The 55,595-nt window shown below is 74.2% G+C and carries 49 protein-coding genes; 23 read left to right on the top strand and 26 right to left on the bottom strand.

The annotated features are described in order from the left end of the window. The first annotated feature begins 87 nt into the window (after positions 1 to 87). Positions 88 to 729 carry a hypothetical protein gene (locus ACWDCZ_RS18525; protein ID WP_449816418.1) on the top strand — a complete coding sequence of 214 codons (642 nt, stop codon included), beginning with the start codon at positions 88 to 90 and terminating at the stop codon, positions 727 to 729. Between the two features lie 33 nt (positions 730 to 762). Further along, on the top strand, positions 763 to 1,338 hold the full coding sequence (locus ACWDCZ_RS18520) for an RICIN domain-containing protein (protein ID WP_449816417.1): 576 nt from the start codon (positions 763 to 765) through the stop codon (positions 1,336 to 1,338). A gap of 215 nt (positions 1,339 to 1,553) precedes the next feature. On the opposite strand, the gene ACWDCZ_RS18515 is transcribed toward ACWDCZ_RS18520, so the two are convergent. After that, positions 1,554 to 2,090, bottom strand: coding sequence for a DUF4240 domain-containing protein (locus tag ACWDCZ_RS18515; RefSeq protein WP_449816416.1), 537 nt, complete (start codon positions 2,088 to 2,090; stop codon positions 1,554 to 1,556). Positions 2,091 to 2,414: 324 nt separating this feature from the next. Then, positions 2,415 to 3,062: a transglycosylase family protein gene (locus tag ACWDCZ_RS18510; protein ID WP_449816415.1), complete on the bottom strand. Its 648-nt coding sequence runs from the start codon at positions 3,060 to 3,062 to the stop codon at positions 2,415 to 2,417. A gap of 448 nt (positions 3,063 to 3,510) precedes the next feature. Between ACWDCZ_RS18510 and ACWDCZ_RS18505 the strand changes: the two genes are divergently transcribed. Genes ACWDCZ_RS18505 through ACWDCZ_RS18495 form a run of 3 tightly spaced genes read left to right on the top strand, consistent with a single transcriptional unit; the run spans position 3,511 to position 5,886 of the window. After that, the gene (locus tag ACWDCZ_RS18505) at positions 3,511 to 3,837 is read left to right on the top strand and encodes a hypothetical protein (protein WP_159028505.1); all 327 of its coding nucleotides are present in this window, start codon (positions 3,511 to 3,513) and stop codon (positions 3,835 to 3,837) included. 17 nt (positions 3,838 to 3,854) lie between these two features. Continuing rightward, entirely contained in the window at positions 3,855 to 5,261 is a 1,407-nt protein-coding gene (locus tag ACWDCZ_RS18500) for a hypothetical protein (protein WP_449816414.1), read from the top strand. Positions 5,262 to 5,313: 52 nt separating this feature from the next. Then, positions 5,314 to 5,886, top strand: a complete 573-nt coding sequence (locus ACWDCZ_RS18495) for a hypothetical protein (RefSeq protein WP_449816413.1) — start codon at positions 5,314 to 5,316, stop codon at positions 5,884 to 5,886. Between the two features lie 248 nt (positions 5,887 to 6,134). Here ACWDCZ_RS18495 and ACWDCZ_RS18490 read toward each other — a convergent pair whose 3' ends face one another. Continuing rightward, positions 6,135 to 6,923: a TIGR04222 domain-containing membrane protein gene (locus tag ACWDCZ_RS18490; RefSeq protein ID WP_449816412.1), complete on the bottom strand. Its 789-nt coding sequence runs from the start codon at positions 6,921 to 6,923 to the stop codon at positions 6,135 to 6,137. Positions 6,924 to 7,443: 520 nt separating this feature from the next. Between ACWDCZ_RS18490 and ACWDCZ_RS18485 the strand changes: the two genes are divergently transcribed. Beyond that, positions 7,444 to 7,878: a hypothetical protein gene (locus ACWDCZ_RS18485; RefSeq protein ID WP_449816411.1), complete on the top strand. Its 435-nt coding sequence runs from the start codon at positions 7,444 to 7,446 to the stop codon at positions 7,876 to 7,878. 177 nt (positions 7,879 to 8,055) lie between these two features. Further along, positions 8,056 to 10,389, top strand: a complete 2,334-nt coding sequence (gene secD, locus ACWDCZ_RS18480; RefSeq protein WP_449816410.1) for a protein translocase subunit SecD — start codon at positions 8,056 to 8,058, stop codon at positions 10,387 to 10,389. A gap of 331 nt (positions 10,390 to 10,720) precedes the next feature. On the opposite strand, the gene ACWDCZ_RS18475 is transcribed toward secD, so the two are convergent. The 4 genes from ACWDCZ_RS18475 to ACWDCZ_RS18460 all read right to left on the bottom strand — a co-directional run bounded on the left by ACWDCZ_RS18475 (position 10,721) and on the right by ACWDCZ_RS18460 (position 13,675). Next, complete coding sequence (locus ACWDCZ_RS18475; protein WP_449816409.1) at positions 10,721 to 11,869, bottom strand: methyltransferase domain-containing protein; 1,149 nt, start codon at positions 11,867 to 11,869, stop codon at positions 10,721 to 10,723. Then, positions 11,866 to 11,997 (bottom strand): hypothetical protein, encoded by a 132-nt coding sequence (locus ACWDCZ_RS18470; protein WP_449816408.1) that lies wholly within the window; start codon positions 11,995 to 11,997, stop codon positions 11,866 to 11,868. The genes ACWDCZ_RS18475 and ACWDCZ_RS18470 overlap by 4 nt, the downstream gene beginning before the upstream one ends. A gap of 118 nt (positions 11,998 to 12,115) precedes the next feature. Continuing rightward, positions 12,116 to 12,487: an NUDIX hydrolase gene (locus tag ACWDCZ_RS18465; protein ID WP_449816407.1), complete on the bottom strand. Its 372-nt coding sequence runs from the start codon at positions 12,485 to 12,487 to the stop codon at positions 12,116 to 12,118. A gap of 123 nt (positions 12,488 to 12,610) precedes the next feature. After that, a complete protein-coding gene (locus tag ACWDCZ_RS18460) occupies positions 12,611 to 13,675 on the bottom strand; it encodes an aldo/keto reductase (protein ID WP_449816406.1) in 1,065 nt (354 codons plus the stop codon). Between the two features lie 117 nt (positions 13,676 to 13,792). On the opposite strand from ACWDCZ_RS18460, the gene ACWDCZ_RS18455 reads away from it, so the two are divergent. Then, positions 13,793 to 14,695, top strand: coding sequence for a helix-turn-helix domain-containing protein (locus ACWDCZ_RS18455; protein WP_449816405.1), 903 nt, complete (start codon positions 13,793 to 13,795; stop codon positions 14,693 to 14,695). A 49-nt stretch (positions 14,696 to 14,744) separates the two neighbouring features. Here ACWDCZ_RS18455 and ACWDCZ_RS18450 read toward each other — a convergent pair whose 3' ends face one another. The 3 genes from ACWDCZ_RS18450 to ACWDCZ_RS18440 form a co-directional block, all read right to left on the bottom strand. Beyond that, the gene (locus ACWDCZ_RS18450; RefSeq protein WP_449816404.1) at positions 14,745 to 15,383 is read right to left on the bottom strand and encodes a hypothetical protein; all 639 of its coding nucleotides are present in this window, start codon (positions 15,381 to 15,383) and stop codon (positions 14,745 to 14,747) included. A gap of 69 nt (positions 15,384 to 15,452) precedes the next feature. Continuing rightward, a complete protein-coding gene (locus ACWDCZ_RS18445; protein ID WP_449816403.1) occupies positions 15,453 to 17,033 on the bottom strand; it encodes an alpha/beta fold hydrolase in 1,581 nt (526 codons plus the stop codon). A 285-nt stretch (positions 17,034 to 17,318) separates the two neighbouring features. After that, positions 17,319 to 18,428 (bottom strand): FAD-dependent oxidoreductase, encoded by a 1,110-nt coding sequence (locus ACWDCZ_RS18440; protein ID WP_449816402.1) that lies wholly within the window; start codon positions 18,426 to 18,428, stop codon positions 17,319 to 17,321. Positions 18,429 to 18,552: 124 nt separating this feature from the next. On the opposite strand from ACWDCZ_RS18440, the gene ACWDCZ_RS18435 reads away from it, so the two are divergent. Together ACWDCZ_RS18435 and ACWDCZ_RS18430 are read left to right on the top strand one after the other, a co-directional pair. Next, complete coding sequence (locus ACWDCZ_RS18435) at positions 18,553 to 19,146, top strand: TetR/AcrR family transcriptional regulator (protein WP_416875035.1); 594 nt, start codon at positions 18,553 to 18,555, stop codon at positions 19,144 to 19,146. A 156-nt stretch (positions 19,147 to 19,302) separates the two neighbouring features. Further along, complete coding sequence (locus tag ACWDCZ_RS18430) at positions 19,303 to 19,851, top strand: hypothetical protein (protein WP_449816401.1); 549 nt, start codon at positions 19,303 to 19,305, stop codon at positions 19,849 to 19,851. A gap of 328 nt (positions 19,852 to 20,179) precedes the next feature. Here the strand turns inward: ACWDCZ_RS18430 and ACWDCZ_RS18425 are convergent, their stop codons facing one another. Together ACWDCZ_RS18425 and ACWDCZ_RS18420 are read right to left on the bottom strand one after the other, a co-directional pair. After that, the gene (locus tag ACWDCZ_RS18425; protein WP_049651192.1) at positions 20,180 to 20,677 is read right to left on the bottom strand and encodes a phosphoribosyltransferase; all 498 of its coding nucleotides are present in this window, start codon (positions 20,675 to 20,677) and stop codon (positions 20,180 to 20,182) included. 140 nt (positions 20,678 to 20,817) lie between these two features. Beyond that, complete coding sequence (locus tag ACWDCZ_RS18420) at positions 20,818 to 21,813, bottom strand: helix-turn-helix transcriptional regulator (protein WP_449816400.1); 996 nt, start codon at positions 21,811 to 21,813, stop codon at positions 20,818 to 20,820. Between the two features lie 135 nt (positions 21,814 to 21,948). Here ACWDCZ_RS18420 and ACWDCZ_RS18415 point away from each other — a divergent pair, with 135 nt between their 5' ends. After that, a complete protein-coding gene (locus tag ACWDCZ_RS18415; RefSeq protein WP_049651190.1) occupies positions 21,949 to 22,347 on the top strand; it encodes a VOC family protein in 399 nt (132 codons plus the stop codon). A gap of 15 nt (positions 22,348 to 22,362) precedes the next feature. On the opposite strand, the gene ACWDCZ_RS18410 is transcribed toward ACWDCZ_RS18415, so the two are convergent. Further along, complete coding sequence (locus ACWDCZ_RS18410) at positions 22,363 to 23,253, bottom strand: helix-turn-helix transcriptional regulator (protein WP_375874950.1); 891 nt, start codon at positions 23,251 to 23,253, stop codon at positions 22,363 to 22,365. Positions 23,254 to 23,415: 162 nt separating this feature from the next. Between ACWDCZ_RS18410 and ACWDCZ_RS18405 the strand changes: the two genes are divergently transcribed. After that, the gene (locus ACWDCZ_RS18405) at positions 23,416 to 24,195 is read left to right on the top strand and encodes an NAD(P)H-dependent oxidoreductase (protein ID WP_117486509.1); all 780 of its coding nucleotides are present in this window, start codon (positions 23,416 to 23,418) and stop codon (positions 24,193 to 24,195) included. 219 nt (positions 24,196 to 24,414) lie between these two features. Here the strand turns inward: ACWDCZ_RS18405 and ACWDCZ_RS18400 are convergent, their stop codons facing one another. Then, positions 24,415 to 26,823 carry an ATP-binding protein gene (locus ACWDCZ_RS18400; protein ID WP_449816399.1) on the bottom strand — a complete coding sequence of 803 codons (2,409 nt, stop codon included), beginning with the start codon at positions 26,821 to 26,823 and terminating at the stop codon, positions 24,415 to 24,417. Between the two features lie 138 nt (positions 26,824 to 26,961). Here ACWDCZ_RS18400 and ACWDCZ_RS18395 point away from each other — a divergent pair, with 138 nt between their 5' ends. Continuing rightward, on the top strand, positions 26,962 to 27,876 hold the full coding sequence (locus ACWDCZ_RS18395; RefSeq protein WP_449813800.1) for a hypothetical protein: 915 nt from the start codon (positions 26,962 to 26,964) through the stop codon (positions 27,874 to 27,876). Between the two features lie 26 nt (positions 27,877 to 27,902). On the opposite strand, the gene ACWDCZ_RS18390 is transcribed toward ACWDCZ_RS18395, so the two are convergent. Beyond that, positions 27,903 to 28,820 carry a LysR family transcriptional regulator ArgP gene (locus ACWDCZ_RS18390; RefSeq protein WP_449816398.1) on the bottom strand — a complete coding sequence of 306 codons (918 nt, stop codon included), beginning with the start codon at positions 28,818 to 28,820 and terminating at the stop codon, positions 27,903 to 27,905. Positions 28,821 to 28,889: 69 nt separating this feature from the next. Here ACWDCZ_RS18390 and ACWDCZ_RS18385 point away from each other — a divergent pair, with 69 nt between their 5' ends. Further along, positions 28,890 to 29,513, top strand: a complete 624-nt coding sequence (locus ACWDCZ_RS18385; protein ID WP_449816397.1) for a LysE/ArgO family amino acid transporter — start codon at positions 28,890 to 28,892, stop codon at positions 29,511 to 29,513. Positions 29,514 to 29,672: 159 nt separating this feature from the next. On the opposite strand, the gene ACWDCZ_RS18380 is transcribed toward ACWDCZ_RS18385, so the two are convergent. Together ACWDCZ_RS18380 and ACWDCZ_RS18375 are read right to left on the bottom strand one after the other, a co-directional pair. Next, on the bottom strand, positions 29,673 to 30,668 hold the full coding sequence (locus ACWDCZ_RS18380) for a hypothetical protein (protein WP_449816396.1): 996 nt from the start codon (positions 30,666 to 30,668) through the stop codon (positions 29,673 to 29,675). Further along, positions 30,665 to 30,997, bottom strand: coding sequence for a PadR family transcriptional regulator (locus tag ACWDCZ_RS18375; RefSeq protein ID WP_449816424.1), 333 nt, complete (start codon positions 30,995 to 30,997; stop codon positions 30,665 to 30,667). Before ACWDCZ_RS18375 ends, ACWDCZ_RS18380 begins: the two co-directional genes overlap by 4 nt. Positions 30,998 to 31,227: 230 nt before the next feature. Here ACWDCZ_RS18375 and ACWDCZ_RS18370 point away from each other — a divergent pair, with 230 nt between their 5' ends. The 3 genes from ACWDCZ_RS18370 to ACWDCZ_RS18360 are packed head-to-tail and all read left to right on the top strand — an operon-like array spanning position 31,228 to position 34,659. Next, positions 31,228 to 32,709, top strand: a complete 1,482-nt coding sequence (locus ACWDCZ_RS18370; RefSeq protein WP_449816395.1) for an amidase — start codon at positions 31,228 to 31,230, stop codon at positions 32,707 to 32,709. Then, positions 32,706 to 33,947 (top strand): MFS transporter, encoded by a 1,242-nt coding sequence (locus ACWDCZ_RS18365; protein WP_074003587.1) that lies wholly within the window; start codon positions 32,706 to 32,708, stop codon positions 33,945 to 33,947. Before ACWDCZ_RS18370 ends, ACWDCZ_RS18365 begins: the two co-directional genes overlap by 4 nt. Before the next feature lie 10 nt (positions 33,948 to 33,957). Continuing rightward, on the top strand, positions 33,958 to 34,659 hold the full coding sequence (locus ACWDCZ_RS18360; protein ID WP_049657443.1) for a FadR/GntR family transcriptional regulator: 702 nt from the start codon (positions 33,958 to 33,960) through the stop codon (positions 34,657 to 34,659). An 86-nt stretch (positions 34,660 to 34,745) separates the two neighbouring features. Here ACWDCZ_RS18360 and ACWDCZ_RS18355 read toward each other — a convergent pair whose 3' ends face one another. Further along, positions 34,746 to 36,044: a styrene monooxygenase/indole monooxygenase family protein gene (locus tag ACWDCZ_RS18355; protein ID WP_449816394.1), complete on the bottom strand. Its 1,299-nt coding sequence runs from the start codon at positions 36,042 to 36,044 to the stop codon at positions 34,746 to 34,748. 154 nt (positions 36,045 to 36,198) lie between these two features. Then, the gene (locus tag ACWDCZ_RS18350) at positions 36,199 to 36,951 is read right to left on the bottom strand and encodes a thioesterase II family protein (protein WP_049657441.1); all 753 of its coding nucleotides are present in this window, start codon (positions 36,949 to 36,951) and stop codon (positions 36,199 to 36,201) included. Between the two features lie 167 nt (positions 36,952 to 37,118). Between ACWDCZ_RS18350 and ACWDCZ_RS18345 the strand changes: the two genes are divergently transcribed. After that, entirely contained in the window at positions 37,119 to 37,325 is a 207-nt protein-coding gene (locus tag ACWDCZ_RS18345) for a hypothetical protein (protein ID WP_449816393.1), read from the top strand. A 19-nt stretch (positions 37,326 to 37,344) separates the two neighbouring features. Here the strand turns inward: ACWDCZ_RS18345 and ACWDCZ_RS18340 are convergent, their stop codons facing one another. After that, a complete protein-coding gene (locus tag ACWDCZ_RS18340) occupies positions 37,345 to 37,965 on the bottom strand; it encodes an AAA family ATPase (RefSeq protein ID WP_449816392.1) in 621 nt (206 codons plus the stop codon). Positions 37,966 to 38,260: 295 nt separating this feature from the next. Between ACWDCZ_RS18340 and ACWDCZ_RS18335 the strand changes: the two genes are divergently transcribed. Together ACWDCZ_RS18335 and ACWDCZ_RS18330 are read left to right on the top strand one after the other, a co-directional pair. Beyond that, a complete protein-coding gene (locus tag ACWDCZ_RS18335; protein WP_449816391.1) occupies positions 38,261 to 39,811 on the top strand; it encodes an AMP-binding protein in 1,551 nt (516 codons plus the stop codon). A gap of 167 nt (positions 39,812 to 39,978) precedes the next feature. Then, positions 39,979 to 40,161 (top strand): hypothetical protein, encoded by a 183-nt coding sequence (locus tag ACWDCZ_RS18330; RefSeq protein WP_049658969.1) that lies wholly within the window; start codon positions 39,979 to 39,981, stop codon positions 40,159 to 40,161. 21 nt (positions 40,162 to 40,182) lie between these two features. On the opposite strand, the gene ACWDCZ_RS18325 is transcribed toward ACWDCZ_RS18330, so the two are convergent. The 3 genes from ACWDCZ_RS18325 to ACWDCZ_RS18315 all read right to left on the bottom strand — a co-directional run bounded on the left by ACWDCZ_RS18325 (position 40,183) and on the right by ACWDCZ_RS18315 (position 47,520). After that, positions 40,183 to 41,172, bottom strand: a complete 990-nt coding sequence (locus tag ACWDCZ_RS18325; RefSeq protein ID WP_049658967.1) for an ABC transporter ATP-binding protein — start codon at positions 41,170 to 41,172, stop codon at positions 40,183 to 40,185. A 133-nt stretch (positions 41,173 to 41,305) separates the two neighbouring features. Continuing rightward, positions 41,306 to 44,152 (bottom strand): hypothetical protein, encoded by a 2,847-nt coding sequence (locus ACWDCZ_RS18320; RefSeq protein WP_449816390.1) that lies wholly within the window; start codon positions 44,150 to 44,152, stop codon positions 41,306 to 41,308. Further along, positions 44,149 to 47,520: an ABC transporter permease gene (locus tag ACWDCZ_RS18315; protein ID WP_449816389.1), complete on the bottom strand. Its 3,372-nt coding sequence runs from the start codon at positions 47,518 to 47,520 to the stop codon at positions 44,149 to 44,151. The genes ACWDCZ_RS18320 and ACWDCZ_RS18315 overlap by 4 nt, the downstream gene beginning before the upstream one ends. Positions 47,521 to 47,950: 430 nt before the next feature. Between ACWDCZ_RS18315 and ACWDCZ_RS18310 the strand changes: the two genes are divergently transcribed. Then, on the top strand, positions 47,951 to 48,682 hold the full coding sequence (locus tag ACWDCZ_RS18310; protein WP_049656422.1) for an ABC transporter ATP-binding protein: 732 nt from the start codon (positions 47,951 to 47,953) through the stop codon (positions 48,680 to 48,682). Between the two features lie 123 nt (positions 48,683 to 48,805). Here ACWDCZ_RS18310 and ACWDCZ_RS18305 read toward each other — a convergent pair whose 3' ends face one another. From ACWDCZ_RS18305 to ACWDCZ_RS18295, 3 genes are all read right to left on the bottom strand, one after another. After that, a complete protein-coding gene (locus ACWDCZ_RS18305) occupies positions 48,806 to 50,428 on the bottom strand; it encodes an FAD-dependent oxidoreductase (RefSeq protein ID WP_449816388.1) in 1,623 nt (540 codons plus the stop codon). A 364-nt stretch (positions 50,429 to 50,792) separates the two neighbouring features. Then, a complete protein-coding gene (locus tag ACWDCZ_RS18300; protein WP_198959396.1) occupies positions 50,793 to 52,412 on the bottom strand; it encodes an alpha/beta hydrolase in 1,620 nt (539 codons plus the stop codon). A gap of 415 nt (positions 52,413 to 52,827) precedes the next feature. Beyond that, complete coding sequence (locus tag ACWDCZ_RS18295; RefSeq protein WP_449816387.1) at positions 52,828 to 53,433, bottom strand: TetR/AcrR family transcriptional regulator; 606 nt, start codon at positions 53,431 to 53,433, stop codon at positions 52,828 to 52,830. A gap of 200 nt (positions 53,434 to 53,633) precedes the next feature. Between ACWDCZ_RS18295 and ACWDCZ_RS18290 the strand changes: the two genes are divergently transcribed. Both ACWDCZ_RS18290 and ACWDCZ_RS18285 read left to right on the top strand, forming a co-directional pair. After that, on the top strand, positions 53,634 to 54,899 hold the full coding sequence (locus ACWDCZ_RS18290; protein WP_449816386.1) for an FAD-dependent monooxygenase: 1,266 nt from the start codon (positions 53,634 to 53,636) through the stop codon (positions 54,897 to 54,899). 57 nt (positions 54,900 to 54,956) lie between these two features. After that, entirely contained in the window at positions 54,957 to 55,478 is a 522-nt protein-coding gene (locus tag ACWDCZ_RS18285) for a MarR family winged helix-turn-helix transcriptional regulator (protein ID WP_449816385.1), read from the top strand. Positions 55,479 to 55,595 lie beyond the last annotated feature (117 nt).

The raw sequence follows: 55,595 nt of genomic DNA, 5'->3' as shown, positions 1-55,595 counted from the left end.
TATCTCGGATGGACAGGGCGTCAGGCCGCACGCGAGGCTTCCGGGAGGTCGGACCGGAACCATTCCCCCTACCGGAGGGATCTCCTCATGACAGCATCACCCAGGCGCCGACGGACCGTCTTCACCTCGGGGTTGGCCGCCCTCTTCGCCGTCGCCGGGTTGGGCCTCACCGCCGCCCCCGCGCAGGCCGACGCACCGCCGCGCGCCACCTGCAACCCCGAGATCGACCAGGTCTGGGACGACATCGTGACGGCCACCGTCACCCCGGTGGTCACCGAGTTCACGTCCTTCAACGTCGTCCCCGGGACGACGGGGCAGCAGCAGCAACGGCTCACCCAGGTGGCGATGATCACCACCAAGATCAACAACAGCGCCGATTTCAACCTCAGCTACAGCTCCGCCCTGGGCCAGGTCGGCCTCAAGACCGGCTTCCAGGTCGAGACCAGCCGGGCCAACACCCGGACCACGGACACCTCCCGGACGGTGAACATCAACGCGCCGGGCAACTACGGGATCTTCCGCGGGTTCCTGCGCGTCGACGGCGAGTGGACCCGCTACCTGTGCGCCCGCTCGGGCCAGGGCACCGGGTACTGGATCAAGGCGAACCCGAACGGCACGGGCTACTACACGACGTACGGGGCGGCGAGCGAGGGCGTGGTGCTCTGCTCGTACCCCGAGCCGGCCGGGACCGTCCGCGAGGCGGCCCGCCTCGAACTCTGCAAGCACTGACCCGTGACCGCGTCCCACCCAGGAGGGAAGACCATGGCGAAGTCCGGCAAGCGCTCCACCCGCCGACTCGGAGCCGTGCTCGGCAGCGTCGCCTTCGTCGGCTCGCTGCTGACCGTCGCGGCGCCGGCCGCGCACGCGGCGAATCCGCTGGACGGCTTCACCTGCGAGAGCGGCGGGTACCGCATCTTCACCCCGTACACCTATGCGAGCGACCGGATGGTGCTCGGCTGGTCCCATGCGTCGTGGGACAACGGCTCGATCGTCCAGGAGCCGTGGCAGGACGCCGCCCACCAGCAGTGGACACTGTGCGGCGAGAACAATCCGACCCGGACCGACGGCAAGTACTACAAGCTGATGGACCATGCGCGCCACTGGTGCCTCGGCATCGACCGGGCCATGACCGACGACGGCAACTGGCTGATCGACGAGCCCTGCAACTACTCGCAGAGCGAGATCTTCTTCATCCAGCCGGTGCCGGGCACCAACCTGAAGGCGATCATGGCCAAGCACAGCAACCGCTGGCTCTCGGTGGACGGCTCCAACTCCGGATCCCACGTCACCCAGGGCTCCTTCAAGGCCGACCTGTTCGAGCTCCACAAGGTCTGGTAGGCACCCGCCCGAGCGCCCGTGGGGGCCTTCCGGCAGCGGAACCCGGCCGGAAGGCCCCCAACGGCTGCACCGGAATCACCGTCGGCCGATTCGGCGAGCTCAACATCTTCACCTGCCCGAACGATCCCGGACATCCGCACCGCTGGAGCGTCCAGTAGCCCACGGGAGGCGGCCCGTCGGCCCGGACCTCGGGCGGCGCCGCACTGTCTGCTCCGTCACTCCGGATACAGCGCCGCCAGGCGTGGCAGCCGTCGGCTCAGCTGGTCACCGTCGCCGAAGTCGAAGTTCCAGGCCGGGTCCAGCGGCGGGTACGGAACGGTGAGGGCCTCGTCGGGGAGGTCTTCACCGGTGGCTTCCCGGTAGGCGCTCCAGGCGATGCTCAGGGCCTCCTCGCATTCGATGTCGATCCCGTCGGCGGCGTACGCCTGTACGGCCGGGAGCGCGGCGAGCCGGTCCGGGTCGGTGATGACGCTGTCGAAGGTCGTGCGGCCCTGTGTGATCAGCCAACCGCGGAAGTAGTCGAAACCGTCGTCGGAGCAACCGCCGTTGATCAGGTAGGCGGCGCCCCACAGCGGAGCCCGGTACGAGTCGGCCATCAGATTCCGCAGGACCTGCTCGGCGGCGACGATCTCCCTGGCGGGGCGAAGCGCGAGCAGCGCGCCGGCCCGGATCGCGACCGCGTGGCCGTTGTCCGGGGCCGGCGCCTGCGAGCGGGCTTCCTCGATCAGGTTCCAGAACTGCTGGGTGTCCATGGTGGTCGAGCATCGCACCGGACTCTGACAGCACGGCCAGGAGACGGACCGTGCCCGCCGCGACGGACCGCCCGACCAGGAGCGGGCGCCTCTTCAAGCGCTGGAAGCCGTCCGACCGGGTGTCCGGCTCGCGACGTTACGGGAGGCTGGTTCGTGAATCTCCGCCTGGTCCTGAGTCGTTGGCGACTCCACACCAGTGCCGCGTTGGAACGCTCCTTCACAGGCGGGGTGATGATGGCATGGCGCGTGTGGCGAGGTGGACCATGAGGTGCCCAGGCTACGGGTCGAGCCGCCGCTCGTACGAGCCCGCTCCACCGACGGGCGTCAGCGCAGTGCGATGACCTGGCCGGGCAGGAGCAGGTCGGGGTCGTCGCCGATGGTGTCCTGGTTGAGTTCGTAGAGGGCGGGCCAGCCGCCGTCCGTGGCGAAGGCCTCGGCGATGCCGCCGAGGGTGTCGCCGGGTTCCACGGTCCAGGTGTCCGGGCAGTCCTCGTCGTCGTCCGTGCAGACCGGAGCGGGGGCGTCGGCGTGGGATGGCGGGGTGGCGGAGGCATGGGGCCGGGTGTGCGCCGGCCGGTTGCTGCCGGTGTGAGCGGCCGGGTGGTCGCCGCCGTGCGCGGCACGGGCTCCGCAGGCCGGCCACGGGGTCAGGCCGCGACGCTCGGCGAGGTGTTCGGCCACGGCGATCTGCTGTTCGCGGGTCGCCCGGTCCGCGCGCGGCGCGTAGGCGAGGCCACCGTTCGAGCGCCAGGTCCCGCTGTCGAACTGCAGCCCCCCGTAGTAGCCGTTGCCGGTGTCGGCCTGCCAGCGCCCTCCGCTCTCGCACCTGGCGACGGCATCCCAGTCCACTCCCGTTCGGACCCCCGCGCTCGCCGCGGCGGCGGACGCTGTTGCCGTACCGCCGGCGAGGGCGACGGCGAGCAGGGACAGCAGAACGACGACCAGGCGACGGGCCACGGACAGCGGTGACATGAACGCTCCGTACTCCGGGAACAGGGACCGGGCACCGAAGTGCCCCTCCCACCCATGCACCTGACGCCCTCGACGAGCAGGAGCGCAGCGCCGATCTCGCTCGACCGGCGGCTCGACACCACTCGAACGCGCGACCGGGCCACCGGGCTACGGGCCGAGCGATCGCCCGAGCGGCCCGGAACGCCTCCTCGGGCCGTACGGGTGGGCCACTCGTGATCCACGGCGGGGCTCCGACCCGCAGCCGCGCCCTTGGGGCCAAGGACGGGGGCAGCGGTCGGGAGCCGGGCGCCGCCCGGGGTTCGGTTCTGCGGTCAGGCCCCGGGGACGGTGAATAGCATTTTTGCTGGCTGTCCGTCAAAACCCTGACGCATTGGGCTTGTTCGGGCTCGTCGTTTACGCTGGGCGGCGGTTCGATCACGCAACTGGTGTGTCTGAGGGGGCTGAGACGATGGCAGGGTTCCGAGTGAATCCGCAGGACCTGCGCGACGCGTCGAAGAGCGGCTACGCGGTGGCGAAGGGCATCCAGCAGGACTGGGCGGAGGCGTTCGGCCACGCGCCGCCGGCCCTGGGCCTGCCGAACTGGTCGTTCGAAGGAGCGGCCCAGGCCGCCCTCCACGACCTGGGTGAGCACATCGACCGCATCACCACCAGAACCCTGGCGGAGGCGGCCGGCAACCTGTCCATCATCGCCAGGAGTTACGAGAACACGGACAACGGCGCCGCCTCGACGGTCGACGGCGCCGGGGCGCAGACCGGGACAGGGGGGCAGGGCTGATGCCGCACTACTGGGGAATGATCAAGGAAGCCGATGTCGGCACGCTCAGGACGGCCGTCCAGGTCCTGACGACCTTCGAGGGCAGGTACAAGCAGCAGGTCACCGCCTGGCAGACGATGCAGCGCACCCTCGCCTCCTCGTCCTGGCACGGCCAGGCGTCGGACGCGACCACCACCGCGCTCCAGAACCGCACCAACCAACTGCTGCTCGTCGACCAGTTCATCGAGGACCTGCGCCGGATGCTGACCGACGGCATCGACAGCGTCCTCCTCCTGCAGGCACGCCAGCAGACGCTCATCACGCGGGCGACCGGCAACTGCCTGGAGATCGTCGCCGCCGACGTGAACGCCACACCGGTGGTGCGCGTCCTGCCGCCCGACCAGCACTCCCGCAACGACCCCGAGTGGCGCAAGGAGGTGGAGGCCGCCCGCGACCGCCTCGTGACGGACATCGACGCCCTGTGCACCTCCGCCCGGGGCGACGACGACCGCCTCGCCCGGGCCCTGGCCGCCTTCGACTACATCGCCAAGCAGGACGGGGACTACGACCCGGAGAAGGTCGCCGAGATCACCAAGGCCGTCGCCGAACTCGACCGGATGACAGTCGGCAGCGTAGGGAGCGGCCCCGGCAACCCCGACTCCAACCGGGCGTGGTGGGACTCCCTGCCCGAGGCCACCCGCCATCAGCTCATCCAGGACCACCCCGGCAAGATCGGCTCCCTGAATGGCCTGCCCGCCGAGGTCCGTGACCAGGCCAATCGGGCCTGGCTGCCCCAGCTCCGCGAGGAGATGGCCCGAGAACTCACCGGCCCCCGTTCGCAGAACATCACCCAGGCGAACCTGGACGGCCTCGACGCCCTCCAGAAGCAGATCGACACCCCCGGCACGCCGCCCCAACTCCTGCTCAGCATGGACGACCCCCACACGGTGTCCCACGTCCCGGGCGCCGTCCTCGCCTACGGCAACCCCGACACCGCCACCCACATCGCCGCCTACGTCCCGCCCGACCCCGCGGTGGGGACCCTTCCCGCGGACGCCGCCGCCGCACGCAACCTGGCCGTCGCAGCCGGGAAAGCGGACCCGACGAAACCGACCGCGAGCATCGTCTTCACGAACCTCGGCCCGGCCGGCGACCCGTACCAGACCCCCACCGCCTCACTCAGCCCGCTGCGCGACGGCGGCCAGACCATCCACGGCACGTACAACGGACTGCGGGCCTCCCACCGCGACGGCAACGCCACCCTGAGCGAGGTCGCCGCCCCCGCCGACGGCTCCGGGTTCGCCGTCGCCAGCACTCCCCTCGCCGACACGGGCAAGCCCGGGTGGAGCTTCACCACCGACTCCATCGTCGCCAGGACACCGGGCGGCCCCGACGACCCGTCCTCCCGCCACACCGCCGCCAACGCCATCGTCGGGCGCCGGTAACGGCCCCGGGAACAACGGCCCGGGTGTCACACGGTCCGCCTATCCTCGCGGTATGAGCTTCAGGGGGTACTGGGTCGTGATGCCGGTGCCTGTCGACGTGGTCGCCGACGTGGCCCCGGTGTTCACGCCCCTGATCGACGCCCAGGCGGCGGCAGGCCGCGAGGGGCTGGAGCGGTGGCGCCACGAAAGCCCGGGACGACCGGACGTGACGGAGCTCCACGACTTGGCCGCCCCCTACCTCCTCGACGACCACCTCGACGTGCTCTTCGGGATCTGGGGCACCCACGAGGCGGCCGGCCCGTTCCTGAAGTCCTCCTGCCGCAAGGGCTACCCCGCCGTCGGCCTCGCCCACGCGCTCCGAGCCGAGCGGTTCCTCGCCCTGCCCGGCTGGTTCGGCCACTTCGTCCTCACCCCGAAGGAGGTCCGCGCCACGCTCCCCGCCGTCCAGGCCGCACTCGACCTGACACCCGACCAGCGCAGCACCGTGGAGCAGCGCCTGTACGACATCCTGGACGAAGTCTCGGAAGAGGACGCCGCCGCCCTGCTAGACGACCTCGTACCGGTCTGGCGAAGAGCCGCCGCCACCGGCCAGGGCCTCATCGGCGCCCAGGCCGTCCCCCGCTGAACACACCTGCCACCACCGGCTGTTGACAGGATCGGGCCGCATGAGCCACATGCGGTGCGGAGAAGGCCGCAGGCAAGCCTCCGCACTGGCGGGGCCGATGGGGCGTCGTGGTCGGTGCGGTGTGCGAACCGGCGGGCCACAGGTCTCCGCGCTGGCGCGCACCGCGGCGGGAGGGCCCGGCAGCGGTGCTGAGCCGCAGTCCGCCGACGGGCGCCTGTACCGGCAGCGGCAGTCGGGGCCACCCGAGATCAGAGGTCGCCGCCGTAGATCGCGGCGTCGCCGGCTCCCTCGTACGGGCCGTAGTCGCTGCCGGTGCGGGCGACGGTCTCCCGGGCCCCGCGCCCGCCGAGGAGCGCGGCCCGGGCGGCGAAGTCCGGCAGCAGCAGGCGCAGCGCCCGGTGTCCGTACAGCGCGGTCAGCAGTCCTGCCCCGTCGGGCTCCGATGGTGTGTCACCTGATGCCGCCGCCCCGTTCAGGGGGTGCCGGCGGCGCAGCTCGCGCAGCAGCCTGTGTCCGGCGAGGGTGCGGGCCGGAGCGCAGAGCAGCATGAGCGGGAGTACGGTCATGGGCAGGCCTGTCCACCAGGCGCCCCGGGCGGTGGCGAGCGCGCCTGTGGCGCAGGTGGCAGTGGCCAGCACGCTGGATGTGGCCAGCCGGGCCGGGCCGCAGCGCAGGCCGCGGCGGACCAGGTCGGTGCGGGTCTCCTCGCGGGCCCGCCGCACAGGTGGGGTGGTCATGGCGTCGGCCCAGGACAGGTCCCGGCCGAACGCCGTCCGCGCTGCCCGGTGCAGTGGGGTTGTGTCCTGCGCGGAGTGGGCGTGCACCACCCGCCGCAGGCGGCCGCGTCGGTCGGTGTCGAGCACCCCCGCGAGGTGCAGTTCGACGACGGCCACGACCAGTGCGGCCTTCGATCCCCCACGTACCCCCGCGATTGCCGCGGCTGTCAGGCCGTCAGCCCTCCCCCGGGCCGGCTGCCATCGCAGCAGCGCCGCCCCGAGGAGCGCGGCCACCGCGCACACCACACCTATCGATCCCATCAAACCCCCTGAAGCACGGACCACCCGACGGCCCTCCCCCGGCCACCGTTCCCGCAGGATGACAGAGCGGGAAGGCGACGCCAAGCGGCCGACCAGCCCGACCGCCATGCCGCCGGAGCGCGATGAGAGCGCGGACGGCGATCCCGTCGAGCGTGCCGACGGCCTTCGTCTGTCCATGGGCGAGGCGGACGCGTGGAAGTCCCAGGGGTCGACGTCCTCGGTTCGGGCCTCCCCGCGCAGGCGGAGCGAGCGATCGTACGGCGGGTGCACGCTGGAGATCGGCTACTTCCTCGGCCGGCGGCACCGATCCGCGGACGCCGGATCAGGGACGCCGGTTCAAGGGCGACGTCCTTCGGGAGGGCGCCCTCGCGCCACCGCGCAGGTCCCCGCCGGACTGTGACCCCGGCCTCGGCCGGGCCGCTCTGCCGCCCTGGCCTCCCCGCACGACGGTGTCGTCGCCTACAGTGAGAGCTTCTTGCGGGCGGGGCCTGGTGACGGCACGAGCGGGGAGGGGGTCGGAGTGGAGCGACGGGTACGTCGGACCGCGGCGGCCGCGCTGTCCTGGGCGTTCCTCACGGCCTGGGCCGTCTTCCAGGTCCTCCTCGGCACGACGACGGCCACGGCGACGGGCGCGGCGCAGCCGGCCCCCGGCACACCGCCCGCCGTCGCCGCCCCGGCGGCCCCCGCCGTCGTACGGCTCGGCCCGGCGGGCGCGGAGGTCCGGCGCGCTGCGGACCGCCCCCGCCACGACGTCGCCCAGCGGCAGACGGCCGCCGCCGAGGCCGGTGTCCGGCTGCCCGCGCTCCCGCCGGTCGCGCTCCCGTCCGCCCGGACGGACGCCCCCCGGCCCCGGCCCGGGATGTACGCCCCGGGGCCGCGCCAGGAGCGGGCGCCGCCGTCCGATCGCTACGACCCCCGCCACACCCGCGGTCCCCCTTCCACCCGGTCCAGCTGACGTTCCACCGCGCCCGCCGACCCGGGTGCCGCGGCCTGCCCGCGGCCCGGACGGGAGGGCTCCGGCCACCGTGCCCGGAGCGTTCCCGGCGGCGCGCCGTCCCCTCGCGTCCGCCCGTCCCGGGTGCGGCGTCCCCCTGCGGACGCCCGGCTCCCGCGGACCGCCCGTGGAGTACCCATGCCTATTCGCCGTGCCGCGTTCTGGCGCGCGCTCGTCGCGCTCGCCGTCGTCGGCGTCTCGTTCTACGTCGCCCTGACCACCCCGCCCCGCCTCGGGCTCGACCTGCGCGGCGGCACCCGGATCGTCCTGGAGACCCAGGACTCGCCCACTGTCCGCGCCGACGCGGACGCCACCGACCGGGCGCTGGAGGTGCTGCGCCGCCGGGTCGACGGTCTCGGTGTCGCCGAACCCTCGCTCGCCCGAGCCGGGGAGCGGCGCATCGTCGTCGAACTCCCCGGCGTCCAGGACCCCCGCGAGGCCGCCGGGGTCATCGGCCGCACCGCCCAGCTCACCTTCCACGCCGTCACCGCGACCGCCGACGGCCCGGCCGGCCCCCCGGCGGCGGACGGCTCCCGGGTCCTCGCCGATCCCGGCCTCCCCGGTGGCCATCTGCGGCTGGGTCCGCCGGTGCTGACCGGCGACGGCGTCAAGGACGCCTCGGCCGTCCTCGACACCCGGACGGGCCTCGGCTGGAGCATCGACCTCTCCTTCCGCGGCTCGGCCGGCGACGCCTGGGCCCGGCTCACCGGGGAAGCCGCGTGCGCCGCGCCGGCCGACCCCGCCCGCCGGGTCGCCATCGTGCTCGACGACCGCGTCCTGTCCGCCCCCGGCGTCCAGGACAGCGTGCCCTGCGGGCAGGGGATCACCGGTGGTTCGACCCAGATCACCGGCGGATTCTCGGCCGACGAGGCCCGCGATCTCGCCGCCCTGGTCAAGGGCGGTGCCCTGCCCGTCCCGGTGACGGTGATCGAGCAGAGCACCGTCGGCCCCACCCTCGGCGCCGAGGCGATTCGGGCCAGCGCCCTGGCCGCGGCTATCGGCCTGCTCTGCACCGGGGCCTTCGTCATCGCGGTGTACCGCCTGCTCGGTGTGCTGGCCACCGTCGCCCTCGCCCTCTACGGACTGATCTCGTACGCCGCCGTGGTCGCGCTCGGCGCGACGCTCACCCTGCCCGGGCTGGCCGGCTTCGTGCTCGCCATCGGCATGGCGGTGGACGCCAACGTGCTGGTCTTCGAACGGGCCAGGGAGGAGTACGCCGCTCCTCGCGCGGTCGGCCCCGGCAGGGAGCGGGACCTCCGGCGCCCGCTGCGCGTCGGGTTCGCGAAGGCATGGAGCGCGGTGGCCGACTCCAACGTGACGACGCTGCTCGCCGCCGGTCTGCTCTTCGTGTTCGCCACCGGCCCGGTCAAGGGCTTCGGGGTGACGCTCTCGATCGGCGTACTGGCCTCGATGTTCTCGGCCATGCTGATCACCCGGCTGCTCGCCGAGTGGGCGGTGCGCCGGCCCGCCGTCGCCCGGCGGCCCGCCCTGACCGGCATGGCCACCGTCGGCCGGCTCCGGACCCGGCTGACCCGGCGGCCGCCCCGGCTGATGCGCCACCGGCGGCGCTGGCTGGGCGTCTGCGCCGGCCTGCTGCTGCTCGCCGTGGCCGGGATCGGCGGGCGCGGCCTGGACTTCGGCGTCGAGTTCACCGGCGGTCGGGTGGCGCAGTACACCGCCGCGCAGCGGGTCGACGCGGACGCCGCCCGCGCGGCGGTGGTCGGCGCCGGGTTCCCCCAGGCCGTGGTCCAGACCACCGGCGACACCGGGGTGTCCGTCCGCACCAAGGAGACCGGCGACGACCAGCAGCAGCGCATCCGAGAGGCGCTCACCGGCGTCACCGGCGAGCTGTCCGTGGAGCGCGACGAGCTGATCGGGCCGAGCCTCGGCAGCGAGCTGCGCGGCTACGCGCTGGCCGCGCTCGGGCTCGCGGTCGCCGCCCAACTGCTCTACCTCACGATCCGCTTCCGGTGGGCCTTCGCGGCCGCGGCGGTGATCGCGATGGCGCAGGACCTGCTGCTCGTCCTCGGCCTCTTCGCCTGGCTGGGCAAGCCGGTGGACAGCGTCTTCCTCGCCGCGCTGCTCACCATCGTCGGGTACTCGGTCAACGACACGGTGGTGGTCCTGGACCGGCTGCGCGAGCTGCGCCGGACCGGGGCGAAGGCGAGCTGGGCGGATCTCGCGGACCGCGCCGTGGCGCAGACCCTCCCCCGGACGGTGAACACCGGCATGGGGGCGCTGTTCGTCCTGGTGGCCCTGGCGGCCTTCGGCGGCGACTCGCTCGCCGACTTCTCGGTGGCGCTGCTGGCCGGGGTCCTGCTGGGCACCGCGTCGACGGTGTTCACCGCGATGCCGGTGGTCGTCCTGCTCCAGGAGCGGTTCCCGGACCGGCCGCAGGAGGCCGGGGAGGCACCGGCGCCTCACGCGGCGGGCGCGGCCCGGGCGCGCGACCACAACGGGGCGGTGGTCTGAGCGGCGTTGGTTCGGCCGGGAGGCCGTGCGTGCCGCGACCGGCCGGCCGCTCTCGGTCGGCCAGCGGGCGAGCAGGTGCTGGTGCTGGTGCTGGCCGTCAGCGCCATCGGACAGCGGAGCGCCGTCCTGACGCACGATGAGACGCCGACCTGCTGGTCAACGGCCTCCGTACAGCAGGACGTTCGGGCGCCGCAGGACGCGGGGCGGCGGCCCGCCGGATCGTCCGGCGGGCCGCCGAGGAGCACGGGAGGTCTCGTCTCCCGGCCGATCCGGTATCGGGAGACGTGCCGGCCGGACCGCGGGGGCAGCCGCTGTCCGGCCGGGCCCAGCCTTACCCCCGTACGGACGGCAGCGGGTTGGCCGGCTCGTCCAGCCACGCCCGGTGCCCGCCGTCCGTGTCCACGGTCAGCCCGAACCGGTCGAAGCCCGGGCGGCCCTGCTTCTCCCACCAGCGGACGACGTCCTCGATCTCCGACCACATCCGGCGAGGACCCGACTGGCGGACCTCGTACCGTTCCGCGCCGTCCACGAAGTCGACCGTGGCCCAGGACGTGACGCCGGTGTCGAACAGCCACAGGGTGGTCATCCCGTCGCCGTCGCTGCGCCGGTAGTACGCATCGGGCACGGCCAGGCCCACGACGAAGGACGCCAGCCAGTCGTCCACGACATCGAGCGGGCTGAGGGTCGTGTACTCCTGCGCGGCGTCGCCGGGCCAGTCGCCGGGCAGGTAGTCGTCGACGGGCGGGCCCTGATAGCGCTGTTGACGCATGCGCATGAACGCCGAGGACCCGGTGAACGGCCCCTCGGCGGTGCGGCCGGCGGCGGTGAGGCGGGCGACGGCCCCGCCGCCGAAGAGCGGCGCGAAGGGCAGCACCAGCACGCCCTGCGGCCGGATCTGCCCGATCACGGCCGCGGGGACCTCCCGTACCGAGCAGGTGAGGATCCCCCGGTCGTACGGGGCCCACGGCGGGTACCCGTCGGCGGCGTCGCCCACTACCGCGGTCGGGGCGTCGTCGAGGGCTCGGAGATTCGCCTCGGCCTGGGCGGCGACCTCCCGGTCCAGTTCCACGGTCACCACGGCATCCGCGCCTTGGCGCCGGGCCAGCAGCGCGGCGTTCCAGCCCGGGCCGGTCCCGCCCTCCCAGACCGTGTGGCCCTCGTGGACGTCCAGGTCGCGCAGCATGGAAGCCACCATTGTCGGCATGGAGACCGACGACGTCGGCTCCCGCTGCCCGCCGTCCGCGTCGTCCTCCCACTGCGTCACGATCGCCACGTCGGAGTACGCGAGCTCCAGCCACCTCCCGGGGTTCTCCGTCCGGTCGCAGCGCTCGTAGCCGTCGCTGGTGCTCGCCCAGACGACGTCCGGGAGGAACAGGTGGCGCCCGACGTCGAGGAAGGCCTGACGCCAGCCCGGGGTCAGCGCACCCGAGGCCTCCAGCCGGTCGACGAGCCGGCCCTGGAGGTCGGCGATCGCCGTCACTTGTGCTTCGGATCGGGAGTCGGGCCCTGTCCGTCGGGATTCGGCTTGGGGCCGATCTGCGGGCCGCCGGGCTTGGCGTGGGAGCCGCCCCTACCGTCGTTCGGGCCGCCCTTGTTCTCGTCACCCACGGGTGATTCCCCCTTCTGTGCGACGCTCCGAGAATTTCAGAGCAGAGCGTAGGTGAACGAGCACCCGAAGTGAATGGCAGTCCCATCGCTCCCCCTCGCGACGGGCACGGCTGGCCGACTATCCCAGGTGAGCCAACGCTTCGGGCGGTACAGCGCACAGGAGCAGCCGGGGAGCGCGCGCGGCGCCACCCACGCCGACGCCGGGCGCCTTGCCGAGGGGTGGGAGCGATACGGCAACCTGGCGAGGGAACAGTTCGTCGAGAAGTACTGGAATTCGCATGCCGTAGATGCCGGTCTCCTCCTGCAGTTCGCGGGCGGCGCCGTGGGTGGGCTTCTCGCCGGGGTCGAGTTTGCCGCTGGGGGCGTGCCACTGGCCGTAGCCGTAGGGGCCGCCGCGCTGGGAGAGCAGGATCTTGCCGTCCGGAGTGCGCAGGACGACGTGGACGTCCACGATCGGGAGCGGGGTGAGACTGGTTTCGGTGGTGCTCATGTCCTCATCTAACTGCCGTACGGGGTTTGGGTGTTGATCGTCCGGTGCGGTACCGCTTCCAGGATGGCCTGTGCGGTCTGCTCGGGGAGTCAGGTGGGTGGCGTCTCGGGGCGCCGGCGGGTCTCAGGGGCGGGGGGCGATCTTCAGGTCGCCCCGGGTGACCTGGCGGATGTGGGGGCCGGCCAGCAGGTCGTGCGGGTAGCCGAGTTCGATGCGGCCGGCCTCGTCGAGGCGGTCCGACTGGGCGGCGCTGAGTTCGACCTCCAGGGCGCCCAGGTTGTCCTCCAGCTGCGTGAGCGTGCGGGCGCCGACGACGGGCGCCGTCACGCCCGGCCGGTTCAGCGTCCAGGCGAGCGCGACCTGCGCGGGTGTGCGGCCCAGTTCGGCGGCGACCTCCTTCACGACCTCGGCGACGGCGAGGGCGCGTTCGGTGACCATGCCCAGTCCGGCGTTGAAGCTCCTCCGGGTGCCCTCCCCGGGGCCGGCGGCCGCCGCGGTCAGGTCGGCGCGGCCGTACGTGCCGGTGAGCAGGCCGCCCGCCAGCGGGGAGTACGGCAGCACGCCCAGGCCCATCTCCCGTGCCATCGGGACGAGATCGCGTTCCGCCGCCCGGTTGAGGAGGTTGTACTCGATCTGCAGGGCGACCAGCGGGGACCAGCCGCGCAGGTCGGCGACCGCCTGCATGCGCGAGACCTCCCAGGCCGGGACGTTGGAGACCGCCACGTACAGGACCTTGCCCTGCCGGACCAGGTCGTCCATGGCGCGCAGGATCTCCTCGACCGGCGTCGTGAAGTCCCACACGTGCAGGTACAGCAGGTCGAGGTAGTCCGTGCCCAGCCGCCGGAGGCTGGACTCCACCGAGGCGAACATGCTCTTGCGGTGGCTCCCCGCGGAGTTCGGGTCGCCCGGCCGGCGCAGCGTGGTGTACTTCGTCGCCAGCACCAGGCCTTCGCGGCCGCCCCGGGTGAACTCGCCCAGCTGGCGCTCGGAACTGCCGTCGGTGTACGTGCTGGCGGTGTCGATGAAGTTGCCGCCGCGCTCGACGTAGGCGTCGAACAGCCTGCGCGCCTCCGCCTTCTCCGCGCCCCAGCCGAACTCGGTGCCGAACGTGGCCGTGCCCAGCGCGAGCGGTGAGACCCGCAGTCCGGAACGGCCCAGCAGCCGGTAACTGTCGAGGGTGAGTGCCATGGTGACCTCCCGTGTTCGTGATCCGTCGTCGACAGCGAGTCTGCGGCGGCGACGGGGCACGGAGAAGGGAGGGGACTTCCTGGGAACACCCGTCCTACCCTGGCTGTTGCGCCGGTCATGACGACCTCCGCGCCGGACAGGACCCAGACCCAGGAGCTGGCCGCGTTCCTGCGCAGCCGGCGCGAACGCCTGGATCCCCGGGACGTCGGCCTGCCGGCGCGCCTCCGGAACCGCCGCACCCCGGGGCTGCGCCGTGAGGAGGTTGCCGAACTGGCCGGGGTCAGCGTCGACTACGTCGTCCGGCTGGAACAGGCCCGCGGGCTGCGCCCCTCCCCCGACGTGCTCCAGGCCCTGGCCGGGGCGCTGCGCCTGGCCCCCGACGAGCGCGCCTACCTCTTCGACCTGGCCCTGCGGCGGCCCCCCGGCGCCGACCGGCCCGCCACCGCCGCCGCGCCGCCGCTGGCCCGGCTGGTCGCCGACCTCGCACCGCTGCCCGCCATGCTCCTGAACCACCGCTACGACATCCTGGCCTGGAATGCCGAAATGGCGGGACTGATGGTGGACTTCGACGCCCTGCCGCCCCCGCAGCGCAACGCGATGTGGCTGTGCCTCATGCACCCGCGGGTGCGGGAGTTCTACCTCGACCGCGAACGCGTGGTGCGGGAGGGGATCGCCCATCTGCGCGCCGCGTGGGCCGCCCACCCGGAAGACCGGGCCCTGAGCGGCCTCATCGCCGAATTCGCCGCCGGTGACGAGGAGTTCGCGCGCCTGTGGGCGGAGCGGGACGTCCGGGTCAACGGCCGCGGCCACAAGGCGCTGCGACACCCCGAGGCCGGCGTCCTCACCGTGCAGTTCGAGACCCTCAGGCCGCTCCAGGACCCGGACCAGCTGCTGGTGATCTACCGTGCGGCGGACGCGGAGAGCCAGGCGGCCCTGGACCGGCTGCGCGTAGCTGCCGCCGGGCCGCGGCAGGGGCCTGACGGGCTCTCGCACGCGTCCGCCTCCTCACAGCGGCCCTGACCGTCGGCCGCTCACCACGGAGCGGCAGAGGCGGCACCTGTACGTGGAGTCAGCCGAGGTCGAACTGCCAGTACGCGGTGTCGCGGAACCCGGGCGACTTCGGGGCGACCTCGACCGTGACCGGGCCTCCCGCCTTGTCGGGCTTCACCCGCACCGGCACGGTGCGCTTCTGCTCCGTGCCGAGGGGCGGTGTGAGGGCGGTGACGGTCGCGGCCTGGTCCAGGAAGGTCATGCCGGGAGCAGGGACGGGAGCGGAGCCGAAGGCGGAAGGGGTGGACAGCGGGCCGGAGTCGATGGCCTTCCCCGCCCGGACCACGACGGCGGCGGAGCCACCGGTCGCGCCGACGCCGGTGTCGGGGGACGCCCCACCGGGGCGCAACTCCTCACCCGTGCCGTTGTCGTAGGTGATCGTGAAGCTGTAGCTGCCGTCGGGTTCCCGGCGGGGAGGGCCCACGGTGATCCTCAGGCCGTCGTCGTAGCGGGCGGTCCCGCCGGCGCCCAGGGGCTCGACGACGCTTCCGGGGCCTTTGACGTACCCGTGCTGGGTCAGGGAGTCCTCGAACGTGGCCAGCGCCATGGCTCCCAGGACGACCAGGGCGGTGAGGACCGCCAGCACGACCCCGAGGACGGTGGCCCAGCGCGGGGTGTCGGAGGGCCGGGGGCAGGCGGGAACCGCGTTCGTGTCCATGCGGGTCACGGTAGGGAAACAGCTGGTCGGAACGCATGAGCGGACGTACTCAAGGGCCCCTGAGTAGGCCTACGCGGTGCAGGTGCGGTCGCGGGCGGGGAGGTGTCCGGTGGCGAGGTAGGTGTTGACGGCGGTGTCGACGCAGGAGCTGCCGTGGACGCCGTAGTTGGCGTGCTGGTTGGCGCCCGCGAGGGTGAGCAGGCGGGAGCTGGGGAGGCGGTCGTGCAGGGCGGTGCTGCGGGTGTAGGGGACGCGGGGGTCGCCGGTGGAGGCGACGATCAGGGCCGGGGTGTCGTGGCGGACCTGGACGGGGGCTTCCCGGGGGCGGTCCCAGAAGGCGCAGGGGGTGATGTTCTCGGTCAGCGGGGCGAACAGCGGGTGGGCGGCGCGGGCGCGTTCGATGTCGCTCCAGTACGTCTCGGGGTCGCGCGGGGCGGGTGCGTCTCCGCACAGGATGGCGGTCTGGGCGCTGCCGGTGCTGGAGCCGGCGGGGGTGAACACGGAGCGCAGGAGGTCGGCGAAGGCGGGCGGCAGGGTGGAGGGGTGGCCCTGGGCGGCCCGGGCGAGCAGGGACATCTGCTCGGCCAGGGAGGCGCGTGCCGGGTCGGTGTCATCGGCCATCCCCGTGAAGAGCAGGGCGGGGACCTGGCTGTCGTCGAGGCGGAAGGTGTCGGGGGCGGTGCCCACGGTGAGCGGTTCGCGGGAGGAGGCGGCGATGACGCCGTCGAGGGTGGCGCGTACCCCCTCCCGGGTGCGGCCGAGGCCGTAGGTGCTGTCGCGGGCGGCGGTCCAGTCGGACCAGTCGTCGTACGCCTTCTCGTTCTCGGCCTCGGTTCCCTTCATGAGGCGGGGGCTGTAGCGGTCGGGGTCCAGGGCGCTGTCGAGGACCACCCGGTCGTAGCGGGTGGGGAACATCTGGGTGTAGGCCGTGCCCAGGTAGGTGCCGTATGAGTAGCCCAGGTAGGAGATCCTCCGTTCGCCGAGCGCGCCGCGCACGACGTCGATGTCCCGGGCGGTGTTGCGTGTCGTGACGTGCGGCAGGACGTCGGCGTTGGTGGCCCGGCAGCGGTCCGCGACGTCTCTGGCCCGGGCGGTCTGGCGGTCGAAGCCGGCCCGGTCGGGGCCGGCCGACAGCAGGCCGGGTCCCGAGGGCAGGCCGCAGTCCAGGGGGGTGCTGCGGCCGGTGAAGCGCGGGTCCATGCCGATCACGTCGTAGCGGGCGCCGGTTTCCTTCATCACGGGGCGCACGGTGAGCCCGATGCCGAGGCCTGGGCCGCCCGGGCCTCCGGGGTTCACCAGGAGGGAGCCGATCCGGTGGCGGGTGTCGGTGGCCTTCAGGCGGGACACGGCGACGGTGATGGTCCTGCCGCCGGGGTCGCCGTAGTCGAGGGGTACGGTCACGTCCGCGCAGCGCGCGCCCGCGGCGTCGAGGGCGCGGCCCGTCTGGTCCTCCCCGCCCCGAGCGCAGCCGTGCCAGTCCAGGGGCTGCTGGTAGTAGCGGCCGAGTCCGGCGGCAGGGGCCGCGTCGACGGCGGCGGCCGGCGTCGCGGCGAGGGCGGCGGGTGCGACGGCCAGGCAGGTGGTGAGGCCCGTGGCGAGGACGAGCCCCGCGGCCGAGGCGCGCCGGACGGTGGTGCCGGTAATGGTCATGCTGCTTTCTCCCAGGGGGGTGACGGACGCGTCCGGCCCGGAGGACGTCCGGGCCGTGCCGGTCGAGCCTCTCAACGCACCTGCTCCGAAGGCATCGCCCTGCGACACGAACTGGCGGTACGTCAGACGCACCACGGCGGGCCTTCGGTATACGACCGGCGTACCATTCCGCCCGTGCCTTCCGCAGGGCGGACGCGGTACCGGAACGCGTCGAGGGGGCCGTCGGAGTCGATCCCCTGGACGACTTCGGCGCCTTCGGCATCGTCGAGCGGTGGTGGAGTCGACTCAGCGGGCCGTCGCGGGGACGAGGTGGTCGAGGCCCTGGGCACTTCCCGTCGCCGCCTTGATCGAGCGGGGCAGCATGACGCGCTCGTAGGCGCGGACGGCGGCGCCGACGCTGGATTCGGTGACGAGGGCGTGGGCGAGGTCGGCGCCGTCGAGCATGGCGAGGTTGGCGCCCAGTCCGACCGGGGGCATCAGGTGTGCGGCGTCGCCGAGCAGCGTCACTCCGGGCACGTGCGTCCAGGCGTGCGGGGCGGGCAGCACGTGCAGGGGCCGGTTGACGAAGCCGTGGTCGCTGTCGCGCAGGATCCGCAGCAGGCTGTCGTCCCAGCCGTCGAACAGCTCCAACAGGTGCTCCCGCACGGCCCGTTGGTCGCCGAGGTCGAGTCCGGCGGCCGTGTGCCAGTCCTGCGGCTCGCGCAGCGCGAGGTAGCCGCGGATGTGACCGTTGCTGTTGCGCTGGGCGACCAGGGTCCGGCCGACGCCCTTCGCCAGCAGCGATCCGTTGCCGACCAGTCGGGCGAGTTCGGGGTGGCGGGTGTCGCACTGGTCGAAGCCGGTCTCGACGAAGGTGACACCGGTGTAGTGGGGTACGGCGGGGGACAGCGCCGGGCGGACCCGTGACCAGGCGCCGTCGGCACCGACCACCAGGTCGAACTCCTCGGACGTACCGTCGCCCAGGAGCAGCCGGCACGTGCCGCCCGCCAGCGGGGTGACCCCGGCGGCGGCACGGTCCCACCGCACCGTGTCCGGGGCGAGCGAGTCCAGCAGCAGGCCGCGCAGTTGGCCGCGGTCGATCTCCGGCCGGCCCCCGCCCGCGGTCGGCCCCCGCTGCGCGAGGAGGGCGCCGGTGGCATGGTCGAGCACCCGCCACTCGTCGCCCTCGGGGCGGGCGAGGGCATGGAACCGGTCGAGCAGGCCTGCCGACCACAGGGCGGCCTGGCCGGTGTCGGCGTGCAGGTCGAGGGAGCCGCCCTGCGGGCGGGCGTCGGCGTCGGCTTCACGTTCGAACACCGTGACGGCGCGGCCGTGTTGCTGCAGGATCCGGGCGCAGGTCAGGCCGCCGGGGCCGGCGCCGACGATCGCGATGCGGGGGGCACGGGCAGTGGGCATGGGTGCGTCCTTCCGGTGGTGGGCGGGTCGCCGGGCGGCCCGACATCACCAAGAAAGCACACCCGCTAAATAAGTGCAATGACTACACTTTCAGAGTGGATGCACTTCGGGCTATGGTGGTCGGGTGACCGAAGCGATTGGGCGCCGCGAGCGCAAGAAGGCCCAGACCCGCCAGTCCCTGGCCGACGCCGCACTCGAACTCTTCCTCGAACACGGCTACGACCAGGTCGGTGTCAAGGACGTCGCCGACGCCGCGGACGTCTCGGTGACCACCCTGTTCAAGCACTTCACCAGCAAGGAGGCGCTGGTCTTCGACCAGGACGACGACCTGGAGGCGGCCCTCGTCGCGGCCGTGCGCGAGCGACCCCCGGGCCGCTCGGTCCCACAGGCGCTGCGCGAGCACCTGCTGCTGACCCAGACCCGGTTCGCCATTCACGCCGCCGACCCGCGGTTCGCCGACTTCACCCGCCTGGTGCAGGACACCCCCGCGCTGCGCGACTACTCCCAACGGATGTGGACCCGCCACGAAACGGCCCTGGCGCGGGCCATCGCGCAGGCCGTGGACGCGCCCGACGACGACGTCAGCTGCGTCGCCCTGGCCCGGTTCGCCCTGGCGGCCCGCAGCCTGATCCTGCAGCACCCCGAACCGCGCCGGGCCGCCGACGAAGCCTTCGCCCTGCTCGAACACGGCTGGGCGGCCTCCCATCCGAGCAGCTGACCCGATCCGCGAGAGCCCCGATGCGCGCGCAGGCGCCGCGTGCTCCCGGCCGCGGCCCCCGTGATCCGCGGATCGCACCGATTGTCGCGAAGCCTTGACACTGCGCCACGGGCTGAGAACCCTGGTGCTGTACTCCAGGGACGCGAGGGACACGGCATGCCATGGGTTGACGAGAGCAAACGCCACCGGGGTTTCCCGGCGGCGGTGTTGGCGGACGGCAGCGAGCCGGAGCCGCTGCCGGACGGGCGCACCACCTGGTGGCTCTACAACGGTGCGGACGGTCCCCGGGCCACCGCGGTGCGCGGTGGTTGCAGCTGCGGCTGGCGGGGCGAGCAGGTGCACCGGTTGGACTTCGGCGACGACTCGGCGACCGAGGCGGTGGGCAAGGACACCGGGCCGTTCGCGGACTGGGAGTCGCACGTCGACCTGGCCGAGGGTGTGGTGCCGCGCGAGGTCGAGGACCTGATCGCGGCGCTGGTGGACCGGATCTGCGACCTGACGGAGAGCAGGCCGTACGCCGCCGCCCGTGCGGCCGGCCGGTTCGAGCGCGCCGCCGCTTCGACCGCGCTGCTGGCCGGCCGCAGGGCCCACCACAACCTGATGACCTGGGAGTACATCGGCCGCGCCTTCGGCTGTGGGTCGGCGGAGGCGCAGGAGCGGTTCGGCGAGACGCCGCAGGACGGCGACCGGGACGACGAGGTGTAGGTCGTCGGTCGTCACGCATCGGGCGGGCGGTGCGAGCACCGGTGCCGGCTGCGAGCACCGGTATCAGCGAGGACACCGCCAAGCGGGTGCCCGCGTCACCACGACGGGCACCCGCTCCTCAACCACCCCCGGTCCTGCCAGGACCGGGCTCCCGCCCCGATGCTGCCGCACCCTTGCCCGCGCGCGCCAGCTCCACCCCCCGAAGGGGTGACAGGTCCCAACCCTTCCGATTTTTTCTGCTCCACAGGAGTCCGCCCTGGCCCTGGGGGCGTCCCGGCCTGCGGGCGTCCCGGCCTGCGGCGCGGACCGCTTCCGGTCAGGCCTCCGGTCAGGCGTCGAGGACCTGGCCTTCGCGCTTGACGACCGGTCCTTCCGTCGACCACGGGAACTCGATCCAGTCGTCGGTCCGCTTCCACACGTACTCGCACTTCACCAGGGAGTGCGACTTCTCGTAGATGACGGCGGACCGGACCTCGGCGACGTGGTCGAGGCAGAAGTCGTGCACGAGCCGCAGGGTCTTGCCCGTGTCGGCGACGTCGTCGGTGATCAGGACCTTCTTGTCGGTGAAGTCGATCGCGGCGGGAACGGGCGCCAGCATGACGGGCATCTCGAGGGTGGTGCCCACGCCCGTGTAGAACTCGACGTTCACCAGGTGGATGTTCTTGCAGTCCAGCGCGTACGCCAGACCGCCCGCCACGAACACCCCGCCGCGGGCGATGCTCAGGACGAGGTCGGGCTCGTAGCCGTCGTCGGCGATCGTCTGCGCGAGTTCGCGCACCGCCCGCCCGAAGGTCTGGTAATCCAGGGTCTCACGCACATCAGTCACGACGATCAGTGTCCTTGGCCGTCGGCCGGGCCGCGAGTTCCGGCACGCTCTGGACCGGAAGTGTGGTGCTTCACACGTCGGCCGAGCGCTCCGGCCCCCGGGCCACGGCGGCCGGCCTGCGGGGAGCCGGGCGGGTGCCGTCAGGTCCGGCGGGCGTGGGAGGCCAGGCGGTCGGCGAGGGCGGTGACGAGGGTGCGCAGTTCCTCCGGGCGCTCGATGACGAACGGCCGGTCGATCGCGGCGAGGAGCGGCGGCAGCCAGTCGAGGCGCTCCGCCCGTAGCTCGACGCGCAGCCAGCGCTCGGCGGTCGGGTCCCCTTCCGGTGCCGGTGCCGGGTCGTGGTCCTCCAGTGTCGCGACGCCGGCGGGCAGGTGGGCGCGGATCTGCTCGGCCGTGCCATGGATGCGCAGCGTCACCTCGTGCCGGTAGTCGGCCGTGGCGAAGCCCGACAGCAGGCGGTCGGCCGGGTCGGGGCCGGCGGGCGCGTCGAACGTGCCGGGCAGGGCCCTCGCGTCCGCGACGCGGTCGAGCCGGAACGTCCGGTCCTCGCCGATCCCGGGGTCCGCGCCCGTGACGTACCAGCGGTTCGCGTGGGCGACGATCCCGTACGGGTGCAGCGTGCGCTCACTGGGCCGGCCGTCGCGGTCGGTGTACCTGAGGGAGACCGGCCGGCGGTGGCGCACCGCGTCGGCGAGGGTGAGCAGGATCCCGGCGTCAGGGGCGGCGTCCCCGCCGGAGCCGTCCGTGAAGGAGAGGGCGTCCAGGAGCGTGTCGAGCCGGGCCGCGACGTGCCGGGGCAGCACCCGGCGGATCTTGGCCGCCGCGGTCTCGCCCGCCGTGCGCTCGGCCGTCGCCAGTCCCGTCCGGCGTCCGGCGAGCAGTCCGAGCAGCACGGCCAGCGCCTCGTCCTCGCCGAGCATGAGCGGGGGAAGGCGGTAGCCCGGGGAGATCCGGTAGCCGCCGTACCGGCCGCGCACCGACTCCACGGGCACGTCGAGGTCGATCAGGTGGTCCACGTAGCGCCGCACGGTGCGCCCGTCGACGCCGAGGCGGTCGGCCAGTTCGGCCAGCGTTCGGGTACCGCCCGACTGCAGCAGTTCCAGGAGGGTCAGCACACGGCCGGTGGGTCGGGACATGTCCACAGCCTAGGCGGATAGTGGACAGGTTCTGTCCACTATCCCTCCTAGTCTGCGGAGCGCACGGCCGCTCAGCCGTACGACCGTGCAGCCGCGCGACCGCGGGCGGCTCCGACCCCGTCCCAGGAGGACACCATGGACTTCGTTTCGATCCGCATCATCACCGGCGACGTCGCACGCCTGGTCGAGTTCTACGAACGCGCCACGCGGGTGCGGGCGGAGTGGGCGACCGAGGACTTCGCCGAGCTCCGGACCGCGGGCGCCACCCTCGCGATCGCGGGCACCCGCACCGTCCCGCTGTTCGCCCCGGGCTCCGCCCGCCCGGCCGCCAACCAGAGCGTCATCACCGAGTTCCTCGTCGACGACGTGGACCGCGTCCACCGCGACCTGACCGGATTCGTCACGGACTTCGTCACCGAGCCCACCACGATGCCCTGGGGCAACCGCTCCCTGCTGCTCCGCGACCCCGACGGCAACCTCGTCAACTTCTTCACGCCCGTCACCCCGGCGGCCATCGCGAAGTTCACCCGCTGACGGGGCACCCCGCCGCTACGCCTTCCCCGCCCGCCGAAGCAGGTCTTCGTCACCCGCGGCGCCCGCAGCACCGACGGCCGCCGCACCGCGGGGCTCGCCGGTGTCCGTGCCCAGTCCCGCGAGCAGGCGCAGTCCGTCCTCGGCGGGGCTGCCGGGGGCCGCGGACAGCACCAGCAGCTCGATGCCCGGCTCGTCCGGCAGCGCGAAGTTCTCCTGGTGCAGTTCCAGCGGTCCGACCAGGGGGTGCCGGTACGCCTTGCGTCCGTGGGTGCGGGCGCGGACGTCCGCGCGGGCCCAGAGGCGACGGAAGCGCTCGCTGCCCATCGCCAACTCGCCGATGAGCGAGGCCAGTCGGGGGTCGTCGGGGTACTGGCCGGCGGCCAGCCGCAGGTGCCCGACCACGTCGAGGGTGCAGTTCTCCCAGTCGGCGTAGAGACCGCGGTCGGCCTCCTCCAGGAAGATGTGCCGGGCGGTGTTCAGGCCCGGCATCGGGCGGCCGAGGAGGAGGCCGGCGAGGCGGTTCCCGGCGAGGACGTCCAGGCGGTGGTTCATGATCAGCGCGGGTGCGCCGGCCACCAGGTCGAGGACGCGCAGCAGTTCCGGCCGGACCCGGCTGCCCGGCGCCGTCGCACGGCGGCGGCGCTGCCGCGCGAGGCGGTAGAGGTGCCCGCGTTCGGTCTCGTCGAGGTCGAGGACGCGGGCGAGCGCGTCGAGGACCTGCTCGGAGGGCTGGGTCGCGCGGCCCTGCTCCAGGCGTACGTAGTAGTCGACGCTGACGCCGGACAGGTGCGCGACCTCCTCGCGGCGCAGCCCCGCGACCCGGCGGCGGCTGTCGGTAGGGATGCCGACGGTGGCCGGATCGACCCGGGAACGCCTGGTCCGTAGGAAGCCCGCGAGATCGTCCATGCCCCTCAGTATGGCCGCGGCGGGCGCCCGTACGGCCGGCTCGGGTGCCCGCGAGGGTGGCCCTGCCGGTACCAGGAAGTCCGGTCCGACGGAAGCGGCGCCCCTGAACGCCGGGCGCCGCGGCGTCCAGGATCGGAGGCATCCGATCCGAAGGAGTCCCCCGTGAAGACGCTGATCGTCCACGCCCACCCGGAGCCGAAGTCGCTCAACAGCTCGCTGAAGGACCTCGCGGTGTCCACCCTGGAGACCGCCGGGCACGAGGTACGGGTGAGCGACCTGTACGCGATGAACTGGAAGGCGGTCGTGGACGCCGCGGACTACGGCCCCGAGGCCTCGAGTCCGCTGAAGGTCGCCCTGGACTCGGGCCGGGCCTTCGAGGCCGGCACGCTCTCCCCGGACGTCCGCGCCGAGCAGGAGAAGCTGCTGTGGGCCGACACGATCGTCTTCCAGTTCCCGCTGTGGTGGTACACGATGCCCGCGATCCTCAAGGGGTGGGTGGACCGGGTGTTCACCTACCGCTTCGCGTACGGCGTCGGCGAGCACAGCGCCACCAGGTACGGCGAGCGCTTCGGCGAGGGCACCCTCGCGGGCCGGCGGGCGCTGCTGTCGGTGACCGTCGGCGGCCCGGAGTCGCACTACGCCGCTCGCGGGATCAGCGGCCCCATCGACGATCTGCTGTTCCCGTTCCAGCACGGCGTCCTCTACTACCCGGGCATCGAGGTGCTGCCGCCGTTCGTGCTGTACGGCAGCGACCGGATGACCGACGAGGACTACCCGGCCGTCGCCCGGGCCTGGGAGCGGCGCCTGCTCACCCTGGAGTCGACCGAGCCGATCGCGTTCCGGCGGCAGAACTTCGGCGACTACGAGATCCCCTCGCTGCACCTGAAGGAGGGGCTGGAGCCCGCGGGCCGCACGGGGTTCGGGCTGCACGTGCGCGGCTGAGGGCGGTCGACTCGGTCCCCCGACTCGGTCTGTCAGCTCGGTCCACCGACTCAGTCTGCCGGCTCGGTCCACCGACTCGGACCGTCGGCTCGGTCTGCTACTTCAGTCCGCCGGCTGGGTCGGACAACCCAGTCTGGCGGCTGGGTCGAGCAACCCGGTCCATCGGCTGGGTCGAACGACCAAGTCCGTCGGCTGGGTTGAACAACCCAGTTCTCCGACTCAGTCCGCCGGCGACCGCTCCGCGAGCCCCCGGCGCCGCGGGCCCCGGGCGGGACCGCCTCGCTGCTCGTACGTCCACACCGCCAGCTGCGTGCGCGAGGCGAGCCCCAGCTTGCCCAGGATGCGTTCGACGTGGTTCTCCGCGGTCCGCTGCGCGATGGTGAGGCGCGCCGCGATGTCCTTGTTGGTGAGGCCCTCGGCGACCAGTTCCGCGACCTGGCTCTCGCGCTTCGTCAGTCCCGGGACCCCGGCCGGGTCGTCGAGGACGTGGGCCATCGCCTCGTCCACGGTGGCGCGCGCTCCGCGGCGGAACTCCCGGTCGAAGGCGGCCGCGCCCAGCGCCTCCCGTACCGCGGCGTCCAGGCACAGGTGCTGGGTGCGCATGAACGGCGCCGCGCCGAGCCGCCCGCCCAGTGACTCCCACAACAGGTGCAGCACGCCCAGGAGCCGGGCAGTGCGCCGCGGGTCGTTCCGGGTGCTCCAGGCGATGACCTCCACGCACATGGCCACGTCCCACCAGTCCTGGAACGGGCGCAGCCGGGCGATGGCCGCCCTGGCGTGCGTGGTCGCGTCGGCGGGCGCGTCCGCGCGCAGGGCCAGCAGGGCGCGGGCGAGCAGGGCCATGCCGTGCAGCCATGACTCGCCGTGCGTGCGGGCGGCCGCCTCGACCTCGCCGCACGCCTCCTCGGCCGCGGCGGCCTCGCCCCCGCAGGCGTGCGCGATGGCGAACTTGACCCGGCATTCGAGGGCCGCGTCGAGGCAGCCCAGCGCGCGGAACTCGGTGCGCGCCCGCGCGAACAGTTCGGCGGCGCTCGCGTAGTCCTCGCGCCAGACGGCGAGGATCCCGTGGTGGTGCCACACCCACGCCGACTCCCGCCGATGGCCGCCCTGTTCGGCCGCCGCCTCGCACGCGGCGAGCGCCTGCCGTACGTCGGCGTCCGGGTCGCCCTGCAGGATGCGCAGGTACGTGTCGGTGACCCGGGCGAGGACACGGACGGCCGTCTCCGGCCCCGTCGCGCCGTCACCGCGACTGTCACCGTCACCGCCGTCCTGCGCATGGTCGGCGGCGAGCAGCTGCGACAGCCAGTGGCGCCCTTCGGACAGCAGGCCCGCGGTCATCCAGTAGTGCCGGGGCGACACGGCCAGGGCCAGACCGGCTCGGGCCTGCCCGGGCCGCTCCAGGCAGAAGCCCAGAGCGGCGCGCAGGTTCGGGTGGTCCAGGCGAAGGCGCGTGAACCAGTCGACCTGCCGGGGCCCGAACCACTCCCGCCCTGCTCGTGCGGTCAGTTCGGCGTACCGGTCCCGGTGACGGCCGCGCAGGGCGTCGAGCGAGCCGGACGCGGCCAGCCGCTGGTGCCCGTACTCCCGTACCGTCTCCAGCATGTGGTAGCGCGAACGTCCCTGCACGTGGCGGCAGTTGACGATCGACCGGGCCACCAGGCCGTCGAGGGCGTCGAGCAGGGCGGCGGGCGGCAGTTCGGCGTCCGCGCAGACCCGTTCGAGGCTCTCCAGGTCGAAGCCGCCGCGGAACACCGAGGCCCGCGCCCAGAGCAACCGCTCGCGCCCCGTGCACAGTTCGTGGCTCCAGTCGATCAACGCGCGCAGGGTGCGCTGCCGGTCGGCGGCGACGCTGCTCCCGCCGGTGAGCAGCGCGAACCGGTCCGTGAGCCGCTCCAGGATCTCCTGCGGCGTCAGGCTCCGGATGCGGGCGGCCGCCAGTTCGATCGCGAAGGGCAGCCCGTCCAGGCGGCGGACGAGCTCGGCGACGGCGGCGGCGTCCGGCCTGGTCAGGGTGAAGCCGGGCAGCACGGCGGCGGCCCGGTCGACGAACAGCGCGACGGCCGGATTGCCGTTCAGGTCGCGCAGGCCGTGACCCGCGCGCGCCTCCGGCACCGGCAACGGCTCCACGGGGAAGACCTGTTCGCCCGCGATGCCGAGCGGCTGCCGGCTCGTCGCCAGGACGCGCAGTCCGGGCGCGGCCCGCAGCAGCGCGTCGGTGAGGCGGGCGCACGCGTCGACCAGGTGCTCGCAGTTGTCCAGGACCAGCAGGGCGCGCCGCTCGCGCAGCCGGGCGGCGAGGACGGCCGCCGCGTCGGCGCCGGGGTGCCCCGGATTCGCCATGTCGAGGGTGCCGAGGACGCTCGACGCGAGCAGCTCCGGGTCCCGGAGGTCGGCGAGTTCGGCGACGTACACGCCGTCGGGGAAGGCGGAGCGCGCCGCGTCCGCCGCCACGCGCAGCGCCAGCCGGGTCTTGCCCACGCCTCCGGTGCCGCTGAGCGTCACCAGGCGCGCGCCGGACAGCAGCCGGGCGATCCGGGCCGTGTCCGCCCGCCGCCCGATCAGCGGCGTCAGTTCGGCGTCGAAGCCGCCGAGGCCGGCGAACGTCCCCGCGGCTGCCCCCGTTCCCATGGGTGGTCATCCTACGGACGCGCGCTGACGGTACCGGCACGGAAAGCGTGCGGGAATTGAGTAGTTCTCCCGTTGTCCCCCGCACGCACCCGCCCGAGACTCGACGACGCGGTATCGGACGGCTATGCGAGGTGTGTGGTGACGGCAGGCACGGCGGCGGGGTCGGAGCGGAGCGGGCGGCTGCTGGGGCAGCGGGTGTGGACCTACCAGGGGGCCTACGTACGCAGGCCGACGACCGCGCTGGTCGTGCTCCTCATCCTGTTCGGCGTGCTGTGCTCCCTCGTCGGCAAGTACTACGACGAGGACTCCTCGTTCCGCCTCGCGTTCTGGGCCCTGCCCGTGGCGGCCCTGGGGTGCCTCGCCCTGTGCGTGCGGCACGCCCGGATCCGGATCCGGGAGTACGAGCACGGCTTCGAGCTGCGCCGGCCGGGGCGCCGCACGCTGCGGTACGCGTGGCAGGAGATCGCCTCCGTCGAGTCGACCCGGGTGTCCGTCCACTTCAACTCGGCGCACTCGCACGACGTGCTCAAGACCGTGATCCGCCCCTACGCGGGCGGCCGGATCCGCCTCCGGGGCCTGGACTACATCAGGGTCCAGGAGGAGTGCGGCTTCTGGCGGATGATCACGAAGGCGCACCCCACCACCGGCGCGCGCTTCGTCTCGGACGCGACGCAGTCCGTCGCCGTGGCCCGTGCGCAACGCCTCCTGGACGAGCTCGGCGCGGGCGGGTCGTTCCGCTGGGGCGCCCTGACCTTCACCGCCGAGGGGATGACCCTCTCCCCGTTCCCCGCGCCGATCGCCTGGTCCCGGATCGCCCTCGTCTCCGCGCGCCCGGCGGACGGTGTCCGGCTCGACGTCCGGGGACTGGCCTCGCACGTCGGCAGCCGGGCCCTGTCGGGGCGCGCGACGAAGGCGGGCTACCGCACCGAAGGGGACCGGCTGGAGGTGTTCGTGCCCGTCCGCCGCCCCGGATCGGACTACGTGGCGCTGAGCGTCCTGCTCGCCCACGGCGCCGCCCTGCGGAACGGGCAGGACCAAGGACTCGAGGGATAGCGAGGGCGGGCCGAGCCCCAAGCGGTCTACGGCCGGCGGCGGGTGGGCCCGGCCGACAGGGCTTCGGCGGCGGCCGCCGCGACGGCCTCGGCGACCGTGGACAGGGCGGGCGAGTCCAGCTTCCACTGCTGCCAGTACAGGGGGACGTCCATCGGCCGGGCGGGTGCCAGCTCCACCAGCCGCCCGGAGCGCAGCAGCGGCTCGGCCTGGGGTTCGGGCACGAGGCCCCAGCCGAGACCGGCGGCCACCGCGTCCCGGAACCCGTCCGAGGCGGGCACCAGGTGGCGGATCCGCCCGGCGCCCGACCGCCCCCGGGTGAGGGACCGGACGAACTCGTCCTGGAGCTCGTCGCGCCGGTCGAAGGCCACGGTGGGGGCCCGGCCCAGATCCTCGGCCAGGTCCCCGGTGAGATGACGGGCCGCGAACTCCGGTGTGGCCACGGCCAGGTAGCGGGCCAGCCCGAGCCGCCGCACGGTGCAGCCGGCCACCGGGTCGGGCGAGGAGGTGACGGCGGCCATCACCTGGCCCTCGCGCAGCAGGGCGGTGGTGTGGGCCTCGTCCTCCCGGTGGAGCTCGAAGCAGATCGGCGGGTCCTGCGGCACCCGGGTGAGCGCGGGCAGGAACCAGGTCGCGAGGGAGTCGGCGTTGACCGCGATCGGGACCCGGGCCGGGCCATGCTCGGCCGCCAGGCCCAGTTCGGCGCGGGCGTCGCGTTCCAGCCGGGCGAGCTGGCGAGCGAACCGGACCACCACCTCGCCGGACTCGGTGGGCCGCACCGGCTTGGTGCGCATCAGCAGGACCCGACCGGTGCGCTGTTCCAGGGCCTTGACGCGCTGGCTGATGGCGGAGGGGGTCACGTGCAGGGCGGCGGCCGCGGCGTCGAAGGTGCCCTCGTCGACCACCGCGAGCAGGGTCCGGACCTGGTCCAGGGGAAGCTCGTCCATAAGTACGGCTAAGGTTACTTTAGAATCTTTAGCTGTACTCATCTATACGCGGTCCATACGGTCGGACCCATGACCAGCAGCACCATCGCCGCCGCACTCGCCGGATTCGGTTCCGGACTCTCCCTCATCGTGGCCATCGGGGCCCAGAACGCGTTCGTCCTGCGCCAGGGCGCCCGCCGGCACGCCGTCCTCGCGGTCGTCGCCATCTGCGCCGTCTCGGACGCGGCGCTGATCGCGCTCGGCGTGACGGGGGTGGGCACGGTGGTCACGGCCTGGCCGGCGGCGCTGACCGCGGTGGGCCTGGTCGGCGGGGCGTTCCTGCTCTGCTACGGCTTCCTGGCGGCCCGACGGGTGCTGCGCCCGGATCCGGCGGCCGCGCTCACCGGCGGCGGACCGGAGACCGGGTCCGTCCGGCGAGCGGTCCTCACCTGCCTGGCGATGACCTGGCTGAACCCGCACGTGTACCTCGACACCGTGCTCCTGCTGGGCTCGCTCGCCTCCGACCGCGGCGACCTGCGCTGGGCCTTCGGCGCGGGCGCGGCGCTGGCCAGCCTGTGCTGGTTCGCCGCCCTGGGCTTCGGCGCCCGGCTGCTGAGCGGCGTCCTGTCCCGGCCGAGGGCCTGGCGGGTGCTGGACGGACTGGTCGCGGCGACCATGCTGGCAATGGGCGGGATGCTCCTCGCCGGGGCATAGGGCGCCCTGACCCACCGGCCCCGGCTGCCACCCGCGTGGGTGGCCGGCCATGGTGGCATCCGACCCGACCAGGCCGGATGCCACCATTCGTCCGACGCCGCGCGGACCCGCGGGCGTACGCGCGGATTCACGACGCGGGGCCGGGGCCGTGCCCGGGGGTCAGGGCTGCTGCGGGTCGGTCCGCGGGCCGAACCGGCCCGTCAGTCGGACCGCCGCGAGGGCGACCGCGTACCCGACGGTGAACAGCACCACCAGGAACAGGACAGCGGTCGCGTTCATGACGTAGTAGCCCGTCAGCGTGGGGGCGACCACGGGCGGCACCCCCAGGACGACGGCCGTCAGGGCCGCCGAGCGGACCGTACGGGTGGTGCAGGCGACGGCCGCGCCGACGACCACCGGGGCGACGAGGGGGAATCCGGTCCGGAAGAACACTCCCTCCCCCGGGCCGGAGACCAGGACGAGGGCGACGTCCGCTGCCGTGGTGGTGAGCACGACCGCCCACGGTACGGCGGAGCGCGGTCGCGTGGTGCGGTCCGGCGGGGCGGCCAGCAGCACCAGGGCGTTGAGGGCGAACAGCACCGTGTCCGGGCCGACCAGACCGTAGGTCAGCGGGCCCCGCGCGTGCGCACCGGGCAGTTCGGGGCCGGCGAGCAGGACGAGCAGCGGGGCCACGACGGTGGCCGCCGCCAGGGCGCGGGCCGCCGTCCAACGGCCGGTCAGCGCCGCGACGGCCATCAGCACCGCCGGGACGAGCAGCGCCATCGTGGCGCCGAGCGACCCGACGCGCATCCCGCCGTCCGGGTCGGTGGCGGCCCGGACCGCCCAATAGAGGTGCACGGCCGCGTAGCCGCCGGCCAGTGCGGCGGCGAGCGGGGCCGCGGTGGCCAGGGCCCGGCCCGCCGGCCGGTGGGAGACCAGGCCGAGCCGGACCCGGACGCCGTGCCCCGCCACATCGGCCACCTCGCGCAGAGCGGCGAGCGGACTCGCGGTTCGGACGCGGCGCTCGGCGTGATCGGTGACCTCCGCCAACGCGTGGGTGCCGTAGGAGGCCGGGTAGAGGGCGAGGGCGCGGCGCAGCAGGTGGGTCGTCAGGCGGCCCTCCCTGCCCTGCTCCTGGTGATTCTGGTGATCCTGGTGGTCCTGGTGCGCGGTCATGCCGGGCCTCCCGCGAGCCTGTTCCGGGTGATGGCGAGGCGGCGGTCGGCCTCGCGGAGGGCGGCCCGCAGCCGCCGGCTCTCGTCGGTGAGGGCCTGGGTGCCGGTCGGGGTGAGGGCGAAGACGCGGCGGGGTCGCCCCTCGACCGTCTCCTCCCGTTCGACCCGGATGAGGCCTTCGGCGAGCAGTCGGTCGAGCGTGCCGTACAGGCTTCCGGCGCCGAGCCGGACCCGGCCGTCGGAGATCGCGGCGACCTCGTCGCCGAGCGCGTAGCCGTGCCGGGGCTGGTCTGCGAGGGCGGTGAGCAGCAGGAAGGTGGGCTCCTGCATGGAGCGTTTCTTCGTCACGCCGATCACCATAGTACGGTCACCGTAGTGTCCGGAAGGGCGGGTGCGATCGGAGGCGAGGGAGGGGCACACACCGCTCATCCGCCAGGACCAACGCGCACCCGGGCAGCCGGTAAGGCTTGCCTTGCCATGGAGTCGGGCCCGCCTCTATGGTGAAGTCCTCAGAGGACCTGAAGACCTGGGGACCTGAGGACTACTTGGGGAGAGTGATCATGTCAGACCTCCATGCCCTGACGCTGGCCGAACAGGCGGCGGCGATCCGCGGGCGCACCGTCTCGCCGACCGAACTTGTCGACCACCACCTGCGCCGGATCGAGGAGCTCGACGGCGTGCTCGGCGCCTACCGCACGGTCGACGCGCCCGGCGCCCGCCGGGCCGCCCGTGCGGCCGAGGCCCGGCTGGCCGCCGCCGGGGACGGCCCCGGGACCGGGGGCGGCGCCGGGCTGCCGCCGCTACTCGGCGTGCCGCTGTCGGTGAAGGACACCTGGCCGGTCGGCGGGCTCCCGTTCACCGCGGGCTCCGCCGCCTTCGACGACCGCACCGCTCCGCAGGACGCCGCCGTGGTCGGCGCCCTCCGGGCCGCGGGCGGCGTGCTGCTGGGCACCACCACGGCCGCCGAGTTCGGCTGCTCCGCCTACACGGAGACGGTCCACGCCACCGCGCGCAGCCCGTACGACCCCGGCCGCGGCGCCGGGGGTTCCAGCGGCGGGGCGGCCGCCTCGGTCTCCGCCGGACTGGCCGCCGGGGCCCTGGGCAGCGACGGCGGCGGCTCGGTCCGGATCCCGGCCGCCGCCTGCGGCGTGGTCGGCCTCAAGCCCAGCCGGGGCAGGGTGACGACCGCCCCCGGCACGGACGCCTTCGGGCTGGCCACCGCCGGCCCGCTGGCCCGGACGGTACTGGACGCGGCCCTCCTGCTGGACGTCATGGCCGGCAGCGTCCCGGGCGACGGCAGCACCCTGCCCGCCTCCCCCACCGGCCACTTCAGGGCCTGCGCCGAACGCGAGCCCGGCCCGCTGCGGATCGGCGTCCTGCCCCGGACGGACGGGTGGCACCCGGAGGCCGCGCTGGCCTCCCGCCGCACCGCCGACCTGCTCGCCGACCTCGGCCACCGGGTGGAGGAGGCCCCGCCATTCGACCCGGCCGAGTACGTGCCGGACTTCACCGTGCTGTGGAGCGTGCTGGCCGCCGCCGTGCCCGTCCCGCCGGAGCGGGAGGACCGGCTGCTGCCGCTGACCCGCTGGCTGCGCGCCCGGGGCAACGAGCACAGCGCGGTCCGGCTGGCCTCGGCGATGGCCTCGCTGACCGCCACCGCCCGGACGATCTGCCACCGGTACGACCGCTTCGACGCGGTGCTGAGCCCCACGACGGACCAACCGCCGCTGCCGGTCGGGGCGTTGGCCGACCCGGACGCCCCGGAGCGGACCTACGCCCGGATGCTCGCCGTCACCCCGCGCACGCCGGTGGCGAACCTCACCGGCCGGCCGTCGATCAGCCTGCCGCTGCACTGGACCCCGGACGGACTGCCGATCGGCGTGATGCTGACCGCCCGGCTCCACCAGGAGGGCCTCCTGCTCTCCCTCGGCGCCCAGCTGGAACGGGCCCGACCCTGGCACCACCACGCCGCCCGGCAGGCGGCCGTCCTGGAGCGGGCGACCGGGCAGAACACGGCGCGGCCCGAGCGGGGGACGCGGTGAAGCGCGGACAGCTGGCCTTCCTGACCGGCACCCACATCGTCAACGACCTCTACCAGGGCGCCGTCCCGGCCCTGCTGCCCTTCCTGATGTCCCAGCGGCACTACAGCTACACCGCCGTCTCCGGCATCGCCCTGGCCGCGAGCGGCCTGTCCAGCGTGGTCCAGCCGCTGTTCGGCCTGCTGGTCGACCGCCGCCCCCGCGGCTGGCTCATCCCGGCCGGCTTCCTCACCGCCGCGGCCGGAATCACCGGTGCGGCCCTCGCCGACAGCTACCCGCTGACCTGGCTCTTCGCCGCCCTGGCCGGCATCGGCATCGCCGCCTACCACCCGGCCGCCACCAACCAGGCCCGGGTCGCCGGCGGACAGTCCCAGCGGGCGATGAGCCTGTTCTCCGTCGGGGGCACCCTCGGCGCCTCGCTGGCACCGGCCCTGGTCACCCTCGTGGTCGGCGCGTACGGCCTGGGCGGCAGCTGGCTGCTGGCCGTCCCGGCGCTGGTGACGGCCCTGCTGTGGGCCGCGCAGGGCCGGTGGCTGCGGTACCGCGGCCACACCCCGGCGACCCCGGCCGCCGCCCGGGGCGCGGCGACGAGCGCCCACCGCGACGACTGGCGGGCGTTCGGACGCCTCGCCGCGACCACCGTCGCCTGGTCGATCCCCTACGTGACCGTCACCTCGATGCTCGCCCTCCACATCCAGCGCGACCTCCACGGCTCGACGGGAACCGGCGCCGCGGCGCTGACCCTGCTCACCCTGGCCGGGGCGGCCGGCACCCTGCTCGGCGGCTGGCTCGGCGACCGGCACGGACGGATGACCCCGATCCGCACCGGCTACCTGCTGGCCGTCCCCGCCCTGGCCGCCGTGGCCTTCGCACCCTCCGTCGCGGTCGCCATGGCCGGCGCGGTGGCGTTCGGGCTGGCCATGTTCCTGCCCTTCGCCCCGCAGGTGACACTCGCCCAGGACTACCTGCCCACCCGGCCCGGCACCGCCAGCGGGCTGACCCTCGGACTCGCCATGTCCGTGGGCGGCCTCGCCGCACCGGCGCTCGGCGGCCTGGCCGACGCCCACGGCCTGCGGACCGTCCTCGCCCTGGTCCTCGGCGTGCTGGCGCTCGGACTCGGCTCCGCGCTGCGGCTGCGCGACCGCGTACTGCCGGAGGCGGGGCCGGAGCAGGGGCCGGAACCGGCCCCGGAACGGGTGAACGAGCAGGCCGCCACGGGTGCGGCACCCGGAGGACGATAGGGTCGTCCTCATGACTGTTCGCCCGGTACGCCATCGCTCACTGGTGGAGGAAGCCACGGCCGAGCTGCGCCGACTGATCGGCACGGGCGAGTGGCCGGTCGGCAGCAAACTGCCCGGTGAGGTGGAGCTGAGCCGACTCCTCGGAGTCGGCCGGACCACCTCGCGCGAGGCCGTCCGGGTGCTGATCGCCGACGGCCAGCTGCGCGCCCGTCAGGGCTCGGGCACATACGTGGCCGCCGCCGCCCCGGTCTCGGAGTTCGACCGGGAGCTGCGGCGCTCGGAGGTCTTCGACGTGTACGAGGTCCGGGCGGCGCTGGAGGTGGAGGCGGGCCGGCTGGCCGCACAGCGGCGCACCGAGGCGGACGTCGCCGCGCTCCGGGCGGCGCTGGCCGCCCGCGACGCGGCCGCGGACCCGGCCGAGCTCGTCGAGACCGACCTGGAACTGCACCGCCAGGTCGTCCGGGCGGCGCACAACCCGGTGCTCATCCGCCTCTTCGACTCCTTCGTCGACGCGCTGCGCGAAGCGGCCGGCCACGTGGTGGCCGACAACCGGCTCCACGACGGCGTCGAAGCGGAGGGCATCACCCATGCGCACCGCACCCTGGTCGAGGCGATCGCCGCGGGTGACCCGGACGCCGCCGTCGCGGCGACCCAGGCCAACCTGGACCACACCCTCGACAGACTGCGCGCCACGGGCACCGGACCACGCTGAGCCGGCCGCACCCGCGCCCGCCCGCCTCGGGCCCGGAAGGCCGGTGTCCGGTCGTGCTGTCGTTAGGCCCCCGGGTCCGGCGGTTCCTACCGACAGGAGCCGCCGGACCCGTCCTCGTCGCCGAGCCGAACCTGGCTCCCCGCTGAGGAGTTGCCCACCGAGGCCAGGTAGGCGGCGGTCAGCTCGGGGGTGGCCAGCCAGGCGGCGTAGTCGCGCGCTTCGGCGTAGGTGTTGGCGAGCCGGCGGCCGACCTCCGGGTGTTCGGCGGCGGCCGCGAACACCCCCTGGAGGTGGTCCGGCACGGTCAGCATCGCGGCGGTGAACTCGACGCTGTGGCGGGCCTGTTGCTGCCAGAACCGCTCGGCGGTGCGGCACATCCAGTCGGCCGTGTAGGGGGCGTCGCCGTGCTCCACGACGGCCCGGCGGTAGGCCTCGGCGGCCCGGGCGGCGTTGTTGGCGCCCTGCCCGGCGATCGGGTCGGTCACCACCACGGCGTCGCCGAGGCCCAGCACGTGGACGGCGTCCACGCCCGAGCCGAGCTCCGCCACCGGGCGGCGGACCACCGGGGTGACCGCGCCGAACAGCCCGGCCCCGGCGTCGGTCGGCTCGGCCTCCGTCCAGAGTTCCGCCTCCCAGGGCAGGTACTCGCCCAACAGCTCGCGGATCCGGGCCAGTTGGACGTCCGACGGCGGGGCGTCGCCGAACGCGTCCAGCGGGCCGCCGGGCAGCGCCTCCCAGAGCAGGATGTCGCAGGGGCCGGAGAGGGTGAGCGCCGGCTGCAGGTACAGCTCGCCGAGGCCGGGCAGGGCGTTCATCCGGGCCCTCGGCCCGGCAGCCGGGTCCGGCGAGCCGACGCCGTGCGCGTACAGGCAGGACAGCGCCCGCTGCGGCCCGTCGAACGGCGAGCGGCCGGCGTCGCGCTCGAAGATCCCGGACAGGGCGCCGCGTCCGGCCGCGACCACGGTCAGCTCGTGCCGACGGGCCAGCTCGTGCAGCCCGCCGCGGTCCAGCGTGCGGTACTCGACCACGCCGCCGCGCTCGGCCAGCAGTTCCAGCCAGCCGGCCAGTTTGAGCCGCTGGTCCACCGACTGGGCGGGCTCGTCCAGCGTCATGGTGTACTCCAGCGCCCGCACGCCGGGGGGCGCCGCCAGCACCGCCTCCACCGAGGAGACGGCCGGCGCCCGCTCCGCCCAGAGGTCCAGCCCGGCCGCCGCCTCGATCCGCAGGGCGGGGCCGAACATCGCCTGGGTGGACAGCACCCGGCCGCCGCGCAGCTGCTCCGGGGTGCGCTCGGCGACCAGCGTCACCCGGTACCCGTCCGCCACCAGCCCGAGCGCGAGTTGGAGGCCGGCCTGGCCCGCTCCGACGACGGCGATCCGGCGCACGCTGCCTCCTGGTGGTCTGTTGACGGTCCGTCAAGCAGGCACAGTAGTCGAGCGGGCGCGCTGCGGTCACCGGTGGCGGGCGCATCCGTTCGAAGGAGGCGGCGGCGTGCGGACCGCGCCGCCGCCCCGGCCGCCCGGGGTGCCCCGGGCCGGCTCAGCCGCGCAGGTGCGCGGTGAGCACCTCCACCACGTCGTGGGTCCGGTCGGCCAGGTAGAAGTGCCCGCCCTGGAAGACCCGCAGGTCGAAGGGGCCGGTGGTGTGCCGCTCCCACTGGCCGACCTGGTCGACGGTGGCGTGCGCGTCGGACTCCCCCGCCAGGGCGGTGATCGGCAGCGACACGGTCGCGTCCGGGGTGCTGCAGTAGGTCTCGACGGCCATGTAGTCGGCCCGCAGGCTCGGCAGGACCAGCTCGCGCAGGCCGGGCACGGCGAAGATCCGGTCGTCCGTGCCCCCGAGCGCGGAGATCTCGGCGAGCAGTTCGTCGTCCGGCAGCTGGTGGACCCTGGTCGTCCGGGGCAGCGAGGGCGCACGGCCGGCCGAGACGACCAGCCGGTCCGGTCCCCGTACGCCGTCGCGCTCGAAGCAGCGGACCGTCTCGAAGGCGACGGCCGCGCCCATGCTGTGCCCGAAGAAGGTGAGCGGCCGGTCCGCCCACTCCCGCAGCTCCCGGGCGAGTTGCTCGGCGAGGCCGGTCACCGAGCCGATCGTCGGCTCGCCGATGCGGTTCTGCCGGCCCGGGTACTGGACGGCGAGCACATCGGCGTGCGGCGCCAGCGCGTTGGCGTACTCCAGGTAGTAGCTGGCCGAGCCGCCGGCGTGCGGGAAGATCACGATCCGGGCGGGCGCGGAGTCGGACGGGTTGAATCTGCGGAACCACGGATTCTCGACGACGGCGCTGCTGGACATGCGGGGTGCGACCTCTCTCCGTGACGGACTCTGCAGGCCCCAGTCTGGCAGTGCCGGGCCCCGCCGCGGGGGCGAAGTGACGATCATGACCCTCCGGCAGGCCGGTTCTCGCCGGTGCCCCTCCGGCCGCCCTCCGCGCTTGACTGCGCGACCGGGGCATCGACTGGATGCCCATCGCCGCGGAAGCGGTGCGCAGTGACCTGCTCTGCGGGGTCGGACCGGACGGCCGTTGGCACGGCTGGCTCGAGGTCCGGGTCCACTCCGACGCCCTGCGGACGATCGGGCTGCACCCCGAGCAGGCGTCCGCGGTCGTCAACGGATCTTCCCCGCCCGGCTGGTGGCACGCCGAGGCCGAGCGCCGGGCCCGTCGGTGACGGCGGCCGCCGGCCCGGCTCAGCCCGCCGCGCCGAAGCGGACCGTCTCGGCGCGGGAGCGGGAGGCCGCGTCCAGCAGCAGGACGGACGAGGCCTCCGGGGTCGGCATCGGGCCGCCGGTGCGCACGTGCCGGGTGAAGGCGGCCAACAGCCGCTCCAGGCCGCGGCGGTGGCGGGCGAAGACCCGGCCGGAGGCGTGCCGGCCGCGGGCCCGCTGGCCGTCCAGCGCGGTGACGGCGCCGACGTCCAGCAGCACCAGGTGCAGTTCGCGGCCCCGGCGGGCCGCCTCCCGGGCGAGCCAGCGCCGCATCCAGGCGCGGCTGCCGCAGTCGTGCACCAGCAGCGGGCCGCCACCGCGCACCGAGGAGCGCAGCAGCCGGAAGTGCTCCAGCCGGGCCCACGGCCGGTACACCGCGTACGGCAGGGCGGCGGGCATCACGGCCTCGCAGGCCTCGTGCACCGTCCGCGGGTCCACGGCCCGGACCGCCGCCCCGGACCAGCGCCGCAGCAGCGTGCTCTTCCCGGCCCCCGGCAGCCCGGACACCACCACGACGGCGTCGGCCGGGTAGGCGGTGACGAACCCCGCCCCGGCCTCGCCCCGCAGATCGACCACGCCGCGCGGCGCCACGACCGCATCCACCCCGCCGCCCACCAGTCCGAGCCCCCGTTCACGTCCGACCGGGAACCCTAACAACAACGCCCGGCCGGCCGCTCGGCGGATCCGGCCGGACCGGGCCTCGGCGTCGAGCGTGCGCGCCTCGCGGAGAGGAAGCGGGGGCGCCCTCCGGCCGGGGGCCGAGGGGACCCCGCAGGCCCGCACCGGTCCGTCGGCGCCCACCCGCACCCGTCGGGGCTCCTGGGCCCCCGGCGACCGCAGTGCACCCGTGGGCCCGCCGTCCACTAGGCTGACGAGCCGTCAGACAGGAGGACGGGCCATGGCGGAGGCGGCTCCGACGTACACCGCGCTGGTGCTGGACGGGCTCGCCCGCGATCCCGCCCGGGTGGCGCTCCGGTACGGGGACGAGGAGTGGACCGGGCAGCGCTGCCTGGACCTGGTGCACCGCGCCGCCCGCGCGCTGGAGCGGGCCGGGCTCGGGCGCGGGGACGGGGTGACGGTGCTGGCCGGGAACCGGCCGGAGGCGCTGCTGGTGCGGCTGGCCGCGAACCTGCTGGGCTGCCGGGTGGCGATGCCGTTCCCGGACGGGCCGGTCGCCGAGCAGGTGGCGCTGGCGGAGTTCGCCGGGACGTCCGCGCTGGTCTTCGACCCGGTCCGGTGCGCGGCGGCGGCCGACGGGGTCGCGCGGGCCGTGCCCTCGGCCGTCCTGCTCTCGCTGGGCCCGTCGCCGCTCGGGCTCGGCACGGACCTGCTGGACCTCGCCGCGGCCCGCTCCCCCGCCCCGCTGGCGCCCCGCTACCGGCCCGAGGACGTGATGGCGGTGCGGTTCACCGGCGGCACGACCGGGCGCCCGAAGGGGGTGCTGCGCCGCTTCGCCCGTCCGCCGCGCCCGCCGCTGCTGGCCGGCTCGGTCTTCCTGCTGTGCACCCCGCTCTGCCACGGCGGCGGCACCACGGCGGACCTGGCGCTGGCGGCGGGGGGCACGGTGGTGATGCAGGACGGGTTCGACGCCGGGGCCGTGCTGGCGGCGGTCGAGCGGCACCGGGTGTCCCGGATGTACCTGCCGCCGCACCTGCTGTACCGGCTGCTGGACCACCCGCTGCTGCCGACGACCGACACCGGCAGCCTGCGCCGGGTCGGCTACACCGGCTGCGCGCCCTCGCCGCGGCGGCTCGCCGAGGCGACCCGCCGGCTGGGCCGGGTGCTGCACCAGACCTACAGCCTGACGGAGTGCGGGCCAGTCTCCCGGCTGGGCCCGGACGAGCACCTGGCACCGCGGCTGCTGACCACTGCGGGCCGCCCGTACCCGGACACCGGGCTGCGCGTCCTGGACGAGGACGGCACCGAGCTGCCGCCGGACCGGACCGGGGAGATCTGCGTCCGGACGCCGACCGCGATGGCCGGCTACTGGCGCGACCCGGAGCTGACCGGGCAGGTGCTCCGGGACGGCTGGCTGCACACCGGCGACCTGGGCAGCCTGGACGCGGCCGGCTATCTGACGGTGGCCGGGCGGCGGGACCCGATGGCGGTCGTCGAGGGGCACAATGTGTTCCCCCGCGAGATCGAGGAGCCACTGCGCACCCACCCGGAGGTCCGCGAGGCGGTGATGTTCACGACCACCGACCCGGACCGCCTGGAGCGGGTGCACGCCGCCGTCGCCCTCGTCCCCGGCTCGCGACTGACGGCCGGGCAGCTGCACCGCTGGGCCCGGGCGCACGGCCTCGGCCGGTGCGCCCCGGACTCACTCCTGCTGCTGCCCGCGATCCCGCTGAACGGCCTCGGGAAGCCGGACCTCGCCGCCCTGCGGGCCCAGGTGGACGCCGGGAGCGGACGGGCGGCCGCCACCGCGGGGGCGCGCGACGGGGTGTGACGCGCCCGACGAGTGCATCGAGCGCCTACGCGGGCGACCTCTCGTGCGCCACCCGGCGGGAAGAACCGTCCGTGGGCACTCGATCGTGCGGCCCGACCTGCCGATACATCCCCGGCAGCGCCGTGCACGTCGCTGTGGGCCGCACCGTCCCCCCAGGAGGCACTCCCTTGACCTGGCTACGCGTCCTGACCGCACTGGGCATCCTCGCCGTGGCGGCCAGTGCCCTGATCGTCTTCGCCCTCTGCACCGCCACCTCGCGCGGCGAGCGCGCCGCGGAGGAGGCGCCGCCCGACCTCCGGGCGGACGCCGAGGGCAGCGGCCTCTTCCAGCGGATGGGCGGCGACAGCTGACGCCGCGCCGCCCACCGCCGGTCAGTGCCCGGCGATGTCGTCCGGCCGGACCTCGATGTGGTCGGCGGCGAGATCGACCGCCACCCGGTGCTCCATGCCGAGCGACTCCAGGAACTTGACCGGCAGCTGCACCCGGCCGCTGCGGTCCAGCATCACGTACTCGCGCTCGTTCACCGACTCCTCGCCGTGCTCGTCCGTCACGGTGCGGCGCAGCACCTCGCTGGCGGTCCGCCCGTCCCGGATCGCGACCGTGCGACGGACCTCGCCCGCGACCATCGGGTCGTGGGTGACGATCACGACGGTGGCGCCCAGTTCGCGGTTGACGGTGCGGAAGGACTCGAAGATGATCCCGGCGGTCTCCGAGTCCAGCTCGCCGGTGGGCTCGTCGGCGAGCAGCACCGGCGGGTTGTTGGCCATCGCCACCGCGATCGCCACCCGCTGCTGCTGGCCGCCGGAGAGCTCGTTGGGCTTGCGGTGGGCGAGCTCGCCGATCTCCAGCGCCTCCATCAGCTCCGCCACCCGGGCCGCCTGCTGCCGGGCCCCGCCGGCGCCCGAACGACGGCCGCGCAGCTGCATCGGCAGGGCGATGTTCTCGGCGGCGGTGAGGAAGGGCAGCAGGTTGCGGGCGGTCTGCTGCCAGATGAAGCCGACCACCTCGCGCCGGTAGCGCAGCCGCTCCTTGACCGACATCTCCAGCAGGTCGCAGCCGGCCACGGTGGCGGTGCCGGCGGTCGGCACGTCCAGCCCGGCGAGGATGGTGAGCAGCGTGGACTTGCCGCTGCCCGAGGCGCCGACCAGGGCGACCAGGTCGCCCTGGCGGATGGTCAGCTCCAGGCCCTGGAGCGCCTGGACCTCGACCCCCTCCGCGCTGAAGATCCGGACCAGCCGGTCGCAGACGATGGCCGCTCCCTCGCCGTACGCCTTGGGCGAGGCGGCGGCGAGGGCCCGCTGCTGGAGCTCCTGGAGGCTGGGGGCCTCGGTGACCGTCCGCTCCTGGGGAGTGCTCTTCACCGGTGGTCTCCTGTCTCGACTGTCTGCTTCATCGCACCGCTCTCCACTGTCCCGGCGGACCGGGCCGCTGTCACGGCCCGTGCACCGCCCCCGCCCGCCGCTCCCGGCGGGTCCGCCGCTATCCGTGCCGGCCTCATTGCCGTTCCCCCGCTCGCAGTTCGGTGGCGATCTGGCGCCGGCCGGCGACCAGGGTCTCCAGCACCACGCCGAGGCCGACCACCAGGGCCAGACCGGCGGTGGGCAGCAGCACCGGCAGCACCGCCGGGGCCAGGGTCTCGCCGACGGTGGCACCGACCAGCGCCGAGAGGTCGAAGGCGCCCCCGAGCAGGGCGACCGCGGCCAGCGCGACCAGCCCGCCGCCGACGGCCGCCGCCAGGGTCTGCGGCAGCGCCTCGGCGATGATCAGCACCAGGCCCTGCCGGGGCCGCAGGCCCATGGTGCGCAGCCGGGCGAGCACCGCCGTACGGTCCGGCGCGGCCCGCAGCAGCGTCAGCAGCACGGCCAGCAGGGCGAAGCCGGCGGCGGCGAAGCCCGAGTACCAGAACAGCCGCCCGGCGGCGTGCTGCACCGGGTCGCCGGCCAGCTCGGCGATCTTCTCGCGGCTGCTGTGCACCACGTAGCCGGGGGGCAGGCCGGCGGTGGTCTTCCCGGCCGCCGTGGCCTCCGCGTCGATCAGCTTGGCGACGCGCCCCAGGAGTTCGCCGCTGCCGATGGCGCGCTCCCTCAGCAGGGCGCGGACCCGGTCCGGGTCGACGTCGCCGACGGCGAACCACTTGTTCACCCGGTTCGACCGCTTGAGCTCCGGCAGGTGCTCCGCGGCGGGGCCGGCCGGCACCACGACGAAGGGCTTGCCGGGGTCCGGGAAGGCGGGCGTGGCGGTGACGATCCCCGCGACGCTGGTGGCCATCTGGCTGCCGGAGGGCGTGCGCACCTGCGGTGCGCCCGAGTCCAGGTGCGCGGCCAGGTCCCGGCTGAACAGCGCGGGGACCGGGCCGTCCTTGCCGCCCGGGGCGGCGGTCAGCTTGGCCGGGTCGTACCCGCCGACCCCGACGGTGCGGGAGATCTCCGCGTAGGCCTCGGGCTCGACCACCACCAGGACGGCCTCGGCGGTCTCCCGGTCGGCGCCGACGAAGGTGGCCCGCTCCTCGATCCACGCGCCGGTCGCCGCCCGGACGCCGGGCAGTTCGCCGGCCGCCTTGGTGAAGGCCTCCGGCAGGTTGGCGTAGAGCGGGACGGAGACGGACACGTCGCCGCCGGTGGAGAGCCGGGCGGCACGCGCCCGGGAGTGGTCCACCGTGTCGAGCACGGTGGCCCCGAAGCCGGTGGCGGTGACGGCGATCAGCAGGGCGAGCAGCGGCAGCGCGGAGGGCCGCCGCCGGCCTGAGTTGTCGCGGGCGGCCCTGACCAGGCCGAGGAAGCCGACCAGTCCGCGGCCGCGGCCGGCGAGTGCGGCCAGCCAGCCGACCACGACCGGCTCGATCCTCGCCAGCAGCAGGCCGCCGGAGACGGCGAGCAGCAGCGGGGCGGCCACCAGCAGCGGGTCGACGCCGCTACCGGGGTGGCCGACGCCGCGACGTCGGACCTCGGCCACGGCCGCGGCGGTGACGGCCAGCACGGCGAGTTCGCCGACCATCCGGCGCCAGCCGCCGGCCGCCCGCGGGCGCGCCCAGAGCAGCGCGGCCCGGACTGGGAAGACCAGGATCGCGAGCAGGGTCACGGCGAGCGCCAGCAGCACCGGGGTACCCCAGCGCGGGGTGGGCAGCAGCACCAGCGCGAGGGCCGTGCCGAGCACGGCGGCGGGCAGCACGGTCACCGCGCCCTCCCCGAGCAGCCGCAGCAGTACCCCCGTGCGCGAGCCGCCGCGGGCCTGGAGCAGCCGGATCTCGGCCGTGCGCCGGTCCGTGCTGAGCGCCGCGGCCAGGCAGAGCACCACGACCGCGACGCCGGCGACACCGGCCGGCCCGATGGCGCCGAGCGGGGCCGCGGCCTGGTAGCGGGCGGTGGCCCGGGCGAGGACGTCCGGCATCAGCGAGGTGGCGTGCAGGTCGGCCCGGAGGGTGGCGTCGATCAGGGCGGTCATGCCGGGGCCGGCCGTGTACGAGCCGAGGACCTCGCGGGTGTGGTCGAGCTCGTCGGCGCGCAGCGAGCCGGGGTCCACGGGCAGCCGCCAGAAGTTCTGGCCGCTCGAACCCCAGCGGGCCAGCGCGGTCAGGCTGCCGCCGTCGACGAAGCCGCTGGTCCAGTACCACGCGTCCTCGCCCTTGACGCCCAGGCAGGCCCTGGACGGGCAGCCGAGTCCCTCCCAGAACGGGTCCTGGGGGTCGTTGACCCGGTAGAGGCCGGTCACGGTGGTGCGCAGCGCGACCGGTCCGTCGGTGCCGCTCTCGATGACGTCGCCGACCTTGATGTTGATGGCCTCGGCGGCCTGCTGGCTCAGCGCGATCGGCAGCGGGCCGTCGACCGGGGCGGGGCCCGGCCAGGTGCCCGCGGTCAGCGTCGCCCGGTCGGCGAGGCCGTGCAGGTAGAACAGGCCGAGCCCCGGGATGGCCCGGTCGGAGAGCCGGGTGAACCCCGGGTTGAACATCTTCCGCTCGGTCTTGATCCGGGTGCCGTGGACCTGGGCGGACGCGCTCAGCGGCAGCTGCCGTCCGATCTGCGCGTCGAACTTCCGCTGCAGGGCTTCGAGGGCGGCGCCGTCGTCGCCGGGGGCCAGCCCGGAGGTGACCTCCAGGTTGGTGACGTTGGTGCCCAGGCCGCGCGTGAACTCCTGGAGCGCGCTGTCCGCGTTCCGGTCCGCGATGCGCGGGAAGGCCGCCGCCAGGAAGACGGTGACGAGCGCGAGGGCCGCCGTGAGCAGCGCGGCCAGTGGCATCGCGCGCAGCCGGGTGCGGACCCAGGGCGCGGGCCGGTGGGCCCGCGCCGGTTCGGGCGCCGACGGCGGCGCGGGGGTGGGCACCGTGGTGCCGGCCTTGGTGGTCACATCTCCTCCACGTGGCGCAGCCGCGCGGCCACGTCTCGACGCCGGCGGCCGATCAGGAAGGCCGACAGCAGCGGGACGACGGCGATCGCCCCCGCGAACAGCAGCGCCTGACCGAACGGCAGCTCGACCAGGGCCTCCGGCACCGGGCGGCGGGCCGCCGGGGTCAGCACCACGAAGGGCACGATCAGCCGGACGAGCAGGGCTCCGAGGGCGAGGCCGACGATCCCGCCCAGGCCGACCAGCACCGCGTTCTCGGCGGCGACGGTCCGGGTGACCTGCTTGCGCGGGGCGCCCAGGGCGAGCAGCAGCGCGGAGTCCCGGGAGCGCTCGTGCGCCGAACCGGCCACCGCGGCGGCGAAGCCGATCGCGGCGAGCACGGCGGTGACGATCGCGATGGCCATCAGCGCGCTCTGCGGGGCGGCGCCGACCGGGTCGCCGAGGAGGCCCTCGGAGACCTCCTCGTAGAGCGCGAGGTCCTGGCTGCCGGGCGCGCCGCGCAGGGCGGCGGCGGCCTCGGCCGGGATGCGGTCGCCCGGCCCCGTGGCGGGCAGCCACCACTCGGTACGGGAGGGCAGGTTGCGGTCCTGGACGGACAGCATCCGGGCGACCGAGCCGAGGTCCAGCAGCAGCGCCCGCTGGCCGGCCACCGGGAGGGCCTCGACCGCGCCGGTCACCTTGACCGGGACGACGACCCCGCTGAACGGCACCTGGAGGGTGTCGCCGACGGAGGCTCCGACGGACTTCAGGTAGTCGTGGGTGGCGACGCCGTTGACGGCGGCCGGCAGGGGCGCCCCGGTCGGGCTCAGCACCGCGCGGATCGGGTCTCCGATGCCGCCCGCGGGGTGGTAGCGGACCGTGAACAGGCTGTCGGCGGCGGCCGCTTCGGAGGCGAGCGCGGCCACCGGCGAGCCGCCCGCGCCGTTGCGGGACTCCGGCGGCTTGATGGTCCAGCCGGCACCGGACGGCACCGGGACGGCGGTGGACGGTCCGTCGGCGGTGTCCGAGACGGCCAGGTTCCGCAGGGTGACCTCGCCCTCGCTGCGGTCGCCGAAGGCGACGTTCGCGCCGACCACGGTCAGCGGGGCGGCGACCGAGCCCACCGGGGCGTCGACCAGCGCGCCGAGCCGGATCGAGGAGTGGACCTGGCCGTTCATCGGGAGCTCGCCGAACGGGACCTTGTGGACCAGGCCGAAGCGGTCGCGCAGCAGCAACCGGACCTCGGGCTGGATCGGGACGCTGGTGAACCGCGAGTTCTTCGGCTCCTGCTGGCTCACCGCGATGTCCGCGTCGATCCGCAGCGGGCTGCCGGGCAGCGGGATGCCGGTGGGGGCGGGGGAGGCGAGCGAGCCGAAGACCTCCGCGCCGGTGCGGCCGTCGAGCAGGTCGGAGCGGACCGGGACGCGTTCGGCGAAGGCGGCGGCGTCCACGGCCATCAGCTGGCCGGAGCCGCCCTGCAGCGGCTGCTCGTCGCGCACCACCGCGACCAGCCGGTCGCCGCCGGGCAGGCTGCCGTAGCGGCCGCCCTGACCCATCGGCGCGTTGTGCGAGCCGGAGATGCGCAGGCCGCCGGCCGTGGCGAAGGCCGCCTGGTCGCGCTGGGAGGCGGTCCAGGTGGCGTGCTGACCGAGCGCCAGGACGCCGGTGGCCACGGCCATGACGAGGAGCAGGACGGGGCCGGTGGCGCGGCCGGGCCGGCGGGCCAGCTGCCAGCCGACCATGGCGGGGCCGAGGCCGCTGCCCCGGGCCGCCGCGCGGGCGCCGAGCCGGGCGACGACCGGCAGCAGCCGCAGCACCACCAGGGTGCCGGCGCACAGGGCGAGGGTCGGGGTGGCGACCAGCAGCAGGTCCACGTCCAGCCGGCCGGTGGAGTCGGGGGACAGCCCGCCGCCGTACTGGTCGAGCTGCTGGTAGGCGAGCGCGGCCAGGGCGAGCACGGCGATGTCGCCGCCGTTGCGGGCGACGCCGGAGACCACCGCCTGGCGGCGGCCGGCCCGGCGGCGCAGGGCGGCACCGACGCCGCGCACCACGCTCGGCACGGTGGCCAGCAGGATGCAGGCGAACGCGCAGACCACGGCCACCGGCCAGAGCGACCAGCTGATGCCGGTGTCCAGGGAGACCTGGTGGGCGCTGCCGAGGCCGGCCAGCGCGCGGACCAGGAACGGGGTCAGCAGCGGCGCGAACACCGCCGCGGGCAGGGCCAGCAGCAGCGACTCCAGCGCGGTGAAGGAGCCGAGCCGGACGGCCGAGGCGCCGCGCGCGGCGAGCATCTCGTTCTCGGACTCCTGCCGCGCGGCGATCAGGTGCACGACCAGCAGCAGGGCCGCCGCGGCGAGCACCGCCAGCTGGAGGGCGCCGATCAGCAGGGTGGACCGGGCGACCACCATGCTGTCGGACAACTCGCGCATGGTGTCGGGCAGTTCGGTCTTCGCGGCGAGCGAACCGGAGGTCCGCAGCTCATCGGAGAGGCGCTGGGCGCGGTCGCCGACGGCCTGCGCGGCGGCCCGGTCGACGCCGGAGAAGTCGGCGTCCAGCGACCAGCCGCGGCTGCTCTGGACCAGGCCGGCCGTGGTGAAGGCGCTCTGGTCGACCATCATCGGGCCGAAGGTGGTGAAGCCGGCGACCTCGATCTCGTGACCGCCGACCGGGTCGATCCGCCAGTACGGGGCGGCCGGGTCGGTGGCCCGGTAGACGCCGGTGATCCGGACGGTCAGCGGCTTGCTGTCGTTCCGGTCGACCAGCCGGACCTCGGCGGGCAGGGCCTGCTGGGTCAGACCGAGCCGTCGCAGCAGGCTCTGCGGGACGGCGGCCTCCGGGGCGGCGGACTGGGCCGGCCCGGTGGCGGCGCCCGGCCAGGCGCCGGCCATCAGTTGGACCCGGCCGCGGTCGAGGTCGGCGAGGACCGTCAGGTCGAGCTGGGCGCCGGGGGCCTGGCCGGCGGAGGCGCCGGCTGCGCCGGTGCCGCTCGCCGGGCTGCCGGTCGCCGGGCTGCCGTTGGCCGCGGTGCCGTTGGCCGGACTGCCGTTCGCCGCACTGCCGTTCGCCGCGCCCCCGGAGCCGGGCAGGCTGTAGGAGCGGCTGCGCATCACGCTGTCGGTGTGCACGGGCAGGTCGCCGAAGAGCTTCTGCCGGTAGGAGGCGAGCGCCTCCTCGTCCTTCGTCCGCTGGTCGAGCCCGTGCTCGCCGGTCACCGTCACCGTGGTCCGTGCGTGACCGGGCCCTTGGAGCGCCTGTCGCAGGCCGGCCTCGCCGACACTGCTGTTGAAGGCGACCAAGGCGGTCAGCACGGATGTGGTGATCAGCACCGCGAGCAGGACGGCGGCAGCCAGCGGCACTCGTCCGCGCAGTCGGCGCACGACGAAGCCGAGCATCAGGTTCCTCCCCCGGACTTACGTCCCCGGTTGCATCCCCGGGCCCCGCTCGTCGGTCCGATCCGAGTGCCGATCCGCGTGCAGATCGGTCACAGATGGACACACCGCGGGCACACCGGCGCATTGATCACCGGCTATCGGTCGCCGGATAGCGGACGATGCTGTCAGATTCGATCCAGGAACGGAAGGGACTTGCGCGAATCAAGTAAGCAGTGAGCAAATTCCTTTCATTGGTAGCATCCCGGCCGGGGATGCCCTACTTGAAATGCCATGAACACCTCACAAATCCGGCTTCGGCGCACTCCTTTGGCCCGGGACACCGACTTCTCGGATTCCCGCCCGGGAACGTGAACCGCCGGAGCACTCATATCCGTAGAACCGGACGGGACCCGGATGGAACCGGGCCGCCACGCCCACAGGGGGACGCCGCATGACGCAGCCTCAGGCCGCCACCGCCGACACCACCACCCAGCCGATGGTGGCCGTCACCGACCTGCGCCGGAGCTTCGGCACCGGTGAGCGGACCGTGCACGCCCTGCGCGGCGTCTCGTTCACCGTCGGCCGCGGTGAACTCACCGCGCTCAAGGGCCGGTCCGGCTCCGGCAAGACCACCCTGCTGAACCTGGTCGGCGGCCTGGACGCACCGACCGGCGGCAGCATCGCGCTGGACGGCATCGACCTCGCCTCGCTGGACGAGGATGGCCGGCTCGCCCTGCGGCGGGAGCGGATCGGCTTCGTCTTCCAGTCCTTCGGGCTGATCCCGATGCTCACCGCCGCCGAGAACGTCGGCGTGCCCCTGCGGCTGCGCAAGGCCCCGGCCGCCGAGCGCGAAGAGCGCGCCCACACTCTCCTCGCCCTGGTCGGCCTCGCCGACCACGCCAACCAGCGCCCCGGCGAGCTCTCCGGCGGCCAGCAGCAGCGCGTCGCCATCGCCCGTGCGCTGGCCAACCAGCCCAGCCTGATCATCGCCGACGAGCCGACCGGTCAGCTGGACTCCGAGACCGGCCGCTCGATCATGGAGCTGCTGCGCGCGGTGGTGCGCAGCGAGGGCGTCACCGTGCTGGTCGCCACCCACGACCCGACGCTGATGGGTCTCGCCGACCGGGTGATCGAGGTCCGGGACGGACGGATCGTCGAGGAGGAGGCGGAGCAGGCCGCCTAGCGGAACGGGCCCGAGCCCCAGGGCTGATCCCGGTGTGCGCTACGGGTGCGCGTGACCGGACTGCTCTACGGGAGTGGGGATGCGGGGTGCCTCCCCGCCCCCGTGGGGCGCCGGCGCTCGGACTCAGGGCCCGGCCGGGATGATCGATTGGGCGTGGTGGAACACCTCCTCCCCGTCCCAGTAGGCCTTGGTGCGTTGCAGCCGTGGGTAGTTGCCCTTGTAGTAGAGGCGCGGGTAGTCCGGGTCGGGCTCGTCGGCGGTGCCCAGGTCGATGTCCGGGTAGTTGACGTAGGCGCCGTCCGTCGCGGTGTCGACCTCCGGGACACCGCCCGTCTCCCGGTAGACGTCGCGGTACAGCCCGCTCAGGTAGGCGAGGTGCTTCTCGTCCTCGGCCGGGTCCGTCCAGTGCGTCTGGTACTGCAGCTTCATGATCGAGTCGCGCTGCGGGACGGCCGTCTCCTCGGGGCGGCGGGCGTTGATCCGGCAGCCGTAGGAGTCGATCTGGACCACCGTGTTCGAGAGGTCCACCCCCTCGACGTCCCGCGTCAGCCAGTCCCAGAAGGCGGCGATCTGCGCCGGGGCGAACGGCTCCCGGTGGTAGGCCGACTTGTGCTTGCCCCGCTCGTTGTCTCCCGAGGGGTTGAGCGTCATGGTCGCCTGGAACCAGGGCATCCGGCGCCGCTTGTCCGGGTAGGGCAGGAACAGCCCGCCGGCCGAGCGGGTCTGCACCACCGGGCGCGTCGTCATCCCCTGTTCGACGGCGGCCACGAAGGCGTCGAGCGGGGCCGGGTCCGCTCCGTCCCACTGGCTGAACAGGACGACGTTCCCGTTGGAGTGGTGGGTGAGCTTGAGGATGGCGAACAGCCCCTGGTACACCGCCTCCCGCGGGCCGCTGTGCTCGGCCATGAAGGCGCCGAAGTTGGCCACCAGGGTCTCGAAGTCGGCCGGCCGCCGGAGCAGTTCGGCCCAGGGCCAGGCCACGCTGCTCAGCCAGACCCGGGGCGGCGGCTGGGGCACGTCCGACGCGAAGTGGTAGCGCAGCACCACCCCGAAGTTCCCGCCCCCGCCGCCGGTGTGGGCCCAGAAGAGGTCCTGCTCGGGCGAGCCCGGCGCGTCCTCGCGGTGCGCCTTCGTCACCACCGCCCGGCCGCCCCGGACGGTGACCACGTCGACCTGGACGAGGTGGTCGACGGTGAGCCCGTGCCGCCGGGAGAGCAGGCCGTACCCGCCGCCGCAGACGTGCCCACCCGCGCCGACCGAGTAGCAGGACCCGGCGGGCAGGGTGACGGCGTACTCGCGGAACAGCGTGGTGTAGACGTCCCAGTTGGTCGCGCCGCCGTCGACGCCGTAGGTGGGCCGGCCGAACTTGTCGGTCGAGGCGGCGACGCCGCGCATCGTGCCGAGGTCGAGGATGACGCCCTGGTCGTTGTCGACGAAACCCTCGTAGCAGTGCCCGCCGCCGCGGACCGTCGGCCGTAGCCCGGCGTCCAGCGCGCGGTTCACCTCGGCGACCGCGTCGGCCTCGTCGCCCACCAGCCGGATGTAGGCGGGACTGCTGCTCCACCGCTGGTTGAAGCCCTGGGCGAGGGTCTGGTAGCGGGGGTCACCGGGGAGCACCGACCGCCCCTTCGGCAGCTCCCGGCGCGCGCCCTCGGCCGCCGCCGCGCCCGTGGAAGCGGCGGTGATCCCGGCGGCCGCCGCGCCGGCACCGCCCAGGAATCCCCGCCGGGAGAATTCGTACCGCATGTTCCGTCCCCACTTTCCCGAGTCCGAGAGAAGCCGGCGGCCCGCACGCTAACACGGATATCCGGCCACGGGAATCGGTTAATGGAAAGTGTGACAGTACGTCATTCCTGCTGGTCCAGCCTGGTCTTGACCGTCACCTTGACGCCGGAATCCCATTGTCAGTGGCATGGGCTATGGTCGCCGACGAATCGCAGGAATCCGCTCCACGGGAGGTTCGATGACGATCCGTCTCCGCGTTCTCCGTGTTCTCCGGGCCCTCCCGGCCCTCCGGGAACTCGCCCGGAAAACACGGTCGTGGTGGCCGGCTGCACCGCCGACCACCACGACCGTCAAACCCTCCCCCGGATCACCGGGGGCCGTTCCGTCAGACCGCCGGGAAGATCTCCGCGTCCGGCTTCAGCAGCTGGCCGGCCGCCGGCGCGGTGCCGTCGACCAGGTAGCGGGTGACCATCTTGTTCAGCGCCTGGCTGCGGCCGACCGCGCAGTGCTCGATCGAGTCGACGCTGACCAGCACCGCGTTGCCCAGCTCCTGCTGCATCCGCTGGGCGAACTTGTACTGGGTGGCCGGGTCGTAGAGGTTGCCGATGACCATCACGGTGTTGGAGGTCTTCTTGTTCCACGGGCCGGAGAAGCGCTCGGCGTCCCGGGCCGGGGCCGGCCAGCTCGCGCACGCGGGCGCGTCGAAGGCCTGGTAGCGGCCGAAGGTCGGCATCTCCTTCTCCCAGGCCTTGGCCGCGTTCGCGAACACCCGGTCGTTGGAGGGGTACGGCTTGTCCTGGCAGTTGACAGCCATGTAGGAGTCGTCCGCGGTGTACTCGGAGTCGACCGGGGCCTCCCGCAGCGCCGTCCGCGGGACGTCCACCGAGAGCAGGTTGGCGTCCTCGTCCGAGACGTTCGCCTGCGGGGCCAGCAGGGCGGCCGCGGCCGGCTTCTGGAACACCTGGTAGGTCGCCTGGAGGGACTTGGCCAGCGGGGCCAGCTTGGCCTGCGAGTACAGGGCGCTGGCCACCTCGCCGGTGAAGCTGCTCAGCGTCACCTTGGAGCCGTTCGGCAGCGTGATCGGGCTGGTCCGCAGGTGGTCGCGGAGCTGGTCGAACTTGGCCCGGGTGTCGCCCTCGCCGAAGGCGCAGCGCGGGGCGCCGGCGGTCTGGCAGCGCTTGAGGAACTCGTCCAGGGCCAGCTCGAAGCCGTTCGCCCGCTGGCGGTCGTACTCCAGGCCGTTGTGCAGGCGCAGGTTCGGGTCGACGTTGCCGTCGACGATGATCGCGCGGACCTTGTTCGGGTACATGTTGGCGTACGTCGAACCGATCAGGGTGCCGTAGGAGAACCCGGCGAAGGTGAGCTGGGCGTCACCGACGGCGCGGCGCATCCGGTCGAGGTCGCGCACCACGTTGATGGTCGACATGTGCTCGATCAGCGGGCCGGCGTTCTTGCTGCACGCGTCGGTGTAGTCCTGGTCCGCGTCCAGCGTCTCGTTGATCTCGGCCTTGGTGACCGGCACGCCGACCATGCGGTTGGTGACCGCGTCGGCGTCCTCCTGGGTCTTGAAGCACTTGAGCGGGTTGCTCCGGGCCACGCCGCGCGGGTCGAAGCCGACCAGGTCGAACTTCGACTGCACCTCGGTGCCGAAGCGGGCGGTCGTCGCCCACAGGTAGCCACTGCCGCCCGGGCCGCCCGGGTTGAGGAACAGCGAGCCGATCCGCTTCGACGGGTCGCTCGCCCGCCGCCGCATCATCGCGATGCCGACCTTCTCGCCCGACGGCTTGTCGTAGTCCAGCGGCACGGGGTAGACGGCACAGTCGTAGATGCCGGGGTCCGGCTTGGTCGGGTCGGGGTTGCACGGCGTCCAGGCGACGGGATCGACCTTCGCCTCGGCCAGGCTCGGGGTCTGGTCAATAGGCGCTGCCGAAGCGGCGGCGGCGGTGCCGGTGACAAGTGCGAGAGCGCAGGTGACCGCTCCGGCCAGCGTGGATATGCGGGACAAGGAACCTCCTCCGTACTGAAAGGGCGGCCCCAGCCTGTCAGTCGGAGATCTCCGTGGGAAGACCTGGGAGCGGCGTAAATCATCCACCCGTCATGTGACACATCGCGAAATATTCTGTGAATGAACCAACTTGACGGTTGATTGACCTGAGATTTCGTCATCCCGCGTTGCCGATCGACCGTCGGCCGTCCGGGTTCGGTGGGGGCGGGCGGCGTCCGGCGGGGGGTCTGCGCAGCCGACAAGGGCGCGGATTTCCCGCGCGGCCGAACACCCAGGGGCTCCCGCTATTGCGCGATCGGCATCGAGGGCACGGCGCTCCCCGCCGGTGCTCGGCGGCCCGTGGAGGGGAGATGGTCCCAGGCCTGCCGCTCCTCGCCGGCGCGGCCCGGCTCGCGCCGGCGCGTAGCGGCACGCCTCAACTCGCGGCCGCTCCCCGCAGGGCGGCCGCCACCAGTCCCTGGATCGCGTCGACACCGGGCTCGCCGCCGCCCACCAGGTGCTCGAAGACCAGACCGTCGACGCAGGCCAGCAGTGTGGCGGTCCGCCCGTCGGGGTCGGTCACGCCCTGGTCGGCGAGGAACGCGCGGACGGCGGCGCGCCCGGCGTTCTCCCGCGGGACGAGGATCTCGCGCAGCTCGGGATCGCGCACACTCTCCACCGCGCAGGCGTACCGGGCCAGCGAGCGCCGCCGCCCGTCGCCGGACAGTCGTTGCCGCATCAACTCGGCGATGCCGTCGGCCAGTTCCTCCGACGAACGGACCGGCACCCGCTCCCCCATGGCGTGCAGCTCGCCCTGGTCCAGCTCCACCAGCCGCCGCACCAGCGCGGTGAGCAGGGCCTGCCTGGTCCGCAGGTAGGCCGAGGTGGTTCCGACCGGCAGCCCGGCCGCCGCGTCGACCGCCCGGTGGGTCAGTCCGCGCACCCCGAGGTCGGCCAGCACCCCGATCGCGGCGTCCGCCAACACCGTCCGGCGGTCCGGCCGCCCCGCATCGTCCCGTTTCTGGCCCTCGTGTCGCCGCATCCCTCCTTTCTACCGGGGCCGCGGCACCCGGCGCGCACCACCTCGGTCCGAGCCGACCGCCGACCGCCACCCCACCACCCCGAACCGCCCCGGCGGACCCCGTCGGACCCGCCCCCACCCCCGTCCACCTGCCGACAGCCCCGTAGTACGCTCCTTCTACAGATGTAGAAAGCGGCGCGGCAACACGGGAAGGACCGGGCATGAGCAGCAGCAGCGCGGTGGTGGTCGGGGGCGGCATCGGCGGACTGGCGGCCGCGATCGGGCTCCGACTGGCGGGGTGGGATGTGACCGTGGTCGAGCGGGCGGCCGTCCTGGACGATGCGGGCGCCGGCATCTCGCTGGCCGCCAACGGGATGCGCGCGCTCGCCGCCCTGGGGGTCGGCGAGGCGGTCGAGGCTGCCGCCCGCCGCCAGTACACCGGCGGCACCCGGACGCCGGATGGCCGCCGGCTCGCCGCGATGGACGGTGCGGCACTGGAACGCGAGCTGGGCGCCCCGATCGTCGGGATCCCCCGCGCTGCTCTGCACCGCATCCTGCGCGAGGCGCTGCCCGCCGAGTCCCTGATCGTCGGCGCCGAGGTGACCGAGCTGGACACCACCCGGCCGTTCCGGGTCCGGGCCGGGTTCGGCGGCACCACCCCGGCGACCGACCCCCAGCAGGCCAACCCCCGGCAGGCCGACCCCCGGCACGCCGACCGCCAGCACGCCGACCGCCCGAAGGCCGACTTCCTGGAGGCCGACCTCCTGGTCGCGGCCGACGGCATCAACAGCCGGCTCCGGCGCCGCCTCTTCCCCGACCACCCCGGGCCGGTCTACAGCGGCTCGACGGTGCTCCGGGCGATCACCGAGCGCCCGGTCGACGGACTGAGGGCCGACTTCGAGATCACCTGGGGACACGGCGCCGAGTTCGGCCACATCGCCTTCCCGGACGGCACCGCCGAGTGGCACGCGGTCCTGAACGCCCCGGCCGGGGTCCGCTACCGGGACCCGCTGGCCGAGGTCCGCCGCCGCTTCGCGCCCTGGCACGAGCCGATCCCCTCGCTGCTGGCCACGACCCGGCCGGAGGCCGTGCTGCACCACGACATCAACGAGCTGACCACCCCGCTGCCCTCCTACGTCTCGGGGCGGGTCGCACTGCTCGGCGACGCGGCGCACGCCATGACGCCCCATCTCGGCCAGGGCGCCTGCCAGGCCCTGGAGGACGCGGTGACCCTGGCGGCGGCGCTCGCCGAGGCCCGGACGGTCGAGGGCGCGCTCGCCCGGTACGACGCGGCCCGCCGTCCGCGCAGCCAGACCGTGGCCCGGGACGCCCGCCGGGCCGGCCGGATGGGCCAGCAGCTGGCCCACCCCCTGGCGGTCGGCCTGCGCAACGCCGCGATCCGGCTCACCCCGCCCGGCGCGATGGTCCGGACCGTCCTGCGGCACGCCGACTGGACGCCGCCGCGGATCGCTCCGCGTGCCGCCTAGGCACAAACCCATGGCCCCGCTTGACGCGAAATCAGGTTAGGCGCCATATTACTTCTCGTGGCCCAGTACTCCGCGGGCGGTCCCACCGCCCCCAGCCTCGACCAGGCGCGCCGCCAGATCGCCCGCTACGGCCTCTCGGCCGATCCGCAGGCGATTCTGGTCGCGACCCGGCTGATGGCGGCGGGCGCCCGGATCAACCAGGCCGGCGAGGTGCACTTCGGCCGCTTCGGCCTCTCCACCGGCCGCTACCGACTGCTGGCGGACCTGGAGGACCACGGCGGCGAGAAGTCGCCCTCCCAGCTCGCGGCGAGTCTCGGCGTCTCCCGGGCGACGGTGACCGGCCTGGTCGACGGCCTGGAGCGGGAGGGCCTGGTGGCCCGCCGGCCGTCCACCGAGGACGGCCGCGGCAACGTGGTGATCCTCACCGCGCGGGGCGCCGACCGGCTGCGGGAGCTGGCGCCCGAGCACTTCGCCCGGATGCAGGCGCTGGTCGGGGGGCTCTCCACCGAGGAGCGCGCCACCTTCCTGGACCTGCTGGGCCGGGTGGTCGCGGGCATGGACGCGCTCACCGAGGACTGATCCGCACCCAGGCGGGCCGCCGTTCGGCGGCCCGCCAACGAACAACCCCCAAAGTTTGGGAAAAAAGAACAAAAAAATAGTCACAAAAAAAACAAAGAAAAGAAAAGCGCAACAATG

This window comes from Kitasatospora sp. NPDC001225, assembly GCF_053597855.1.
The sequence above is the reverse complement of the archived record's forward strand: the minus strand, read 5'-3'. Positions and strand labels throughout refer to the sequence as shown.

Excerpts from the sequence above, each read along its gene's own strand:
- ACWDCZ_RS18345 (WP_449816393.1), top strand. The coding sequence starts at position 37,119 with ATGCCCATCGCCGCGGAAGCGGTGCGCAGTGACCTGCTCTGCGGGGTC.
- ACWDCZ_RS18380 (WP_449816396.1), bottom strand. The coding sequence starts at position 30,668 with ATGACCGCGCACCAGGACCACCAGGATCACCAGAATCACCAGGAGCAG.
- ACWDCZ_RS18510 (WP_449816415.1), bottom strand. The coding sequence starts at position 3,062 with ATGTCACCGCTGTCCGTGGCCCGTCGCCTGGTCGTCGTTCTGCTGTCC.
- ACWDCZ_RS18305 (WP_449816388.1), bottom strand. The coding sequence starts at position 50,428 with ATGCGGTACGAATTCTCCCGGCGGGGATTCCTGGGCGGTGCCGGCGCG.
- ACWDCZ_RS18505 (WP_159028505.1), top strand. The coding sequence starts at position 3,511 with ATGGCAGGGTTCCGAGTGAATCCGCAGGACCTGCGCGACGCGTCGAAG.
- ACWDCZ_RS18515 (WP_449816416.1), bottom strand. The coding sequence starts at position 2,090 with ATGGACACCCAGCAGTTCTGGAACCTGATCGAGGAAGCCCGCTCGCAG.
- ACWDCZ_RS18490 (WP_449816412.1), bottom strand. The coding sequence starts at position 6,923 with ATGGGATCGATAGGTGTGGTGTGCGCGGTGGCCGCGCTCCTCGGGGCG.
- ACWDCZ_RS18420 (WP_449816400.1), bottom strand. The coding sequence starts at position 21,813 with ATGTCCCGACCCACCGGCCGTGTGCTGACCCTCCTGGAACTGCTGCAG.
- ACWDCZ_RS18460 (WP_449816406.1), bottom strand. The coding sequence starts at position 13,675 with ATGGCACTCACCCTCGACAGTTACCGGCTGCTGGGCCGTTCCGGACTG.
- ACWDCZ_RS18385 (WP_449816397.1), top strand. The coding sequence starts at position 28,890 with ATGACCAGCAGCACCATCGCCGCCGCACTCGCCGGATTCGGTTCCGGA.
- ACWDCZ_RS18290 (WP_449816386.1), top strand. The coding sequence starts at position 53,634 with ATGAGCAGCAGCAGCGCGGTGGTGGTCGGGGGCGGCATCGGCGGACTG.
- ACWDCZ_RS18360 (WP_049657443.1), top strand. The coding sequence starts at position 33,958 with ATGACTGTTCGCCCGGTACGCCATCGCTCACTGGTGGAGGAAGCCACG.
- ACWDCZ_RS18415 (WP_049651190.1), top strand. The coding sequence starts at position 21,949 with ATGGACTTCGTTTCGATCCGCATCATCACCGGCGACGTCGCACGCCTG.
- ACWDCZ_RS18495 (WP_449816413.1), top strand. The coding sequence starts at position 5,314 with ATGAGCTTCAGGGGGTACTGGGTCGTGATGCCGGTGCCTGTCGACGTG.
- ACWDCZ_RS18310 (WP_049656422.1), top strand. The coding sequence starts at position 47,951 with ATGACGCAGCCTCAGGCCGCCACCGCCGACACCACCACCCAGCCGATG.
- ACWDCZ_RS18455 (WP_449816405.1), top strand. The coding sequence starts at position 13,793 with ATGACGACCTCCGCGCCGGACAGGACCCAGACCCAGGAGCTGGCCGCG.
- ACWDCZ_RS18295 (WP_449816387.1), bottom strand. The coding sequence starts at position 53,433 with ATGCGGCGACACGAGGGCCAGAAACGGGACGATGCGGGGCGGCCGGAC.
- ACWDCZ_RS18440 (WP_449816402.1), bottom strand. The coding sequence starts at position 18,428 with ATGCCCACTGCCCGTGCCCCCCGCATCGCGATCGTCGGCGCCGGCCCC.
- ACWDCZ_RS18390 (WP_449816398.1), bottom strand. The coding sequence starts at position 28,820 with ATGGACGAGCTTCCCCTGGACCAGGTCCGGACCCTGCTCGCGGTGGTC.
- ACWDCZ_RS18370 (WP_449816395.1), top strand. The coding sequence starts at position 31,228 with ATGTCAGACCTCCATGCCCTGACGCTGGCCGAACAGGCGGCGGCGATC.
- ACWDCZ_RS18430 (WP_449816401.1), top strand. The coding sequence starts at position 19,303 with ATGCCATGGGTTGACGAGAGCAAACGCCACCGGGGTTTCCCGGCGGCG.
- ACWDCZ_RS18315 (WP_449816389.1), bottom strand. The coding sequence starts at position 47,520 with ATGCTCGGCTTCGTCGTGCGCCGACTGCGCGGACGAGTGCCGCTGGCT.
- ACWDCZ_RS18410 (WP_375874950.1), bottom strand. The coding sequence starts at position 23,253 with ATGGACGATCTCGCGGGCTTCCTACGGACCAGGCGTTCCCGGGTCGAT.
- ACWDCZ_RS18375 (WP_449816424.1), bottom strand. The coding sequence starts at position 30,997 with ATGCAGGAGCCCACCTTCCTGCTGCTCACCGCCCTCGCAGACCAGCCC.
- ACWDCZ_RS18450 (WP_449816404.1), bottom strand. The coding sequence starts at position 15,383 with ATGGACACGAACGCGGTTCCCGCCTGCCCCCGGCCCTCCGACACCCCG.
- ACWDCZ_RS18400 (WP_449816399.1), bottom strand. The coding sequence starts at position 26,823 with ATGGGAACGGGGGCAGCCGCGGGGACGTTCGCCGGCCTCGGCGGCTTC.
- ACWDCZ_RS18525 (WP_449816418.1), top strand. The coding sequence starts at position 88 with ATGACAGCATCACCCAGGCGCCGACGGACCGTCTTCACCTCGGGGTTG.
- ACWDCZ_RS18445 (WP_449816403.1), bottom strand. The coding sequence starts at position 17,033 with ATGACCATTACCGGCACCACCGTCCGGCGCGCCTCGGCCGCGGGGCTC.
- ACWDCZ_RS18500 (WP_449816414.1), top strand. The coding sequence starts at position 3,855 with ATGATCAAGGAAGCCGATGTCGGCACGCTCAGGACGGCCGTCCAGGTC.
- ACWDCZ_RS18335 (WP_449816391.1), top strand. The coding sequence starts at position 38,261 with ATGGCGGAGGCGGCTCCGACGTACACCGCGCTGGTGCTGGACGGGCTC.
- ACWDCZ_RS18350 (WP_049657441.1), bottom strand. The coding sequence starts at position 36,951 with ATGTCCAGCAGCGCCGTCGTCGAGAATCCGTGGTTCCGCAGATTCAAC.
- ACWDCZ_RS18465 (WP_449816407.1), bottom strand. The coding sequence starts at position 12,487 with ATGAGCACCACCGAAACCAGTCTCACCCCGCTCCCGATCGTGGACGTC.
- secD (WP_449816410.1), top strand. The coding sequence starts at position 8,056 with ATGCCTATTCGCCGTGCCGCGTTCTGGCGCGCGCTCGTCGCGCTCGCC.
- ACWDCZ_RS18520 (WP_449816417.1), top strand. The coding sequence starts at position 763 with ATGGCGAAGTCCGGCAAGCGCTCCACCCGCCGACTCGGAGCCGTGCTC.